Annotated in this window: 53 protein-coding genes (2 of these 53 cut by a window edge); all 53 read right to left on the bottom strand. The window is 60.8% G+C overall.

Annotation, left to right across the window (positions count from 1 at the left end; translation table 11 throughout):
• Nucleotides 1–223: the 5' end (the start) of a flagellar biosynthesis GTPase FlhF gene (flhF, locus tag M8Q45_RS05055; protein WP_181287414.1), read on the bottom strand. Its footprint begins 1,127 nt before the window's first position; the window shows 223 of its 1,350 coding nt (coding positions 1–223); it begins with the start codon at nucleotides 221–223; its stop codon lies off the left edge, out of view.
• An 11-nt stretch (nucleotides 224–234) separates the two neighbouring features.
• Nucleotides 235–2,364, bottom strand: a complete 2,130-nt coding sequence (flhA, locus tag M8Q45_RS05050; RefSeq protein ID WP_249873808.1) for a flagellar biosynthesis protein FlhA — start codon at nucleotides 2,362–2,364, stop codon at nucleotides 235–237.
• A 438-nt stretch (nucleotides 2,365–2,802) separates the two neighbouring features.
• The gene (flhB, locus tag M8Q45_RS05045; RefSeq protein ID WP_249873807.1) at nucleotides 2,803–3,939 is read right to left on the bottom strand and encodes a flagellar biosynthesis protein FlhB; all 1,137 of its coding nucleotides are present in this window, start codon (nucleotides 3,937–3,939) and stop codon (nucleotides 2,803–2,805) included.
• A 3-nt stretch (nucleotides 3,940–3,942) separates the two neighbouring features.
• Entirely contained in the window at nucleotides 3,943–4,725 is a 783-nt protein-coding gene (gene fliR, locus M8Q45_RS05040; RefSeq protein ID WP_249873806.1) for a flagellar biosynthetic protein FliR, read from the bottom strand.
• Between the two features lie 4 nt (nucleotides 4,726–4,729).
• Nucleotides 4,730–4,999 (bottom strand): flagellar biosynthesis protein FliQ, encoded by a 270-nt coding sequence (gene fliQ, locus M8Q45_RS05035; protein WP_003184009.1) that lies wholly within the window; start codon nucleotides 4,997–4,999, stop codon nucleotides 4,730–4,732.
• A 23-nt stretch (nucleotides 5,000–5,022) separates the two neighbouring features.
• A complete protein-coding gene (fliP, locus tag M8Q45_RS05030) occupies nucleotides 5,023–5,772 on the bottom strand; it encodes a flagellar type III secretion system pore protein FliP (protein ID WP_030141073.1) in 750 nt (249 codons plus the stop codon).
• Nucleotides 5,772–6,209, bottom strand: coding sequence for a flagellar biosynthetic protein FliO (gene fliO, locus M8Q45_RS05025; RefSeq protein WP_249873805.1), 438 nt, complete (start codon nucleotides 6,207–6,209; stop codon nucleotides 5,772–5,774). Before fliO ends, fliP begins: the two co-directional genes overlap by 1 nt.
• The gene (gene fliN, locus M8Q45_RS05020; protein WP_030141075.1) at nucleotides 6,210–6,668 is read right to left on the bottom strand and encodes a flagellar motor switch protein FliN; all 459 of its coding nucleotides are present in this window, start codon (nucleotides 6,666–6,668) and stop codon (nucleotides 6,210–6,212) included.
• Nucleotides 6,669–6,728: 60 nt separating this feature from the next.
• Complete coding sequence (gene fliM, locus M8Q45_RS05015) at nucleotides 6,729–7,697, bottom strand: flagellar motor switch protein FliM (RefSeq protein ID WP_030141076.1); 969 nt, start codon at nucleotides 7,695–7,697, stop codon at nucleotides 6,729–6,731.
• A 10-nt stretch (nucleotides 7,698–7,707) separates the two neighbouring features.
• Entirely contained in the window at nucleotides 7,708–8,211 is a 504-nt protein-coding gene (fliL, locus tag M8Q45_RS05010) for a flagellar basal body-associated protein FliL (protein WP_249873804.1), read from the bottom strand.
• Nucleotides 8,212–8,443: 232 nt separating this feature from the next.
• Complete coding sequence (locus tag M8Q45_RS05005; RefSeq protein ID WP_249873803.1) at nucleotides 8,444–9,808, bottom strand: flagellar hook-length control protein FliK; 1,365 nt, start codon at nucleotides 9,806–9,808, stop codon at nucleotides 8,444–8,446.
• 85 nt (nucleotides 9,809–9,893) lie between these two features.
• Nucleotides 9,894–10,238, bottom strand: a complete 345-nt coding sequence (locus tag M8Q45_RS05000; protein WP_030141079.1) for an Hpt domain-containing protein — start codon at nucleotides 10,236–10,238, stop codon at nucleotides 9,894–9,896.
• Between the two features lie 31 nt (nucleotides 10,239–10,269).
• Nucleotides 10,270–11,976 carry an ATP-binding SpoIIE family protein phosphatase gene (locus tag M8Q45_RS04995; protein ID WP_249873802.1) on the bottom strand — a complete coding sequence of 569 codons (1,707 nt, stop codon included), beginning with the start codon at nucleotides 11,974–11,976 and terminating at the stop codon, nucleotides 10,270–10,272.
• 5 nt (nucleotides 11,977–11,981) lie between these two features.
• The gene (locus tag M8Q45_RS04990) at nucleotides 11,982–12,287 is read right to left on the bottom strand and encodes an STAS domain-containing protein (protein ID WP_249873801.1); all 306 of its coding nucleotides are present in this window, start codon (nucleotides 12,285–12,287) and stop codon (nucleotides 11,982–11,984) included.
• A 101-nt stretch (nucleotides 12,288–12,388) separates the two neighbouring features.
• Nucleotides 12,389–12,838, bottom strand: coding sequence for a flagellar export protein FliJ (gene fliJ / locus M8Q45_RS04985; protein WP_003184033.1), 450 nt, complete (start codon nucleotides 12,836–12,838; stop codon nucleotides 12,389–12,391).
• Between the two features lie 6 nt (nucleotides 12,839–12,844).
• Nucleotides 12,845–14,203 (bottom strand): flagellar protein export ATPase FliI, encoded by a 1,359-nt coding sequence (fliI, locus tag M8Q45_RS04980; RefSeq protein ID WP_030141083.1) that lies wholly within the window; start codon nucleotides 14,201–14,203, stop codon nucleotides 12,845–12,847.
• Nucleotides 14,193–15,023, bottom strand: coding sequence for a flagellar assembly protein FliH (gene fliH / locus M8Q45_RS04975; RefSeq protein WP_249873800.1), 831 nt, complete (start codon nucleotides 15,021–15,023; stop codon nucleotides 14,193–14,195). Before fliH ends, fliI begins: the two co-directional genes overlap by 11 nt.
• A gap of 7 nt (nucleotides 15,024–15,030) precedes the next feature.
• On the bottom strand, nucleotides 15,031–16,050 hold the full coding sequence (gene fliG / locus M8Q45_RS04970; RefSeq protein WP_007958288.1) for a flagellar motor switch protein FliG: 1,020 nt from the start codon (nucleotides 16,048–16,050) through the stop codon (nucleotides 15,031–15,033).
• Nucleotides 16,043–17,827, bottom strand: a complete 1,785-nt coding sequence (fliF, locus tag M8Q45_RS04965; RefSeq protein ID WP_249873799.1) for a flagellar basal-body MS-ring/collar protein FliF — start codon at nucleotides 17,825–17,827, stop codon at nucleotides 16,043–16,045. Before fliF ends, fliG begins: the two co-directional genes overlap by 8 nt.
• A gap of 15 nt (nucleotides 17,828–17,842) precedes the next feature.
• Nucleotides 17,843–18,169: a flagellar hook-basal body complex protein FliE gene (gene fliE / locus M8Q45_RS04960; RefSeq protein ID WP_003199082.1), complete on the bottom strand. Its 327-nt coding sequence runs from the start codon at nucleotides 18,167–18,169 to the stop codon at nucleotides 17,843–17,845.
• Between the two features lie 221 nt (nucleotides 18,170–18,390).
• A complete protein-coding gene (gene fleR / locus M8Q45_RS04955) occupies nucleotides 18,391–19,776 on the bottom strand; it encodes a sigma-54-dependent response regulator transcription factor FleR (RefSeq protein ID WP_249873798.1) in 1,386 nt (461 codons plus the stop codon).
• A gap of 5 nt (nucleotides 19,777–19,781) precedes the next feature.
• A complete protein-coding gene (locus M8Q45_RS04950) occupies nucleotides 19,782–20,990 on the bottom strand; it encodes a sensor histidine kinase (RefSeq protein ID WP_283939010.1) in 1,209 nt (402 codons plus the stop codon).
• A gap of 110 nt (nucleotides 20,991–21,100) precedes the next feature.
• A complete protein-coding gene (locus tag M8Q45_RS04945; RefSeq protein ID WP_030141088.1) occupies nucleotides 21,101–22,576 on the bottom strand; it encodes a sigma-54 dependent transcriptional regulator in 1,476 nt (491 codons plus the stop codon).
• Between the two features lie 173 nt (nucleotides 22,577–22,749).
• A complete protein-coding gene (gene fliT, locus M8Q45_RS04940) occupies nucleotides 22,750–23,046 on the bottom strand; it encodes a flagellar protein FliT (protein WP_123342177.1) in 297 nt (98 codons plus the stop codon).
• A gap of 11 nt (nucleotides 23,047–23,057) precedes the next feature.
• Entirely contained in the window at nucleotides 23,058–23,453 is a 396-nt protein-coding gene (gene fliS / locus M8Q45_RS04935) for a flagellar export chaperone FliS (RefSeq protein WP_030141090.1), read from the bottom strand.
• Between the two features lie 130 nt (nucleotides 23,454–23,583).
• A complete protein-coding gene (fliD, locus tag M8Q45_RS04930) occupies nucleotides 23,584–25,017 on the bottom strand; it encodes a flagellar filament capping protein FliD (protein ID WP_249873797.1) in 1,434 nt (477 codons plus the stop codon).
• A gap of 82 nt (nucleotides 25,018–25,099) precedes the next feature.
• Complete coding sequence (locus M8Q45_RS04925; RefSeq protein ID WP_249873796.1) at nucleotides 25,100–25,465, bottom strand: flagellar protein FlaG; 366 nt, start codon at nucleotides 25,463–25,465, stop codon at nucleotides 25,100–25,102.
• Nucleotides 25,466–25,537: 72 nt separating this feature from the next.
• Nucleotides 25,538–26,389 carry a flagellin domain-containing protein gene (locus M8Q45_RS04920; protein ID WP_079305252.1) on the bottom strand — a complete coding sequence of 284 codons (852 nt, stop codon included), beginning with the start codon at nucleotides 26,387–26,389 and terminating at the stop codon, nucleotides 25,538–25,540.
• 253 nt (nucleotides 26,390–26,642) lie between these two features.
• Nucleotides 26,643–26,912 carry a hypothetical protein gene (locus tag M8Q45_RS04915; RefSeq protein ID WP_249873795.1) on the bottom strand — a complete coding sequence of 90 codons (270 nt, stop codon included), beginning with the start codon at nucleotides 26,910–26,912 and terminating at the stop codon, nucleotides 26,643–26,645.
• Nucleotides 26,909–28,201 carry a motility associated factor glycosyltransferase family protein gene (locus M8Q45_RS04910; RefSeq protein ID WP_249873794.1) on the bottom strand — a complete coding sequence of 431 codons (1,293 nt, stop codon included), beginning with the start codon at nucleotides 28,199–28,201 and terminating at the stop codon, nucleotides 26,909–26,911. The genes M8Q45_RS04915 and M8Q45_RS04910 overlap by 4 nt, the downstream gene beginning before the upstream one ends.
• 83 nt (nucleotides 28,202–28,284) lie before the next feature.
• Complete coding sequence (locus M8Q45_RS04905) at nucleotides 28,285–29,211, bottom strand: ketoacyl-ACP synthase III (RefSeq protein ID WP_030141096.1); 927 nt, start codon at nucleotides 29,209–29,211, stop codon at nucleotides 28,285–28,287.
• A gap of 196 nt (nucleotides 29,212–29,407) precedes the next feature.
• Complete coding sequence (pseI, locus tag M8Q45_RS04900; protein ID WP_249873793.1) at nucleotides 29,408–30,460, bottom strand: pseudaminic acid synthase; 1,053 nt, start codon at nucleotides 30,458–30,460, stop codon at nucleotides 29,408–29,410.
• The gene (gene pseG / locus M8Q45_RS04895; RefSeq protein WP_249873792.1) at nucleotides 30,453–31,958 is read right to left on the bottom strand and encodes a UDP-2,4-diacetamido-2,4,6-trideoxy-beta-L-altropyranose hydrolase; all 1,506 of its coding nucleotides are present in this window, start codon (nucleotides 31,956–31,958) and stop codon (nucleotides 30,453–30,455) included. The genes pseI and pseG overlap by 8 nt, the downstream gene beginning before the upstream one ends.
• Nucleotides 31,955–32,656 carry a pseudaminic acid cytidylyltransferase gene (gene pseF / locus M8Q45_RS04890; protein ID WP_249873791.1) on the bottom strand — a complete coding sequence of 234 codons (702 nt, stop codon included), beginning with the start codon at nucleotides 32,654–32,656 and terminating at the stop codon, nucleotides 31,955–31,957. The genes pseG and pseF overlap by 4 nt, the downstream gene beginning before the upstream one ends.
• Nucleotides 32,657–32,662: 6 nt before the next feature.
• Nucleotides 32,663–33,823, bottom strand: coding sequence for a UDP-4-amino-4,6-dideoxy-N-acetyl-beta-L-altrosamine transaminase (gene pseC / locus M8Q45_RS04885; RefSeq protein WP_249873790.1), 1,161 nt, complete (start codon nucleotides 33,821–33,823; stop codon nucleotides 32,663–32,665).
• Nucleotides 33,820–34,821, bottom strand: a complete 1,002-nt coding sequence (pseB, locus tag M8Q45_RS04880) for a UDP-N-acetylglucosamine 4,6-dehydratase (inverting) (RefSeq protein WP_249873789.1) — start codon at nucleotides 34,819–34,821, stop codon at nucleotides 33,820–33,822. The genes pseC and pseB overlap by 4 nt, the downstream gene beginning before the upstream one ends.
• Nucleotides 34,822–34,847: 26 nt before the next feature.
• Complete coding sequence (locus tag M8Q45_RS04875) at nucleotides 34,848–37,781, bottom strand: TIGR00180 family glycosyltransferase (protein WP_249873788.1); 2,934 nt, start codon at nucleotides 37,779–37,781, stop codon at nucleotides 34,848–34,850.
• A gap of 51 nt (nucleotides 37,782–37,832) precedes the next feature.
• The gene (locus M8Q45_RS04870; protein ID WP_030141102.1) at nucleotides 37,833–38,570 is read right to left on the bottom strand and encodes a cephalosporin hydroxylase family protein; all 738 of its coding nucleotides are present in this window, start codon (nucleotides 38,568–38,570) and stop codon (nucleotides 37,833–37,835) included.
• 16 nt (nucleotides 38,571–38,586) lie between these two features.
• Nucleotides 38,587–39,657 carry a class I SAM-dependent methyltransferase gene (locus tag M8Q45_RS04865; RefSeq protein ID WP_249873787.1) on the bottom strand — a complete coding sequence of 357 codons (1,071 nt, stop codon included), beginning with the start codon at nucleotides 39,655–39,657 and terminating at the stop codon, nucleotides 38,587–38,589.
• Nucleotides 39,647–40,504 (bottom strand): NAD-dependent epimerase/dehydratase family protein, encoded by an 858-nt coding sequence (locus M8Q45_RS04860; RefSeq protein WP_249873786.1) that lies wholly within the window; start codon nucleotides 40,502–40,504, stop codon nucleotides 39,647–39,649. Before M8Q45_RS04860 ends, M8Q45_RS04865 begins: the two co-directional genes overlap by 11 nt.
• A complete protein-coding gene (locus M8Q45_RS04855) occupies nucleotides 40,501–41,727 on the bottom strand; it encodes a class I SAM-dependent methyltransferase (RefSeq protein ID WP_249873785.1) in 1,227 nt (408 codons plus the stop codon). The genes M8Q45_RS04860 and M8Q45_RS04855 overlap by 4 nt, the downstream gene beginning before the upstream one ends.
• Nucleotides 41,724–42,284, bottom strand: coding sequence for a dTDP-4-dehydrorhamnose 3,5-epimerase (rfbC, locus tag M8Q45_RS04850; RefSeq protein ID WP_249873784.1), 561 nt, complete (start codon nucleotides 42,282–42,284; stop codon nucleotides 41,724–41,726). Before rfbC ends, M8Q45_RS04855 begins: the two co-directional genes overlap by 4 nt.
• The gene (rfbG, locus tag M8Q45_RS04845) at nucleotides 42,281–43,354 is read right to left on the bottom strand and encodes a CDP-glucose 4,6-dehydratase (RefSeq protein ID WP_502940531.1); all 1,074 of its coding nucleotides are present in this window, start codon (nucleotides 43,352–43,354) and stop codon (nucleotides 42,281–42,283) included. Before rfbG ends, rfbC begins: the two co-directional genes overlap by 4 nt.
• Nucleotides 43,345–44,118, bottom strand: a complete 774-nt coding sequence (gene rfbF / locus M8Q45_RS04840) for a glucose-1-phosphate cytidylyltransferase (RefSeq protein ID WP_217860073.1) — start codon at nucleotides 44,116–44,118, stop codon at nucleotides 43,345–43,347. The genes rfbG and rfbF overlap by 10 nt, the downstream gene beginning before the upstream one ends.
• Nucleotides 44,119–44,381: 263 nt before the next feature.
• On the bottom strand, nucleotides 44,382–47,954 hold the full coding sequence (locus M8Q45_RS04835; RefSeq protein WP_249873782.1) for a glycosyltransferase: 3,573 nt from the start codon (nucleotides 47,952–47,954) through the stop codon (nucleotides 44,382–44,384).
• Between the two features lie 94 nt (nucleotides 47,955–48,048).
• Nucleotides 48,049–49,614: a flagellar hook-associated protein 3 gene (locus M8Q45_RS04830; protein WP_249873781.1), complete on the bottom strand. Its 1,566-nt coding sequence runs from the start codon at nucleotides 49,612–49,614 to the stop codon at nucleotides 48,049–48,051.
• A 13-nt stretch (nucleotides 49,615–49,627) separates the two neighbouring features.
• Nucleotides 49,628–51,694, bottom strand: coding sequence for a flagellar hook-associated protein FlgK (gene flgK / locus M8Q45_RS04825; RefSeq protein ID WP_249873780.1), 2,067 nt, complete (start codon nucleotides 51,692–51,694; stop codon nucleotides 49,628–49,630).
• A gap of 10 nt (nucleotides 51,695–51,704) precedes the next feature.
• Complete coding sequence (gene flgJ / locus M8Q45_RS04820) at nucleotides 51,705–53,009, bottom strand: flagellar assembly peptidoglycan hydrolase FlgJ (protein WP_249877265.1); 1,305 nt, start codon at nucleotides 53,007–53,009, stop codon at nucleotides 51,705–51,707.
• A 14-nt stretch (nucleotides 53,010–53,023) separates the two neighbouring features.
• The gene (locus M8Q45_RS04815; RefSeq protein ID WP_162488974.1) at nucleotides 53,024–54,094 is read right to left on the bottom strand and encodes a flagellar basal body P-ring protein FlgI; all 1,071 of its coding nucleotides are present in this window, start codon (nucleotides 54,092–54,094) and stop codon (nucleotides 53,024–53,026) included.
• A gap of 45 nt (nucleotides 54,095–54,139) precedes the next feature.
• Entirely contained in the window at nucleotides 54,140–54,835 is a 696-nt protein-coding gene (flgH, locus tag M8Q45_RS04810; protein ID WP_030141114.1) for a flagellar basal body L-ring protein FlgH, read from the bottom strand.
• 72 nt (nucleotides 54,836–54,907) lie between these two features.
• Nucleotides 54,908–55,693 (bottom strand): flagellar basal-body rod protein FlgG, encoded by a 786-nt coding sequence (gene flgG / locus M8Q45_RS04805; protein WP_249873779.1) that lies wholly within the window; start codon nucleotides 55,691–55,693, stop codon nucleotides 54,908–54,910.
• 49 nt (nucleotides 55,694–55,742) lie between these two features.
• Nucleotides 55,743–56,480: a flagellar basal body rod protein FlgF gene (locus M8Q45_RS04800; protein WP_144928307.1), complete on the bottom strand. Its 738-nt coding sequence runs from the start codon at nucleotides 56,478–56,480 to the stop codon at nucleotides 55,743–55,745.
• A 274-nt stretch (nucleotides 56,481–56,754) separates the two neighbouring features.
• Nucleotides 56,755–57,671 carry the 3' portion of a sigma-54-dependent transcriptional regulator gene (locus M8Q45_RS04795; RefSeq protein ID WP_249873778.1) on the bottom strand. It continues 643 nt past the right edge of the window, so only the last 917 of its 1,560 coding nucleotides appear in the window; the start codon falls outside the window, past its right edge — the gene reads right to left on this strand; its stop codon occupies nucleotides 56,755–56,757.

Raw genomic sequence — 57,671 nt, 5'->3', positions numbered from 1 at the left:
GGGCGCTGGCGATGCGCGACTGGGTCTTGCGCAGCTCATCCTCGAGTTCCATGTTCGGAACGCGCGGGGCCAGCGCCGACAATTTGTAATCCAGCGCAGCCGTCAGCTCGACACCGCCAGCGATCCGGCGATTGCCAATGATGGCTGCTTCAGCGCCCAGCTCGTCACGTACCAGCTTCATGGCCTGACGCATATCGGCGGCGAAAAAACGCTTCACTTGCATAAACCACTACCTCAGCCGTTGGGCCCTACTGTCGCAACGATGGTCACTTGCTTGTTGTCCGGTATTTCCTGGTACGCCAGCACATGCAGCCCCGGGACCGCGAGGCGCCCGAATCGCGAGAGCATCGCGCGAATCGGACCGGCCACCAGCAGGATCACCGGTTGGCCTTGCATCTCTTGCCGCTGGGCTGCGTCGATCAACGAACGTTGCAGCTTCTCGGCCATGCTTGGCTCCAGCAGGACACCCTCTTCCGAGCCTTGTCCTGCCTTCTGCAGACTATTGAGCAATATCTGTTCCAACCTTGGTTCCAGAGTGATCACAGGCAGCTCAGACTCAGTGCCTACAATGCTTTGGACGATTGCACGGGATACGCCGACCCGCACCGCAGCCACCAGGGCGGCGGTATCTTGACTCTTCGAAGCGTTGTTGGCGATCGCTTCGGCAATGCTGCGGATGTCGCGTACCGGTACCTGTTCAGCCAACAGCGCCTGCAACACCTTGAGCAGCTGCGACAGCGAAACCACGCCCGGCACCAGCTCTTCAGCCAGCTTCGGCGAGCCTTTGGCCAGTACTTGTAGCAGTTGCTGGACTTCTTCGTGACCAATCAGCTCGCTGGAATGCTTGTACAGAATCTGGTTCAAGTGGGTCGCCACCACCGTGCTGGCGTCCACCACGGTATAGCCGAGGGACTGGGCCTGGGCGCGCTGGCTGATTTCGATCCACACCGCTTCCAGGCCGAAAGCCGGATCCTTGGCGGTAATACCGTTGAGCGAACCGTAGACCTGACCCGGGTTGATCGCCAGCTCGCGGTCCGGGTAGATCTCGGCTTCGGCCAGGATCACGCCCATGAGCGTCAGGCGATAGGCGCTCGGCGCCAGGTCGAGGTTGTCGCGGATATGCACGGTCGGCATCAGGAAACCCAGGTCCTGGGACAGCTTCTTGCGCACGCCCTTGATCCGCGCCAGCAATTGCCCACCCTGGTTGCGGTCGACCAATGGGATCAGGCGATAGCCGACTTCCAGGCCGATCATGTCGATCGGCGTCACGTCGTCCCAGCCCAGCTCCTTGGTTTCCATGGCGCGGGCCGGCGATGGCAGCAGTTCCTGCTGGCGCTTGACCTCTTCCAGCGCCTGGACCTTCTGCACGTTCTGCTTCTTCCAGAACAGGTAGGCGCCACCGGCCGCGAGGGCCGCCATGGTCAAGAAGGAAATATGCGGCATGCCCGGCACGATGCCCATCACCGCCATCAGGCCGGCGGCAACCGCCAAGGCCTTCGGCGATGCGAACATTTGCCGGCCGATCTGCTTGCCCATGTCTTCGGAGCCCGAAGCGCGGGTCACCATGATGGCGGCGGCTGTGGATAACAACAGTGATGGCAATTGCGCCACCAAACCGTCACCGATGGTCAGCAAGGCGTAGACCTTGCCGGCGTCACCGAAGGACATGCCGTGCTGGAAGATACCGACGGCCATGCCGCCGATCAGGTTGATGAACAGAATCAGCAAGCCGGCGATGGCGTCGCCGCGCACGAATTTGCTGGCACCGTCCATGGAGCCGTAGAACTCGGCTTCCTGGGCCACTTCCAGGCGACGCAGCTTGGCCTGGCCCTGGTCGATGAGGCCGGCGTTGAGGTCGGCGTCGATCGCCATCTGCTTGCCGGGCATCGCGTCGAGGGTGAAACGCGCGCTCACCTCGGAAATCCGCCCGGCACCCTTGGTCACCACGACGAAGTTGATGATCATCAAGATGGCGAAGACCACGATACCGACCACGTAGTTGCCGCCGATCACCACCTCACCGAAGGCCTGGATCACCTTACCGGCGGCGGCGTGACCATCCTGGCCGTGGAGCATGACCACGCGGGTGGACGCCACGTTCAGCGCCAGGCGCAATAGCGTCGCCACCAGCAGGATGGTCGGGAAGACGGCGAAATCCAGCGGCCGCAAGGCGTACACGCAGACCAGCAGCACGACGATGGACAAAGCGATGTTGAACGTGAAGAACACGTCCAGCAGGAACGGTGGCACCGGCAGCATCATCATGGCGAGCATGACCAGCAGCAACAGCGGCACGCCCAGATTACCCCGGCTGAGGTCTACGACATTGCTGCGCGCGGTGCTGAGTAACTGAGAGCGATCCACCAATATTCCCCGTTCCTGTGAAGCAAACTTTTGACGCCCGGAGGGGGCGCAGGCGGGGTATTGCAAGAAGCTTTCCAACTTTTGCGAAAGCTTGAAATAGAACGACTTGGCGCACATTCAACCTGTGGGAGCGAGCCTGCTCGCGAATACGGTTACCCAGTCGATAGAAAGGTTGGCTGACAAACCGCATTCACGAGCAGGCTCGCTCCCACAGGGTAATACGGTTCACTTGAGAAGAATGGGAACCCGTGGCGAGGGAGCTTGCTCCCGCTCGGCTGCGAAGCAGTCGTAAATCGGCGGGTGCGGCGTGCCTGATGCCCCATTTGGCCGGTTTGGGGGCCGCTTCGCGGCCCAGCGGGAGCAAGCTCCCTCGCCACGGGTTCATCGATTGCCTTGATTGAGCAGCATCAGCTCCCACAGGCCTTGGGTTAGCCGGGATCAGGAATCGCGGCGCAGGTCCGGCGGGATCGGCAGGTCCTTGAGCGGTTCGGGGCGCTTGCCCTTGCCCGCGCGGTGCTGGCGAATCTGATAGACGTACGCCAGGACCTGGGCCACGGCCAGGTACAGGCCTCCCGGGATCTCCTGGTCGAGTTCGGTGGAGTAGTAGATCGACCGCGCCAATGCCGGGGATTCGAGCAGCATCACTTCGTTGGCGACGGCGATCTCGCGGATCTTCAACGCCAGGAAATCGCTGCCCTTGGCCAAGAGGACCGGCGCATTGCCTTTGTCCGGGTCGTACTTGAGCGCGACGGCATAGTGGGTCGGGTTGGTGATGACCACGTCGGCGTCGGGAATCGCCGCCATCATCCGGCGCTGGGAGACCTCGCGCTGCAGCTGGCGGATCCGCTGCTTGACCTCCGGCTTGCCCTCCTGATCCTTGTACTCGTCGCGGATTTCCTGCTTGGTCATCATCAGCTTCTGCTTGCTTTGGTAGAGCTGGATCGGCACGTCGATGGCGGCGATCAGGATCAAGCCACAGGCCATCCACAAAGTGCTCCAGCCCACCAGTTGCACGCTGTGGATAATGGCTTGTTCCAGCGGCTCATGGGCAATGCGCAGCAAGTCATCGATATCAGCCTGCAATACCGTCAGCGCCACGAAAAGAACCAGGAAAAACTTCCCAAGCGCTTTTAGCAGCTCCATCAGGGCCGTTGTGGAGAACATCCGCTTGAGCCCACTCGCAGGATTCATTCGGCTGAACTTGGGCGCCATGGTCTTACCGGAAAACAACCACCCGCCCAAGGAAATAGGCCCCAGGAAAGCAGCCAGCAACAAGAAGATCAGCACCGGCTGCACCGCCACGATGGCGATCTTGCCCGAATGCAGCAGGTATTGCGTCATGGCGCCGGGGGTCAGCAGCACTTCTCGAGGCAGGGAGAAATTCAGGCGCATGATTTCCAGCAGATCCAACGCCAGCCCACCGCCATAAATCAGCAAGCCACCGGCGCCAGCGAGCATGATCGCCAGGGTGTTGAGCTCCTTGGAACGCGCAATTTCACCCTTTTCCCTGGATTCTTTCTTGCGCTTCTCCGTGGGGTCTTCTGTCTTGTCCTGACCGCTTTCGCTCTCGGCCATGGTTCAGCGCGCCTGTGCCATGTCGCGTAACAACTGCAAGGCCTGGGTGGCCAGCGGCTGGTACTGGTTGAGGATGTCCCCGAGGCTGACCCAGAAAATCACCATGCCCAGCACCAGGGTCAGCGGGAAGCCAATGGAGAAGATGTTCAACTGCGGGGCCGCCCGGGTCATCACGCCGAAGGCGATGTTGACCACCAGCAACGCGGTAATCGCCGGCAACACCAGCACCATGGCCGCGCCGAGGACCCAGCCGAGCTTGCCGGCGATTTCCCAGAAATGATTGACCAGCATCGCGCTGCCCACCGGCATCGTCGTGAAGCTCTCGGTCAAGACCTCGAACACCACCAGGTGCCCGTTCATGGCCAGGAACAACAACGTCACCAGCATCGTCAGGAATTGCCCGATCACCGCGGTGTTGACGCCATTGGTGGGGTCGATCATCGAGGCGAAGGCCATGCCCATCTGGATCGAAATGATTTGCCCGGCGACCACGAACGCCTGGAAAAACAACTGCAACGAAAAGCCCAGCAAGGCACCGATGAGGATCTGTTCGGCCACCAGCATCAGCGCACTGAGGTCCAGCGCATTGACCGGCGGCATCGGTGGCAGCCCGGGCGCTATCACGACGGTGATTGCCAGGGCGAAATACAGGCGCACGCGCCGCGGCACCAGAGTCGTGCCAAAAACCGGCATGCTCATCAGCACCGCAGTGACGCGGAACAACGGCAGGACAAACGACGCCACCCAGCTACTGATCTGGGTGTCCGTCAGCGCGAGCATCGACATCCGGTCAGCCGATCAACTGCGGAATACTGCCGTACAACTGCAGGATGTATTCCATGAAGGTTTGCACCAGCCAGGGACCGGCGACGATCAGCGTGACCAGCATCACCAGCAGGCGCGGCAGGAAACTCAGGGTCTGTTCGTTGATCTGCGTGGCGGCCTGGAACATCGCCACCAGCAAGCCCACCAGCAGGCTCGGGATCACCAGGATGGCAACCATCATGGTGGTCAGCCAGAGGGCCTCGCGGAACAGGTCTACCGCAACTTCAGGCGTCATATCGTGTTACCCGCACAAGTGGTCTAGACACCGCCGAAACTGCCCGCCAGGGTGCCGATGATCAACGCCCAGCCGTCCACCAGCACAAACAACATGATCTTGAACGGCAGGGAAATGATCAGCGGCGACAGCATCATCATGCCCATGGCCATGAGGATACTGGCGACCACCAGGTCGATGATCAGGAACGGGATGAAAATCATGAAACCGATCTGGAACGCGGTCTTCAACTCGGACGTCACGAACGCCGGCACGAGGATAGTCAGTGGCGCCTGGTCGGGGCTGGCGATATCGGTGCGCTTGGACAGGCGCATGAACAGGTCCAGGTCGCTGCTGCGGGTCTGGGCGAGCATGAAATCCTTGATCGGCACCTGGGCCTTGGCCACGGCGTCCTGGGCACTGAGTTTTTCCGCCAGGTAGGGTTGCAGGGCGTCCTGGTTCACCCGATCGAATACCGGCGCCATGATGAACATGGTCAGGAACAGCGCCATGCCGGTGAGGATCTGGTTCGACGGCGTCTGTTGCAGGCCCAGCGCCTGGCGCAGGATCGAGAAGACGATGATGATCCGGGTGAAACTGGTCATCAGCATGACGAACGCCGGGATGAAACTCAGCGCGGTCATGATCAGCAGGATCTGCAGGCTGACCGAGTATTCCTGTGCCCCTTCGGCATTGGTGCCCAAGGTAATCGCCGGGATCGACAGCGGATCGGCGGCAAACGCCAACGGCGCGGCCAGCATCAGGGCCAACGCCAACAGAATGCGCAACGGCATTACTTCTTATCCTTTTGATCTTTACCCAGCAGTTCCATGAGCCGCTGGGCAAATTCGGGGGTGGCCTGCTCGGTGGAAGGCACCTGGACCGGCTCCTTGAGGACGTGCAGCGCGGTGATGGTGCCGGGGCTCAGCCCCAGCAGAATCTGCTCGTTGCCTACCTGCACCAGCACCAGCCGATCCCGCGGGCCCAACGCCCGGGAACTGATGATGTCGATGACCTGACCTTTGCCGGCGGGCCCCGCCTGTTGCACGCGCCGCAGCATCCACGCCAGGAAGAAAATCACCCCGAGCACCAGGAGCAGGCCCAGCACCAGTTGCGCCAATTGCCCGGCGATGCCGCTGCCACTGGCCGGCGCAACGGCCGCATTGGCCACCGGCTCGGCCGCCAGCACACTGAACGGCAGCATCAAGGCTGCGGCGAAAAAACCTTTCATTCAGCGCAGCTTCTTGATGCGTTCGCTCGGGCTGATCACGTCCGTCAGGCGAATGCCGAACTTCTCGTTGACCACCACCACTTCGCCGTGGGCGATCAAGGTGCCGTTGACCAGCACGTCCAGCGGCTCACCGGCCAGGCGATCGAGTTCGATTACCGAACCCTGGTTGAGCTGCAGCAGGTTGCGGATGTTGATGTCGGTGCTGCCCACTTCCATGGAAATCGACACCGGGATGTCGAGGATCACGTCCAGGTTCGGCCCGTCAAGCGTCACTTGCTCGTTGCTTTTCGGCACGCTGCCAAACTCTTCCATCTGCAGGCGGTTGGACGCGTGGGCACCGGTGTCGGCTGCCAGCAATGCATCGATGTCAGCCTGCCCGGCGTCGCCGGTTTCTTCCAGGGCCGCAGCCCATTCGTCGGCCAGCGCCTGGTCATCCTGGGTATTCATATCGTCAGCCATCATGTTTCCTCGGCGGGCAAAAATTCAGTTAAAAACGAAAACTTAAGAAGTTGACAGCGCTCAGCGGCGTTCGATCGGCTCGATCACCTGCAACGCCAGATTGCCTTTGTGAGAGCCCATCTTGACCTTGAAGGCCGGTACGCCGTTGGCGCGCATGATCATGTCTTCCGGCATCTCCACAGGGATGATGTCCCCGGGCTGCATGTGCAGGATGTCCCTCAGGCGCAGCTGGCGCCGGGCAACCGTCGCGCCGATCGGCACGTCGACGTCCAGCACGTCCTGGCGCAAGGCGTTGATCCAGCGCTCGTCCTGGTCGTCGAGGTCCGACTGGAAACCGGCGTCGAGCATTTCACGCACCGGCTCGATCATCGAATACGGCATGGTCACGTGCAGGTCGCCGCCGCCGCCGTCGAGTTCGATATGGAACGTCGAGACGACAATGGCTTCGCTCGGGCCGACGATGTTCGCCATGGCCGGGTTCACTTCCGAGTTGATGTACTCGAAGTTCACTTCCATGATTGCCTGCCAGGCTTCCTTCAAGTCGACGAAGGCCTGTTCCAGCACCATGCGCACGACGCGCAGCTCCGTCGGGGTGAATTCGCGACCTTCGATCTTGGCGTGACGACCGTCGCCGCCGAAGAAGTTGTCCACCAGCTTGAACACCAGCTTGGCGTCGAGGATAAACAGGGCCGTGCCGCGCAATGGCTTGATCTTCACCAGGTTGAGGCTGGTGGGCACGTACAGCGAGTGCACGTACTCGCCGAACTTCATCACCTGCACGCCCCCCACGGCCACGTCGGCCGAGCGCCGCAACATGTTGAACATGCTGATGCGGGTGTAGCGGGCGAAACGCTCGTTGATCATTTCCAGGGTCGGCATGCGTCCGCGAACGATGCGATCCTGGCTGGTCAGGTCGTAGCTTTTGACGCTGCCCGGGTCAGCAGCGTTTTCGGTTTGCACCAGGCCGTCGTCGACACCATGCAACAGCGCGTCGATTTCGTCCTGGGACAACAAGTCCTGCACGGCCATGTCGTGTTTCCTACTGCAATACGAAGTTAGTGAAGAGCAACTGTTCGATCACCACTTTGCCGAGCTCTTTCTGAGCCACTTCCTGCACGCTGGCCGTGGCTTTCTGACGCAGCATTTCCTGGCCGACCGGGGTGGCCAGGGTGTCGAAATTCTGTCCGGAGAACAGCATCACCAGGTTATTGCGGATCAAAGGCATGTGCACCCGCAACGCTTCCAGGTCCGCCTGGTTGCGGCCCAGCAGGGTAATGCTGACCTGCATGTAGCGCTGACGACCGTTCTGCGTGTAGTTGGCGACGAAGGCCGGGGCCATGGGTTCGAAAATCGCCGGCTGCTTGCCCACCGGAGCGGCTTCCGCCGCCGGTGCCGGCTTGCTTTGGGCGCTGTGCATGAAATACCAGGTCGCCCCCACCGAAACGCCCATCGCCAGGAGCAAGCCCACCACGATCAGGATGATCATCTTGAGTTTGCCTTTGGTTGCAGGGTCTTTTACAGCTGCTGCTTCACTCTTCGCCATGCCAATAATCCGTCACTAATCGGGGGGTTCACTGTTGCATGGCTAGGCAGGAGCAAGTGTTATGCCAGAAGTGTCGGCACTTGAGATGACGGGCAGATACGATCTTCAGACCCCATGAAAACGAATGTGGGAGCGAGCTTGCTCGCGATAGCGGTGGACCAGCCCCTGCAAGGGTGACTGACCATCCGCTATCGCGAGCAAGCTCGCTCCCACAGGGGTGAGCCGCGCTGGATCAGGCGTAGTAATCGACCGCACTGGTGCCGATGACGCTGGTCGTGCTGGCAGCCACTTCAGCGATGCTGGCCGGAGCGGCTTCGTCCACCGAATCCACCCGTCCGCCCGAGGACGTGGTGCGTCCGGCCTGGGCCTGCTGCTGGGCTTGCTGGTCCTGGTTCTGCGAACCACGGGATTGATCCGACACGTTCACGTCGACCTGGCCCATGCCCTGCTGGGCAAAGCTGTCGCGCAAGCGATGCATCTGGCCTTCGAGGGCTTCACGAACGCCAGCGTGGGCGCTCATGAAGGTGACCTGAGTCTGCTGGTCCGGAACCATGTTCACTCGGATGTCCAGGCGCCCGAGCTCGGCCGGTTGCAACTGGATGTCGGCCGCCTTGAGATTGGCGCTCGACAAGTACATCACTCGGTTGACCACTTCCTCGGTCCAGCCGCTCTGGTTCATGGCGATGGGCTGGTTGACCGGCACCGCGTTGGCGGTTTTCGGCGTGGCCGCCTGGGTCAGTGCCGCCAGGCGATTGGCAAAGTCATCGACGCGGGTATCGCTGGAAGCCGCGGTCAGGTCCTTGAGGCCTTCGCTGATCAGGCCACTGAACGCCTTGTCGCCCCCCTGGCTGCCGGCACCGGTGCTGTCCTGGTCGGCTTGCACGGTGAGCATGCTGGCCATGCCGGCCGCGAAAGTCTGGGCCGAGGTCGGTTCGCCATCGGGCGAGGCCACCGGGGCGGCCTTGGGCTGCGCCTGGCTGGAAGCCGACACATGGCCGCCCTGCTCCATCGCCAACCGCAAGGCTGGCAGCGCGTCGAGCGGATCAGCCTGCGGATCGAACGCCGGATCAGCCACGGGTGCCGGGGCATTGGCCGCCGTCGTCGGAGCAACGGCAGCCGCCACCGCAGCGGTGACTTGAGCATCGGTCGCATTCACCACGGGGGCGGGCTGGACCTCGGCAGTGGTCACCGCAACAACGGGCAACAACGCAGGATCGAGGGTCGGATCGACAGGCGCGGCGTCCGCTACGGGCCCTTCGGCCGCGTCGGTAGCGTCGTCCTGGGCAGTCTTATCGTCGGCAGCGGCCGGCTTGTCGGCGGGCAAGGGTTTGCCGCTATCGGCAACCACCGGCTCCGGAGCGGCAGCCGTATCGCTGTCGGCATCCTTTTTGACGGAGGTGTCGGAAGTCTTGTCGCGCCCCGGCTTTACCGACGGCTCAGCGACCGTCGGTGATTTGACGGGGGCCTGCTTGGCGAAGACCTGAGCGAAGCTGGAGGCTTTATCCCCGGCTTCCGGGCCCGCTGCCAGTGGATTGACGGCGGCCTGCGGCTTGGCCGGGGCGGTGGCCTGCAGGAGTGTATTGGGCGTAACAGGCATAAAATGGTCTCCGCTGCACTGGAATCAAGATGCAGTCGAGACAGGACAATGCAAGGGACGGGCCAACGCGTCGGACGACATCGTTTCAGCAATGAAAGCCTTCACGCTCTTCCCGGCAAAGCGTGCGGACGAAGGCAAACTCGCTGTCGATTTCATTGACCAGTTTTTCGATGCCACCCAGCGACGGCTGCTTGGCGCGTTGCTCCAGTTCACCACACAGCTCAGCCAGGCGCAGGGCACCCATGTTGCTGCTGCTGCCCTTGAAACTATGGGCCGTGGCACTCAGCTTTTCGGCGTCCCTGGCTTCATGCAGCACACGCAGGCGTGCTTCGGAATCCTCGAGGAAGGTGTCCAGCAATTCCGGATACCCGTCCTCCATGACTTCCCTCAACGTGCTGAGCACGTCGCGATCGAGATGAATTTCACTCACTTGCTCGCTCCCTGATCAAGATCGGCTCCGATTATGCCAGAGCCTCCCAAAAAAACTCCACGCGTGCACTACGACCATCGTCGGACCAGGAGGCCCGCTGGCAGAGTTGACGCACCAGGCTCACGCCGCGCCCCGATAATCGGTCGCGATCCACGGGGCGCGCCATCACCTTCGCAACATCGAAGCCCTTGCCGCTGTCCTCGACCTCAATGACCAGACAGCCACCGTCACCCTGGGGGGTGACATGCAAATGCACCCGCACATGGCCATCGCTCAACGCGTCCAGGCGCTCGTTGCGCTCGCGGTAGTAACGGGCGAAACCCGTCGCATCGCGCTTGAGGCTGGAGTCCAACCCCAACACCCCATGTTCCAGGGCGTTGGAATACAGCTCCGACAGTACGCTGTAAAGGGCGCCACTGTGTGCCCTGAGCCCATGAACCTCAAGCAGCAACTGCAAAAGGTAGGGCATCGGGTTGAACCGCTTGAGCGTCTGCGCCCGGAATTCAAAGCTTACCGACCAATCCAGCGGACTGGATTGGCCGCTATCGGAATAGACCGGAGGCGGCGGATTGAGTTGCGTCGGCGCGACGAGACGCACCTCGATCATGCTGAAGTCGTCACGGGCCTCGCCGCGAAAATCCTGCAGGGCTTGCTGGATATCTTCGAACAGGCGGTCGGGCTCACGGTTGGCCGAAAATACCTGTTGCAACCGCTCCACGCCAAACGGCTGGTCGTCGCGGTCACTGGTCTCGATCACGCCATCGGACAGCAGGAACACCCGATCACCCACCGACATGGGGTGGACTTCGGTGCGGTCGTCGAACAACTGAGGCGTCAGTACGCCCAATGGCAAATGCCGCGCCGGCAACGGTGTGCGTACGCCAGTGAGGCTGTCGTGCAGATAACCGTCGGGCATGCCACCGTTCCAGATCTCCACGGTGCAGCGCTGGAAACTCAGGCACAGCAGCGTCGCGCAACAGAACATGTCCACCGGCAGGATGCGCTTGAGCTTGGCATTCATCTCTCGCAGGATCTGCGCCAGGCCATAACCCTTGGCGGTCATCCCGTAGAACACCTCCGCCAGCGGCATCGCCCCCACCGCCGCCGGCAATCCGTGCCCGGTAAAGTCCCCGAGCAGGATATGCATGTCGCCGGCCGGATTGAATGCGGCCAACAGCAGGTCGCCGTTGAACAAGGCGTAGGGCGATTGCAGGTAACGGATGTTCGGCGCGCTCAGGCAACCGGAGTGGGCAATCTTGTCGAATACCGCCTTGGCGACCCGCTGCTCGTTGAGCAGATAGTCATGGTGCCGGGCGATCTGGTCGCGTTGCTCCACCACCGTGGCTTGCAGCCGACGCAAACGGTCCATCGCCTTGATCTTGGCGGCCAGGATCACTTGGTTATAGGGTTTTGCCAGGAAGTCGTCACCGCCAGCCTCGAGGCAACGGGCCAGCCCTTCGCTTTCGGTCAACGAGGTGAGAAAGATGATCGGGACCAGTTGATCCCCGGCCAACTGCTTGATCTTCTGCGCCGCTTCAAAGCCATCCATGACCGGCATCATCGCGTCCATCAACACAAGGTGCGGACGCCGTTGCAGATAGACCTCGACCGCCTCGGCACCGTCAGCCGCAGTGAGCACGTGATGGCCCTGGCGACGGACGATGGTCGACAACAGCAGTCGATCAGCGGCACTGTCTTCGGCAATCAGGATCGTCAGCGGCTCCGGCGACGATTGCATGGCGATCAACTGATATCGAACAGCTTGTCGAAATTGGAGATCGCGAGGATTTTCTTGACGTCGCTGCTGCTGTTGACGACGCGGATATCCGATTCGTCGCCACCGGCATGGTCACGCAACAGCAGGAGCATGCCCAACGCAGAACTGTCGAGGTAAGTGGCCTTCTTCAAATCCACCACAATGGACTCGGGCTTACTATTAAGTCTCTCGTAAGACTCGCGAAACTCCTGATGCCGCCCGAAATCGAATCGCCCTTCAACCGAAATCGTCAGCTTTTTACCGTTGTCGGATACTTCAGCAATGACAGACATATTCACTTCCTTGTCATGGACATACGTGTACAAGGTTTAGCACTTGGTAGAGGTCTGAGCAAGGTTCAAATCGCCTACCCGACAAAACTCTACCGCCGATATCAATACGGATCCTGGCGCGGCAGGCGCTGGGACAATTCATCCAGCAGTTTCTGCTCGCGCTTGTCCTCCAATTGCCGCGCCTCGTCGATGTAGCGCTGTACGAGTTTGCGCAACCCTTCGACGCGGGCGAACGCCTCTTGCCAGCTCTGGCGGGCCTTCTCCAGGTTGTTCTGGTGCCAGACCAGACTCTGGCGCTGCTGGTCGATGGCCGTGCCCAACTGCGCGAGGAACCCTTGGTAGCCCAATAGCCATTGTCCGGAAACGCCATGGCTGCCTCGGGCGATCCATTGTTCCTGGTATTCGAGGCGAAAATTTTCCAAGTCCGCCAACTTGCTTTCGGCAACCGCCACCTGCCCCTGAAAATAGGCCAGCCGCTGGACGGCGGTCTTCTCGGCCTTTTCGGCCATGTCCACCACTGGCGCCAGGCGCGCCGCACGACTCGTGGCCATGATCGGTTACGTGCCGGAGACAGGCGCGAAAATGGTTTGCAGGTGCGCTTCGCTGGCGCCCATGCCGATGCTGTCGTTAAGCGCCTGGCGCAGATACACCGCCATGGACGGATAGAGGCTGATGGCCGTGTCGGTCTCACGATCGCCGCCTGGTACATACGCACCGACGCTGATCAGGTCGCGACTTTGCTGGTAACGGGACCAATACTGCTTGAACTGTTGCGCACGCTTCATGTGCTCGGGGCTGATGACCGAGGGCATGACCCGGCTGATCGACGCCTCGATGTCGATGGCGGGGTAATGCCCCTCCTCCGCCAGGCGCCGGGACAATACGATGTGGCCGTCGAGCACGCCTCGGGCCGAGTCGGCGATGGGATCTTGCTGGTCGTCACCCTCGGACAGCACGGTGTAGAACGCCGTGATGGAACCGCCGCCCTTCTCCGCGTTACCGGCACGTTCCACCAGCTTCGGCAGCTTGGCGAAGACTGAAGGCGGGTAGCCCTTGGTCGCCGGCGGCTCGCCGATGGCCAGGGCGATTTCCCGCTGGGCCTGGGCGAAACGGGTCAACGAGTCCATCAGCAACAGGACATTCTTGCCCTTGTCGCGGAAATATTCGGCGATGCGCGTGCAGTACATGGCAGCGCGCAGGCGCATCAGCGGCGCATCGTCCGCCGGCGAAGCCACGACGACGGAGCGCTTGAGCCCTTCCTCGCCAAGGATGTGCTCGATGAATTCCTTCACTTCGCGGCCCCGTTCGCCGATCAGCCCCACCACGATGATGTCGGCCTCGGTAAAGCGGGTCATCATGCCCAGCAGCACACTCTTGCCCACGCCGGTACCGGCGAACAGGCCCAGGCGCTGGCCGCGTCCAACGGTCAACAAACCGTTGATGCAACGAATGCCCACGTCCAGCGGCACGCTGATGGGGTCGCGCTTGAGCGGGTTGATCGTCGGGCCGTCCATCGGCACCCAATCCTCGGCCTTCATCCCGCCCTTGCCGTCCAGGGCCCGACCGGCGCCGTCCAGCACACGGCCGAGCATGCTCATGCCCATGGGCAGGCGGCCGGTGTCGGCCAACGGCACCACGCGGGCACCCGGGGCAATACCGGCGACACTGCCGACCGGCATCAGGAAGACTTTACTACCGGAAAAACCCATGACCTCGGCTTCGACCTGGACCGGATGATAGCTGTCGTCATTGATCACCAGGCAGCGACTGCCCATGGCAGCGCGCAAGCCTTCGGCTTCGAGCGTCAGGCCGACCATGCGCAGCAGGCGACCTTCCAGGATCGGTTGGCCGGCCAGCTCGGTGGCCTCGGCGTAGCTGCCCAGGCGCTTGCCGAAGCTGGTTCGCTCAAGGCGCATCGTGGCCTACCACTTCAGGTGTGATCGGCTCGCCGCTGTCGGGATCGACGATGGCGGCCGGCTTGGGTTCGTCCGGCAAGTCCAGGCTCAGGTCGGCGGGCGCCGGGTGCAAAGCCTGTTCGTGCAGTTGGTCGAACAGCTTGGCCATGATCTGGCTGATGCGGGTCTCGACGGTAGCGTCGATGCGGCTGTGCTCGGTTTCCACGCGGCAACCGCCCGGCAGCAGGGTTTCATCTTCGACGATGCGCCAGGTTTCCTCGTGGCGTTCGCGCAAAGCCTTGACCAGTTCGAAGTCCTGCGGGTTGATGTACAGCCGCACATTGCCCACGCCCAGCGGCAACAGCTTGAGGGCTTCGCGCATGACGTGTTCGATCTGGCTCGAATCGATGGCCAGTTCGCGCTGGATCACCTGACGGGCGATGTGTTGCACCAGCCCGACCAATGACTTTTCGATCTGTGTGTCCTGCTCGGCGATGGGCTCGAACAGGTTCTGCATCAACGATTCCAATGCGCGCAGCTTGGCCGTCAGCGCCACGTCGGCTTCCTGTCGAACCTTGATCGTGGTGCTGTGGAAACCTTCTTTTTCGCCGATGGCGAAGCCTTCGTTGTAGGCCTCCTGGCGGATGCTTTCGACTTCTTCGAGGGTCAGTGGCTGGACTTCTTCCAGCGGCACCTCTTCCATCTCCGGCAGTTCTTCCACCGGTGCAGGCTCAGGCTCGGGCACGTGGGGGTCGAAGCTGGGCAGCGACCAGACGTCGAAACCACCGACGTCACGGGCGCGGATCAGGTCGCTGGGTGAATCATCACTCTTGGCAGACATAACGACCTTAGATCATCTCTTCGCCGCCCTTGCCACCGAGCACGATTTCTCCGGCTTCGGCCATACGGCGGGCGATGGTGAGGATTTCCTTCTGTGCGGTTTCCACGTCGCTGACACGCACCGGGCCCTTGGCCTCGAGGTCGTCGCGCAACAGTTCGGCCGCCCGTTTGGACATGTTCTTGAAGATTTTCTCCTTGACGCCTTCGTCCGAACCCTTGAGGGCCAGCACCAGAACGTCGGAGGACACTTCGCGCAACAGTGCCTGGATACCGCGGTCGTCGACATCGGCCAGGTTGTTGAACACGAACATGAGGTCTTCGATCTGACCGGACAGGTCTTCGTCGACTTCGCGGATCGAGTCCATCAATTGACCTTCGATCGAACTGTCGAGGAAGTTCATGATGTCCGCCGCGCGCTTGATACCGCCCAAGGTGGTGCGCGAAGCATTGGAGTTGCCCGAGAACTGCTTCTCGAGGATCTGGTTCAATTCCTTCAGGGCGGCCGGCTGTACGGTGTTCAGCGAGGACACGCGCAGGATGATGTCGAGGCGCACCTTATGGTCGAAGTTGCCCAGCACTTCGCCGGCCTGGTCCGGGTCGAGGTACGCCACCACGATCGCCTGGATCTGGGGGTGCTCGTAACGGATCACGTCGGCAACGGCACGCGGCTCCATCCACTTCAGGCTGTCCAGGCCGCTGGTGTTGCCACCGAGCAGGATCCGGTCGATCAGGCCGTTGGCCTTGTCCTCGCCCAGGGCCTGGGTGAGCATCTTGCGCACGTAGTCGTCGGAACCGACGCCCAGGCTGGTCTGGTCGCCGACGATGTCGACGAACTCGCTCATGACCTGCTCGACCTGTTCGCGGTGCACGTTGCCCATCTGGGCCATGGCCACGCCGACGCGCTGGACCTCCTTGGGCCCCATGTGCCGCAGCACTTGGGCGGCGTCGGTCGAACCCAGGGACAGCAGCAAGATCGCGGCTTTGTCGACCCGGGACAATTTGGCAACAGCGGCTCGATTATCACTCATCTGCGTTAATCCACTCTTTCACGACCTGGGCCACACGACCCGGATCCTCTGCCACCAGACTCTTGATGGCGTTCAACTGAGCGTCATAGCCTTCGCTCGGGCTTGGCAGCAGGATGCTCTGCGGCCCGCCGAGGCTGACGCGATCGTTGGCCAATTCGCCATCCAGGCCGCCCATGCCTCCCAGCTCTACATCGCCCAAGCCTGCCAACTGCTTGTTCTTGCCGCCACCGGTGATGTTGTTGAGCACCGGACGCAACACACCGAACACCAGTATCAGGATGAACAACACACCCAATACTTGCTTGACCACATCCCAGAACCAGGGTTGCGAATAAAACGGAATGTCGGCGATTTCTTCACCGCGCTCCAGGGAGAACGGCACGTTGATCACGCTGACGCTGTCGCCACGGCTGGCGTCGAAACCGACCGCGTCCTGTACCAGGCGAGTGAAGCGCGCCAATTCGTCAGCGGTCCATGGCGCACGGCTGGTTTCGCCATTGGCCGGGTTGACCTTGACCTGATCGTCCACCACCACGGCGACCGACAGGCGATTCAAACGGCCCTGTTGCTGCTTGGTGTGACTGATGGAACGGTCGAGCTCGAAGTTCTTGGTGGATTGTTGACGCTTGTCGGCCGGGTACGGCGCGAGCATCGGCTGGCCGGTGGCCGGGTCCATGATCTGTTGGCCATTGGCATCGATCAGCGGCTGGCCTGGCTGCACCATGCCTGCGGCGGCGGTGGCGCCACCGGTGGTTTGCGGCGCGCTGGCCGGCGATGGCGGCTGGTTGCTCAGGGCACCCGGCACGCCTTGCGGGCCATTGCTGGCGGTGCGCTGTTCGTTCACCGACTGCTCGCTGCGCAACGCCGGCTGATCCGGGTTGAACTGCTCGGAAGTCGATTCGACCGCGCTGAAATCCACATCCGCCGAGACTTCGGCCTTGTAGCGGCCATTGCCCAGGACGGGTTGCAGGATGTTATGCACACGCTGGGTCAGCATGCCTTCCATGCGGCGGCTGTAGTCGAATTGCTTGCCGGCCATGGTCAGTTCGGAATTTTCCGCCTGGTCGGAGAGCAGGTTGCCCTTCTGGTCGACCACGGTGATCTGCGACTTGCTCAGCTCGGGAACGCTGGTCGCCACCAGATTGATAATGGCCAGGACCTGGCCTGGCTCCAGGGAGCGGCCGGAATACAGTTCAACCAGGACCGACGCACTCGGCTTGCGCTCATCGCGCACGAAGACCGAGCTTTTCGGGATCGCCAGGTGCACACGGGCACCCTTGACGTTGTTGAGGCTGGAGATGGTGCGCGCCAGTTCGCCTTCCAGGCCGCGACGATAACGCGTCGCTTCCATGAATTGGCTGGTGCCCAGGCCCTGGTCCTTGTCGAGAATCTCGAAACCGATGTTGCCATCGGTCGGTGTCACGCCCGCGGCAGCGAGCTTGAGGCGCGCGCGCGCCACGTCGTCGGCCTTGACCAGCAAGGCGCCAGAGTTGGGTTCGACGGTGTAGGGAATGTCGGCAGAAGCCAGGGTTTCCATGACTTGCTTGGCATCCATGCCTTCCAGGCTACCGTACAACGGACGGTAGTCTGGCTGCTGGGACCACAACACGACGGCGAAACCAATCGCCACGCTGGCAGCCAGGCCGACCAACAGGCCAACCTGACGCAGCATGGTCATCTCGGAGAGGTTTTCCAGGAAAGACAGACCGAACAACGGCGGTTTGCCGTCTACCGGAGTGGCCTTGGCTGGAACGTTATCAACGGCTGCTTCTGCCATGACTCAATAGTTTCCTTAGACCGGCATCTGCATGATGTCTTGGTAGGCTTGAACCAGTTTGTTGCGTACCTGGGTCAACGCCTGAAACGAGACACTGGCTTTCTGCGAAGAGATCATTACGTCCGTCAGGTCGACGCCACTTTTGCCAATTTCAAAAGCACTGGCCAACTGGTTCGAAGCCTGCTGGGTATCGTTCACTTTATTGACGGCCTGACCGAGCATGTCGGAAAAGCTGCTGCCACCCACCTGGGGGACCGCGACCGATTTCGGCTGGGCCATGGCGTCCATTTGCATGGCCCGCATGTCCAACATCAATCGATTAAATTCAATACCTTGGCTCATGGTCTATTCTCTCTGGCGGCCCGCGTTTTTTTGACACTTACTCAGCGGGTACGTAGGTATTAGCAACAAGGGTGCCAGCTCGATGGCCGGCAGAAACAATTGCGCGCACCGCTCCACTGTGGAAGCGAGCTTGCTCGCGATGCCACCACATCCGACATCAACTTGACTGACCCACCGCTATCGCGAGCAAGCTCGCTCCCACAGGGATTGGTGGCGAATATTCAACTGGCGAAAAGGTAGGCCTCCACATCCATCCCCGCATCACGCATCTGCGCCAGCTTGTAGCGCAAGGTGCGAGGACTGATCCCGAGGCGTTCGGCCGCCTCCTTGCGACGACCGCGCTCGGCGCGCAGGGTGTCGATGATCATTTGGAATTCGCGACGACGAAGATCGTCCTCCAGCGCACCTGCGGACTCCATCGCTTCCACCGGCGGAACCACCGCTGGCGCGGGCTGCAAGACCGGCAACGGCGCACAAGCCACCGGCCCGGCCAGGCAAAAATCCTCAGGCTGGATCAAGCCGCCCTGCTGCAGGATCAAGGCCCGCTGGATGGCGTTATCCAGCTCACGGACATTGCCAGGCCAGGGATAAGCGATCAGGCAAGCCTGGGCTTCGGCGGACAGCCGCGCCGTCGCGTGCTTCATTTTATTGACGTGCTTGGCCAGCAGGCGCTCCGCCAGTGGCAGGATATCGGCGGTGCGCTCGCGCAACGGACGCCAGGCCAGCGGAAAAACCGATAGCCGATAATACAAATCTTCGCGGAAACGCCCCGCCGCCACTTCGCCCGCCAGGTCGCGGTTGGTGGTCGCGACCACGCGGATGTCCAGGCTGATGGGCTTGCGGGCGCCGACCCTTTCAACTTCACGCTCCTGCAACACCCGCAACAGCTTGGCCTGCAGGCCCAGGGGCATTTCTGAAATCTCATCGAGCAGGATGGTGCCGCCATCCGCCTGTTCGAACTTGCCGGCCTGGGCCGCGATGGCGCCGGTGAACGAGCCCTTCTCGTGCCCGAACAACGTCGCCTCAAGCATGTTGTCGGGAATCGCCGCGCAATTGATGGCAATGAACGGTTCATTGGCGCGACGGGATTGCTGATGGATATAGCGGGCCAACACTTCCTTGCCCGTACCCGACTCGCCGGAAATCAACACGGTTGAGTCACTGCGCGCCACCCGCGCGGCCAAGTCCAGCAACTGAGCACTGGCCGGCTCGATGGCCACCGGCCCTTCACCCTCGACTGCCGGGCTTCCCAGGGCATGACGCGCCACCAGGTCAAGCAGCGCCTTGGGCTCGAACGGCTTGACCAGGTAATCCGCCGCCCCTTGGCGCATGGCATCCACCGCACGCTCGACCGCACCGTGGGCGGTCATCAACAGGACTGGCAATTGAGGCTGGCGCGCACGCAGCAATCCGAGCAACTGGTGACCGTCCATGCCCGGCATGTTGACGTCGCTGACCACCAGGCTGAACGGCTCACGGGCGACAGCCAGCAGCGCCTCTTCCGCCGAACCGACGGCGGCATGATCATGCCCGGCCAACAGCAGCGTGTCGGTCAGCGCCTCGCGCAGCGCACGATCGTCCTCCACCAGCAAAACCTTGATCGCCATTGCCTTCACTCCACCCCTGGCGCACTGGAAAACAGCGGCAGGGCGATCAGCGCACAAGTGCCACGCCCCTGCCGCGAGCGCAGCAGCAATTCTCCCTGATGGGCACGCGCCACGGCCTTGACCACGGTCAGGCCCAAGCCTGTCCCAGTGGCCTTGGTGGTGAAAAACGGTTCGCCCAGGCGGGTCAACACCATTGGATCGATGCCACTGCCGCTGTCGCTGACACACAGGCGCAACGTGCTGCCACGGGTGTACAGATGCACCTTCAACCGAACGTCACCGCCGCTGGCCTGGATCGCATTTTCAATCAGGTTCAACACCGCGCCCACCAAGGTGTCACGGTTGCACAAGACCTCGCCCACATGGCTGTCGCACTGCCAGCGGATCGGCAGATCCTGCACATGGGTCAACGCCGCAGCCTGCAAGGATTGCAGCAATGCCTTGGGCGTTACGCGGTCGGTCAACGGCAACTCGCCGCGAGCGAACACCAGCATGTCGCGCACCTGGTGCTCCAGCTCATGCAGGCGCTCCTTCAAGCGGCCAGCAAAGCGTTGCTGGGTGTCCCTGGGCAATTGTTGTTCCGTCAGATGACTGGCGTAGAGCAACGCGGCGGACAGTGGGGTGCGGATCTGATGGGCCAGCGACGCCACCATCCGTCCAAGGGAAGACAGGCGCTCGTGGCGGGCAAGCTGGTCTTGCAGGTGACGGGTTTCAGTCAGGTCATTGAGCAGCACCAACTGCCCAGGCTCGGCATCCAGCGAACGGGTCGAGATAGAGAGACGCCGACCGTCCTTGAGGGAGATTTCGTGGCCATCGTCTTCGCGAGGAGCGAAACAGCGGGCGATAACGTGCCGCCAAAGCTCGCCCTCCAACGGCAGGCCGAGCAGCTCGCACGCCGCCGGGTTGGCTTCGCGCACGAAACCGTGTTCATCGATGACAATGACGCCGCCAGGCAAGAGGTCAAGAAGGTTTTGCAGCCGATTGGCCAGGCGTTCTTTTTCCGCCAGCTCCTGCATGCGCTGGGCACTGACCACCGCCAGCTCACCCTTGAGCTCGGTCACCCGGGCTTCAAGCAGGCTGTAGGAATCGGTCAACTGGCTGGACATCTGGTTAAACAGCGAAAACGCCTGTTCAAGTCCAAGCCGGCTAGCCTGTTCGGCGGACGGCATGTGTCCCGGCTCGGGGACAGGCGACATCAGGGCGGCTTGGGTCATCGTGCTCTCTCGCTTGGCTGACCGTCAGTTAAACGGAACGTTGCGAGGGCTGTAGCAATACCCGTGCCGAAAAAAAACCGCCTGAAAATCAGGCGGTTATAAAACAGGCGTCAATCATCCGCCTGTTCGTCTCCTTCGCGCCGGCTCATGCCGTACTTGCGCATCTTTTCCACCAGGGTCGTACGGCGGATACGCAGGCGTTCCGCCGCGCGGGCCACGATGCCGTTGGCATCGTCCAAGGCCTGCTGGATGAGGCCTTGTTCCAGGCCGCCCAAGTAGTCCTTGAGGTCCAGGCCTTCCGGCGGCAACAAGGCATTGCTGGTGAAATCCGGCGTATGGCCGTTGATCGCCACGCGCTCTTCCAGGTCGCTGCGCAGGCTGTCGACCATTTGCTCGTCTTCGTCATCGACGTAGCGGAATTTCTTCGGCAGCTCAGCGACGCCGATCACACCGTAGGGGTGCATGATCGCCATGCGCTCCACCAGGTTCGCCAGCTCGCGGACGTTGCCCGGCCAGCCATGGCGGCAGAGGGACATGATCGCCGCCGAGTTGAAGCGGATCGAACCGCGCTTCTCATGCTCCATGCGCGAGATCAATTCGTTCATCAGCAGCGGGATGTCTTCGACCCGCTCACGCAGCGGCGCCATTTCGATTGGGAACACGTTGAGGCGGTAATAGAGGTCTTCGCGGAAACTGCCGACCTCGATCATGCTCTCGAGATTCTTGTGGGTCGCGGCGATGATCCGCACGTCGACGCTCTGGGTCTTGTTGCTGCCCACACGCTCGAACGTGCGTTCTTGCAGCACCCGCAGCAGCTTGACCTGCATCGGCAGCGGCATGTCGCCGATCTCATCGAGGAACAGCGTACCGCCATTGGCCAGTTCGAAACGCCCGGCGCGGCTGGTGATTGCACCGGTAAACGCGCCCTTCTCATGGCCAAACAGTTCGCTTTCCAGCAGCTCGGCAGGAATCGCCCCGCAGTTGACCGGCACGAACGGCGCTTCGCGGCGCTTGGAATGGTAATGCAGGTTGCGCGCGACCACTTCCTTGCCGGTACCGGACTCGCCCAGGATCAGCACGCTGGCGTCGGTGTCGGCCACCTGCTGCATCATCTGGCGCACGTGCTGGATCGCACGGCTGGTGCCGACAAGGCTGCGGAAAAGATTGGGTTCGCGATGCCGACCGCGCTCACGGGCCTGGTCGTACATCTCGCGATAAACCTGGGCACGGTGCAGCGAATCGAGCAATTTGCTGTAGCTCGGTGGCATTTCCAAGGTGGAAAGTACCCGGCGACGCTGGTCCTCAGGCAAGTCAAGGGAAGAATTTTCGCCCATTAACAAAACTGGAAGGAACTCATCCCAGGTTGAGAGTGTCTTTAGCAAGCCCAAAAGCGATGCGGGAGCATTTACGGTCCCGATAAGGACACAAATGACTTCACGGCTGGACGACAAAGAGCCGACAGCCTGCTGCCAGTCATGGCTGCCGCAGGGCAAATTTTCTTCGCCAAGAAAATTCAGAATCACCGCCAGGTCACGGCGGCGGACGCTATCGTCATCGATCAGGAGAATTTTGGTTTCACGCCACATGCAATAGCAACTTCCCTAGTCAACTCAGTGCCCGAATTTGGGGGCAAGCTAGACGCTTGCAGACTTGTCATGCCTGTAGACGCCTGAAATCTGTAAACAGCCACTAGTTAAGTCAAAAAATCGTGCACAGTCAAATTTATGGCGCACTTTGTTCGGATTAAATGAAAATTAAATCATCCGAACAAGTGATAAACCTTCGCCGCGTTCTGTGCCTGATGAATCTGCGACATTTCATCGACGATTGCCTGACGCTCTCCCGTCGCCGCCTCCAGCAACTGCCGGTATACCCCCAGCAACTCCTCCAGGTTGTTACGCAACGCCGCCTCGTCCACCTCGGACTCGCTCAAGACGTCTTCCATGCAGGAACGGCACGCCAGGTCCAATTGACCGATGGCCTCCCAATTGCGTTCAGCCAAGGCGCCAACCAAGGCATCGCGGGTTTGTTCAATTCGCTGCAAGACAAGACTCATGAGCATATTCCTCAGAATTGCGGGCCAGCTGGCGCGATGCCGTCCCAGCCTTCCTTGACCGTGCGCAGCAGATCAGCGACTTCGTCGAGGATCTTCGGGTCAGTCTTGGCGTTGGCTTCGGCCAGGCGTTTCATCATGTAGGTGTAGAGCGCATCCAACTCGGCTACCGACTCGGCCTGGTTTTCCAGGTCCAGGCCTTCACGCAGGCCACCCACGATACCGATGGCCTTGCTGATCAGTACGCCTTTGTTGGCGATATCCTTGCGTTCCATAGCGCCCTTGGCCTGGGCGATACGGTCCAATCCACCTTCCATGAGCATCTGCACCAGACGATGGGGACTTGCTTCGGAGGTTTGCGCCTGGGCGCCAATCTTCTGGTATTGGCGAAGGGCTAACATCGGATTCATGTTCTACCTCATCAAAAACTTCGGTTCGTATAAACAGCGTATCGACGCTGCGTCAAAAAACTTTAGACCGAAAAAGCCGAAAGCCCGGAACGTCGCGAGACGCTGCCGGGCTTTTTTGCATCAATCGGAATCAGCTGTTTTTCTGCTGGGCCGTCATCGCTTCGAACATGGAAGTGATATTGCTGGCAGTGGCCTTCAGCTTACCGACCAGAGTGTCCATGTCGTTATACTTCTTAGTCAATACCGCCGTCAGCGTCTCGACCCGACGGTCCAGCGCCAGCTGGTCAGCGCTCAATTTCGCCTTGATGATGTCGAGATTCTTCGATCTCGTCGTCAAGATGCTATCGATTACCGTTTTCCCATCAGGCCCTGTCTTTTTTTCCGTGTAGGGTTTGAGTGCATTCTGCATGCGTTCGATCAAACCGTTCTCGCCGGTGAACAGAGTCTGGACCTCGCCACCCAACTGTTTGGTGTTCAGGGCTTCCGTAAACTTCACGCTGTTGAAGTCCAGGGCACCGGTCGTCTGGTTGGTCGTGATGCCCAACTGTGACAACACGGTCAACTTATCGCCCGCCCCCGCCTCAGACAACGGAGCACGAATGGCCGCCAGGAGCGAACGCGGCAAAGAGTCGCCCGTTAACGCGGCAGGGACTGAATTACCATCAGCATCCGTCGACGGTTTGGTCAACGATGTGACCGCCTTGGCAATAGCGTTATAAGCATCGACAAATTTTTGGATCGAAGCCTTCAAGCCGTCGGCGTTAGTGGCGACGGTGACCGTCGTCGGTCCGGAGCCGGCGACGAGCAATGTCATGTTCAAGCCCGAAATAACATTATCCAGCTTGTTGGTTGGGCTGGTCATCGACAGTCCATCAACCGTAAAGATTGCATCCTTGGCCAGGCCGATCGAGCCCGAAGAGGTTGCACTGGGCGTCCCCATCAACGTAGATCCGTCGGCAGCAAGACTGGCAATACCGCTGAGCGAAATATCGCTGCCGGCACCGGTCTTTGTCGAACCCACTACCAGGCGGGAACCAAAGTTGTCGGTGACGATGTTGGCGGTCAGGCCGCTGGAGGAATACTTGCTGTTTATCGCATCGCGAACCGACTGCAGCGTCCCGTCCGCCGGAACATCAATCGTGTAATCCTTGCCGCTCTGGCTGATCGTCAGCGTGCCCGCCCCTACGACACTGGAAGGACCACCCGCGAACGCGGCGGTAGCGACTTTTGATGACGTCGCCAACTGAGTGACGTTTACCGAGTAAGTACCGCTGACCGCCGAGTTGCTGGCCACTACTGTCAAGGCGCTGGTGTTGGCCGAAGTGGCAGCAACCCCGGTGAATTGAGGCGAGGTCGTGCTGCCCAGGCTTTCAAGTGCGGACTGAAAGGTAGCCAGCAGCGACTTCAGGGTACCGATCCCTGAAATATTGGCGGTGTTGGTCTTGGTGGCGCGGTCGATCTGACCTTGCTTGGCCGCTTTGTCAGAATCAACCAGTGCCTTGACGATAGCAGTGGTATCAAGGCCAGAGCCTAAACCCAAGCCAGGTAGAATTGGACTTGCCATGTGGGACTCCCTTCAGTGTGTCGCCGGCCTTTTGACCTTTACAACGCCCAAAAGAACATAACAACAGAATTCGTGCCGGTTGTCAGGCTTCTGCGCTGAACAACAAGCTGTTTGCATCATTCAAACTGTTGGCCAGTTTCAGAACTTCTTCGTTCGGGATCTGGCGAATCACTTCACCGGAACCACTGGCGATCACTTTGACCACTACTTTGCCTGAAGGCTCATCGATAGAGAACTCCAGGTTACGCTTGACCGACTGGACGAACTTCTCGATTTCCTGGACGGCTTTCTTCAGTTTGTCCTGCTCGGCAGCGGCATCCTTGGGGACTTCCTTGACCGGGGCTACCACAGCAACCTCGGCCCGAGGCTTCTCCACGGGCTTATCGGCCACACTGGGCGCCGGTTTCGCCGCCGGATAAGACAAGTTCAGCTTCACGCTCATATCCATGTCCATCACCTCTTGAACGGAAAAAGCGAGAGAGCACGCAAGCGCACTCCCCCGCTAAAACTCATCCGGCTATTACTGAAGCAGCTTCAGTACAGCGGATGGCAGTTGGTTGGCCTGGGCCAGAACCGAGGTGGAAGCCTGTTGCAGAGTCTGCTGCTTGGTCAGCTGGGCAGTTTCAGCAGCGAAGTCGGTGTCTTGTACGCGACCCAGTGCAGCAGCGGCGTTTTCGTTGATGTTCTGCAGGTTGGAGATGGTGCTGGTCAGACGGTTCTGGGCAGCACCGAGGTCCGCACGGCTGGCGTTGATGGTCGCCAGAGCAGCGTCGATCGCGTCGATTGCAGCAGAGGTGTTGGTTTCAGCTTCGGCGCTGTCCGCAGCACTGATCGCGATGGCACCAGAGTCAACGCTCAGGGTAGCAGCGTCGAAGCTGTCGCTCAGGGTCAGAGTGATCTGGTTGGTAGCACCAGTGTTGGAACCGACCTGGAAGGTCATGGTGCCAGCGGAACCGTCGATCAGGTTCTTGCCGTTGAGGTTGGTCGAATCAGCGATACGAGTCAGCTCGTCGGACATCTGAGCAAATTCTTTGTTCAGAGCATCACGGTCAGCTGTACCGTTGTTGTCGTTTCGTGCCTGTACGGCCAGTTCACGCATACGCTGCAGAATGTTGGTGGATTCCTGCAGAGCGCCTTCAGCGGTCTGAGCGATGGAGATACCGTCGTTGGCGTTCTTGATCGCAACAGTCTGACCGCGGATTTGCGAAGTCATACGAGTGGAGATCTGCAGGCCGGCGGCGTCGTCTTTGGCGCTGTTGATTTTCAGGCCGGACGACAGGCGGGTCATCGAAGTGGACAGAGCATCGGAAGCCTTGTTCAGGTTCTTCTGAACGTTCAACGATGTGACGTTAGTGTTTACTGTTAAAGCCATGACGAATTCCTCGTTGGTTGGGTACTGCGGCTTCCGGCCCTGGCAACCGCCGGGTGTGGCCTAGAGAACCTTCGTAATAGTTATCGTCGTATTCGGAACTTGCTTTAGCGGATTTTTCAAAAATTTTGCCATCAGGGTGCCACCCCTCGTAAATCAAGGACTTGGCTGCGATTAAAGGTTGAAAAAATGGCGTCAGGGAAACGCCGCTGACGTCGCTGGAAGCGCATGACAGCAGTGAAGCTGAGAAAAAAAGCTAGATGGACTGACCAGCGGTCAGCAGTTGGACCCACTCATACTCGAGATAATCAGCAAGCGAAATCCAGTTCTGCGCCTGTTGATCATCAAGCATCAGGGCAAGCAGCGCGCTCCACGACGAAGAGACCTCGCCTGGCATCCGTTCGACCAGGGGCTGCGCCGACTCGATCAGCGTGACCATCGCCAACCCCGCCTCAACGTCCCGCCCAAGGCGAAACAAGCGTGCGCACTCGCGGGCGTCATCGTTCACCTTTTCAAGCTCGGTCATTGCACATACTCCGGGTGGAAATCGGTGCCGACAATCATCGCCCCGTCCCGACTGCTGTTAAAGAAACGCACCTGGGGGTGGCCGGCGATAAAACGCTCCAGCTCGCAAAGATAGCTGCGGAAGTTGAGCTGGGTCTTGACTCGCCGACCATACCCGTCAAGCACCCAATGCCTGGACGCCCCCAGTTGCGGCCCCAGGTCACCATCGCCCCAACCTGCATGAGTCTTGTCATGGGGAAAGGCAAAATCGGCGCCGAAAAGCGTGACCTGCGCAGCGCCCATTTTCACCGCCAGGTCGACGGCCGGGTGAATCACGCTGCCGCCTACATGGAGTTCGGCCCGGCGCAGTTGCTCGCGCATCACCCGATAGACAGGACTTGATGAATACCCAGCGTAGCGCGCGCCCCGCCATGCTCGGATTACCGAAGGATCGGCCATTGGCAGATAGACCAACGCAATGTTGTCGGTGCTTTCAGGCGGAAGATGACGCGCCGAGATGCGCTGGTCGATGCTGACCACGATATCCGGGGCAATGCCATGGTCGATCAACGGTCGGTAGGCCGTATCGACACAAATCAACAAGGGTCGCTCGGCTTGCTTGCTCAGGTGATGCAATTTCTCGAAATGCCGCTCAAGACTGGGACCGGTGGCAATGATAAACGCCTCGCCCCCCTTCAAGTTGCCGAACAACTCGGCAACGTCACGATCTTCCTGCACAAGACTGAACGTCGATTGCAAGCGCTCGACAATCTCAGGGGACTGGGGATCGAACGCTTGGTTGGTGAAGTCCAGATGAATCTCACTGATCAATCGGTCACGAATCTTGGCGTTGTAATCATCGGCCAGCACCAACTCGGCGGGGAGTGCGAAAAATGGCAATTGGATTTCCGCCAGATCACCGGCGTAGAGCAACGCCACTCTCGGATCGGCAAGCCAGGGCGATTGATCCAGCAGTTGCAGGACCATCGCAAACACCGAACCGTTGAGGATATGCACAGACAACCGTTCAAGCCCGGTCCGCTCCAGCAAGCGACTCTGCAGATCCCCCAGCCCCGTGCCATAGACATGCACAATGGCAGCCTCCGGCGGCAAGCTGGCGGCTTGCAAGTCAGCCTCGGCGAGTCGGTCATGGCGACTGGTCAACTGAATGCCGTTGATGCTCAAGGTCGATCCAAGCCCCTCGACCAGATCCGCCTGCAACCCACCCACGTCCTCCAGCAGCAGACGCTCGGCCAAGGCCGGCCAACGCTGCTGGATCACCTGGAGGTTGCGCTCAAAGTACTCGCTCATGGCGTCTCGCTTTTGCATCAGGCAAAAAAATAGCGTTCAAGGTTACACCTTGGACGCTATTTTTGTGCCCGGGTTTTATCGGCTCACGGGCGATAGATGATCGCCGAGCCCCAGGACAGACCTACACCGAAACCACTCAATGCCACGCGCTTCCAGTCGGAATCGAGCACATGCTTCTCCAGCAGCAACGGAATGCTCGACGACACAGTGTTGCCGGTCTCGACCATGTCCTTGATGAACTTCTCCGGCTCGCCTTCGAAACGCCGCGCCACGGCATCAACGATCGCCGCGCTGCCCTGGTGAATGCAGAACGCATCGATGTCACTGGGTTGCAGATCGGAATCGGCCAACAGCTCATGCAAATGAGCCGGCACCTTGAGCAACGCGAAGTTGAACACCTGGCGCCCGTTCATGAAGAACACGCCATCACTGACCTTCAGGTGCGGCGCACCGGAACCGTCCGTGCCAAACTTGGCCTTGCCCAGTTGCCACGGCGCATCCTCGCCCATCCATGTAGCGGTGGCGGCGTCGCCGAACAGCATCGTGGTGTTGCGGTCTTCGGGGTCGACGATCTTCGAGTACGGGTCGGCGGTCACCAACAGGCCGTTCTTCAGCCCGGCGGCTTCCATGAAGCCCTTGATGGCGTAGATGCCGTAGACATAACCCGAGCAGCCCAGGGAAATATCGAACGCCGCTACGCTGGTGGGCAGGCCAAGCTTGTCCTGGACAATGGCCGCAGTGTGGGGCAAGCCTTCTTCATCGCCGTTCTGGGTGACGACGATCAGCACATCAATGGATTCGCGCTTCAGATCGGGATTGCTGGCAAACAGCGCATTGGCCGCTTCGACGCACAGATCCGAGGTTTCCTGGCCGTCATCCTTGCGTGGCAAGAAGGCGGAACCGATCTTGCCGAGGATGAATTCTTCATCCTTTTCGAATTTTGCACCTTGTGCGTAATTGTCCACGCCGGCTACAGGAACGTAGCTCGCAATGCTTTTTATGCCAATCATTACGGCTTCCCAATCAAAAACAGCCCAATACCACCGCTCGCAAGGAATCGAGGGGCGCCGACAATCGGGAAGTGTAAAGGGCTATCACTGGTCCTGATAAGGGCCAGGCGCCATCTTCCCGGTCAATACAATACAGTGAAGATGCGCGTTATGACTCGCAGGTCACGCTAAATTGCCGAATAAGCCCGATCAAAAGCTATTCCACTAATGCCCAGCACAGCGGCGTGCCGCGCTTGATAGTCTGCCGAGCGCGACGTCCCAGCAAGGAATCCAGGTGTTTCGGTGCCAGCCCAAGGCCTGGTCGGATGGCCCGTACGTTCTGCGATGTAAACGCTTCGCCGGGGGCGATGTCCTGCGTTGCATACAGTGAACGACGATAGATCAGGGATTTCTGCTCAGCCTCGGTTACGCCATAACGCACCTGCCCCATGGCCTGCCACGCACGCTCGGTTTCGATCACCAGGGCCGCCAGCTCCGCTGGCTCCAGGGAAAAACTGGCGTCCACACCACCTGCGGCACGGTCAAGGGTGAAGTGCTTTTCAACGACGGTGGCCCCTAGCGCCACCGCAGCCACGGACACGCCGACGCCCATGGAATGGTCCGACAATCCCACCTCGCAACCGAACAGTTCCCGCAGATGGGGAATGGTGCGCACGTTGCTGTTGGCCGGTGTCGCCGGATAGGTGCTGGTGCACTTGAGCAACACCAGGTCCTTGCAACCGGCCTCCCGGGCGGTGCGCACGGTTTCGTCAAGTTCGGCGATGCTGGCCATGCCGGTGGAGATAATCAACGGCTTGCCGGTTGCCGCGACCCGGCGAATCAGCGGCAAGTCGGTGTTTTCAAAACTGGCGATCTTGTAGGCGGGCACATCCAGGCTTTCGAGGAAATCCACAGCCGTTTCGTCAAACGGCGTCGAGAAGGCGAGCATGCCCAGCGCCTTGGCCCGGGCGAAAATCGGAGCGTGCCATTCCCACGGCGTATGGGCTTTTTCGTACAGATCGTAGAGGGATGTTCCAGCCCAAAGGCTGCCGGGATCCTTGATGAAGAACTCCCCTTCGCTCAGATCCAGCGTCATGGTATCGGCGGTATAGGTCTGCAGCTTCAAGGCGTGAGCGCCGGCCCGGGCGGCGGCTTCGACGATCTGCAAAGCCACCTCCAGGGATTGGTTATGGTTGCCGCTCATTTCGGCAATGATGAAAGGCGGTGCGTCAGCCCCGATGCTGCGCTGACCGATCTTGAAACTACTCATCAATTTCATCCTTCAATACGCGGGTAAACACGCATGTGCCCTGACTGAAACCTGCCTGGCGGAACAACGCCAGAGACGCTTGGTTAGCTGGCAGGATCTGAGCGGTAAAGCTGCGCAGTTGTGGCCAATGGGCGGTAGCAAACGCCTCGCCACGGGCCAGCAATGCCCTGCCCCACCCCAACCCCAGGCGGTTCTCGAACAGATAAATCGATACGAGGGCTTCACTGTCTTGCAAGTCGTAACGCAAGACGCCGACGGGTCCATCGGCCGCCTCGCCAACTAACAATAAACGCTGTGAATTGACCAGACTGGCTTGCAGCCATTGGCAATGACGATCCCAGTCGACAACCGAATGATCCAGCGATACGCGGCGCACGGCCTCGGCATTACGTCCCTCGAAAAGCAACCGGGCGTCGGCTTGCGTGGCCGGACGAACCCGCAACAAGGCGCCGGCCAGCGCGACGGCGACGCGTGAGGCGCCCAAGCGGTCGACCAATCGCCGGGAGTGCTCCGCCAGGCTCTGACGCAAGCACTGGTTATCCACGACGAACCCGATGGCCTGACGCAACTGTTCGACGGTGACAGTCTCTCTGGGCCCGAGGTAGACATGAGCACCGAACGTCGCCATGACGTCGCCGTTGGCCCGTTGATTGTTCGATACCGCGATACAGATCGTGGGCAAGCCCATGGCGGCCCGCTCCCAACTGGTTCCGCCCCCGGCCCCGATGAACAGATCGGCCTCCAGCATGAGCTGATGAAACTGACCAACAAAACTGTGCAATCGCCAATGAGGCCGACTCGCCGCCATCCGTTGCATTCGAGCCCAGGCCGGATTGTCCGCGCCCGCCACAAAATCCACTTCCAGCCCTGGATAATCCGCCAGTGCCAGCATCGCGTGATGGGTCTGCATAGCCGCATCAAACCCGCCAAAGTTGACGATCACGCGCTTGACCTTAGGCTTTATCTCAATTGCCTCACAGCGGAACTCCTCGCGCAACAACGCGTAACGCGGTCCCAGCAGCGTCCGGCAATGCTCGGGCAGCAATCCTTCGTACACCGCTTGAGTGCCCGACAGATTCTGATTGAGCAACAGGTCGACGCTGTAAGTCCGCGTCGCCAGGTCATCCACCGCCATGATCCTTGGCGCGAAGCGCCGGGCAGCCGTCTGCCAATGATGGTCCAGGCCATAGTGGTCAACGATGATCCAGTCGAACCCGGGCCGATCGGCCAACACGTGTTCCAACGCTTCGATATCCGCTTGCCAGGGGAGCAACGATTCGATGGCCTGTTGCGGATCTTCCCCGGGATATGAGTCCGGCAGGGAGAGCGTCTCGAAACCTTCGGCCTCCAGAGCCTGCAGACGATGCCCGGCGAGCAAGCGACAGGCAAATGCGACGTGCGCGCCCTGCCTGCGCAATTCCCGCGCCAGGGTCAGGCAACGGGCGATGTGCCCGCTGCCGATGGTTGGCGAAGCGTCGGCGCGGATCAGCACCTTCATTGCAATTCACCGCCCGCTTTCAACGCTGCATAGAGGTACTCGGCGCGCTTCCAATCTTCGGCGGTATCGATGTCTTGCACCAAATGACGAGGGAGCACCACCGGCAGGCTTTTCGACGAAAACAGCACATCGCCTCGCAACCAGGCATCCCGGCGCCCCCAGTAGAATTGGCCGGCATCCTGAAAGGCTTCGGCCAGGTCCTGGGAGCGGGTGTCGCGAAACTGCGGATACAGCGGCGTCAACGCGCCCTGCTCGTCCAGCGTCAAGGCACGCTGTACGGGAAAACCGAAACTGCTCACGGAAAATGCGAATGACTTGTCTGGATGCCCGCGCAGCACGTCAAAACCCTCACGCAGAAACCGCGCTTGCAGCAGGGGTGCCGTGGCATAGATGCAGCAGGCAAAATCGAATGAGTGCTCACGTAGCTCACCCAGGGCGTGAACCATCACAGCCGCCGTCCCGGTAAAATCATCCGCCAACGCGGCCGGTCGCAAGAATGGCACTTGCGCACCGTGAGCTTGCGCCAGTTGGGCAATTTCTTCGTCATCGGTACTGACGATCACCTCGTTGAACAGACCCGAGTCCAACGCTGTGCGAATCGAGCGGGCAATCATCGGCACGCCATCGAACGGCTTCAGGTTCTTGCGAGGAATACGCTTGCTGCCGCCACGGGCGGGAATGATCGCGATTGCGCTCACGCGTCGTTACTCCTCAAGCAATCGTTGCAGTTGCCCGACCACATAGTCCTGCTGTTCATCGCTGAGGGAAGGAAACATCGGCAAGCTGATGGCCTCGGCGTAATAACGCTCAGCCTGTGGATAGTCTCCAGGGGCAAATCCCAGGTCGCGGTAATACGGCTGCAGGTGGACCGGTATGTAGTGCAGGTTCACGCCAATCCCTGCAGCACGCAAGCCTTCGAAGACCTGACGATGACTGAGGGAGATCTCATCGAGCCGCAAGCGGACTACGTATAGATGCCAGGCCGACTCGGCGTCGGCTTGCAAGCCGGGCAAGGTCAGGGGCAAACCACCTAGCAACCGATCATAGCGCGCCGCCAGTTCACGACGCCGGGCAATGAACCCATCGAGCTTGTTCAGCTGGGAGAGCCCCAGAGCCGCTTGAAGATCCGTGATGCGGTAATTGAAACCCAACTCCACCTGCTGATAGTACCAAGGCCCATGGCTGGGCTCGGTCATCTGCCCGGCGTCACGGGTCATCCCATGGCTGCGCAGGCGTTGTAGACGCTGCGCCAACTCCGGGCGATTGGTGAGGATCATCCCGCCTTCGGCGCTGGTGATGATTTTCACCGGGTGGAAACTGAACACCGTCATGTCGGCAAATTCGCCACACCCCACCGGCCTACCAGCATAAGACGCACCCACCGCGTGAGAGGCGTCTTCAATGACCGTGAAACCGTAACGCTCGGACAAGCGACCAATCGCGCGCATGTCACAGCTTTGCCCGGAGAACGCTACCGCCACCAACACCTTGGGGAGGGTCCCGTCACGCTCGGCCTGTTCAAGCTTTGCGGCCAGGGCAACGGCGTCTAGGTTCCAGGTCAGCGGATCGATATCGACGAAATCCACCTGCGCGCCACAGTAGCGGCCGCAATTGGCCGAGGCCAGAAAGGTGTTGGGCGTGGTCCACAAACGGTCCCCCCGCCCAAGCCCCGCCGCCAGGCAAGCGATGTGCAACGCGGCGGTCGCATTGCACACAGCCACGGCATGGCCCGCCTGGCAGCGGCGAGCCATGGCCTGCTCAAAACGCTCGATCGCCGGCCCTTGCGTCAGCCAATCGGACTGCAACACGGTCACCACCGCATCGATGTCAGCCTGATCGAGGCTTTGCCGACCGTAAGGAATCATACCGACAGCCGGGCGTGCAGATCAGCGATCTGCTCCACCGACAAAAAGTGCGGATTGGTGTCGGAGCGATACTCGAAGTCCTCCGCGACGGGCCTGCCTCGTTCACCCAGGTTATCCACAGCAAAATCCACGTCCACACTGGTGAAGCGAATCGATGGCTGGATCGTGTAGTGATCGGCGAACTCGATCGTCATGCGCGCATCATCCAGCGGCACCATCAACTCATGAAGCTTTTCACCGGGCCGAATGCCGACGTTCTTATGAGGCAGGTGCCCAGCCATGCCCGACGCCAGGTCGACGATGCGAATCGATGGAATCTTCGGCACGAATACCTCGCCGCCGTGCATGCGGGCGAAACTGTCCAGCACGAACTGCACGCCGTGATCGAGGGTGATCCAGAAGCGGGTCATGCGTTCATCGGTGATTGGTAGCTCCGTCGCGCCCTCAGCGATCAGCTTGCTGAAGAACGGCACCACAGAGCCTCGCGAACCGGCGACGTTGCCGTAGCGAACCACGGCGAAGCGGGTCTGCTGTTCCCCCGCAATGTTGTTGGCCGCCACGAATAACTTATCCGACAGCAACTTGGTCGCGCCGTAGAGATTGATTGGGCTGGCCGCTTTGTCAGTGGACAGCGCAACGACTTTTTTCACGCCGTTGTCGATGGCCGCCGCGATGATGTTCTCTGCGCCGTTGACGTTGGTGCGAATGCATTCGGTGGGATTGTATTCCGCTGCGGGCACCTGCTTGAGCGCCGCCGCATGCACCACGTAATCAATCCCGCGCATGGCCTGGCGCAAACGGTCGCCGTCGCGCACGTCTCCCAGGAAATAACGCATGCACGGGGCATTGAAGGTTTGTTGCATCTCGTACTGCTTGAGTTCGTCGCGGGAAAACACCACCACGCGCTTGGGCTGGTATTGCTCCAGCAACCGGCGGATGAAGTTGCGCCCGAACGAACCGGTGCCGCCTGAGATGAAAATCGATTTACCGTTGAACATATCCTGATTCCTTTTGCCTGGCAGGCTTACGCCAGCAACCGCGCCCAATCGACAGCCGTGGCAGTACCCAGCGCAAAACCGGTGCCGGTCAAGGCCAGGTTCGGGTTACGGGCCGCGTCATGGTCGAAGCGCGCCTGCCACTTGCTGCGCAAGGCCTCGACCGCCTCCGGCACATCGGGGAACGTACCGGCGTGCAGCATCTGCGCCTGGGGTGTCCAGGCCGTGAGATAACCCGCGTCGGCGGCTTTCAGGCAAAGGTCGACGTCGGCAAAAGCCTCGGCAAAATGTTCTTCGTCCAGTCCGCCTACGGCTTCGAACAAGTCCTTGCGGATCATCAGGCAAACACCGGATACCGCCGAGTAGTTCTGTTCCGCCTGATGACCATTGAGATAACCCTTGGCGTCCTTGCGTTCGCCAACGAACACCGAGGCCACCTCGCCATCGGGCTTGAGCACCAGGCCAGCCTGGGTGGTAATGCCGCGAATGTCCATCTGCTTGCTGCCGACGATCCCCACCTCCGGACGCTGGGCCTGGTTGAGCAGGCTGTCGAGCCAATTGGCGTTGATCACTTGAGCCTCGGCCGACAAAAATACCAGGTACTCGCCCTTGGCCTGGGCAGTTGCCCAGTTATTCAGGGCCGACGTGCTGAGGCGCTGATCGCTGCGCAGGATATGAATCCGGTCGCCCTTGCCTTCCAGGCTGTCGAGCCACTGGGCTATTGCTTCGGACTGGCTATGGTTATCGGCGATCAGAATTTCATGGCGATGATAACGGGTGCGCTGCAGGACGCTGACCAGCGCCTGTTGGATCTGTTCGAAGTTGTCCCGGCTTTCGAGAATGATCGATACCAACGGCCGCTCGGCATGCTGATAGTCGATTTGATAGGTCAGCGGTTGCGCCGAAGTGACCTGGGCACGATAGCCTCGGGCCGCCAGGTGGCGTGTCAGGACTTGACGCTCCTGGGCATTTTCCTCTTGCGCCGGGGCGTTGCAGATCAGCAACGGCTCGGACAGGTGCGCCAGGCCGGCAAGCCCGGCGTCTTCGATCAGGCGCAACAGCACGTCCAATTCCAGGGCCTGGGTGTATTCAGGTGTAAATCCGCGCACCTGTACCAGCACCTCACGACGAATCAGCCAATGCCGCGCCATCAGCGAAGGCACCGATTGCAGGAAGTCGAGATTGACGCCAGGGCGGAACACATCGACCAGGCTGCCGTCGGCCTTGCGCTGGATTTCGTCCATGGCCACGGCACGCACGCCATCGGCGCCAATCAATTCGAGGCTGGCACGTAGCAGGCCGTTTTGGGTGAACTGGTCACCAGCCTCGACCAGCACCATCCAGTCGGCGGAGGATTGCCCGATAATCTGGTTGATGCGCTCGACATAGTTGGTAGCGCTGACTTTGACGAAATGAACGGTGTCGCGCACGGTGGTGGTCGCCGGCAGGTCGCCGGTGGTGAAGACCACCACGTTGAACGCCTTGCAGTGGCCGTTGACCAGGCTGTCGAAGGTCGCCTGCAGCTTGAACATGTCAGCGTCCAGGTCCAGCAGCAGGATGCCGAACCGCGGGCCGCCTTGATGCTCGGCCAGGTGAGCCGCGATGGACTTGAGCTGCTGCGCATCTGGACTACGCGTCTCAAGCCAATTCAACAAACGGCCGGAGTGCATGTTTTCCAGCAACCGGCGATCCTGCTGGCCTGGCACCGAGTCAAGACGCTCGGCCCAGGCCTGGAATTTCACTGCCTCATCAGGCTCATCGCTGCTTTTCAACGACTCGGCCAGGCGCTTGACCACGGTGCGGTTGAACGCATACAGACCTTGGGCTTCCCATAGACGGCTGCGTAGGGTGCGTTCGTTATCGTTGGGTTGCACACGCATCAATTCATGCTGGCGCAGCAGGATGCCTTCCAACTGCTGGAGCTGAAGGCGACCGGCTGGCATGGCGTGCAGCAGGAATTCAAACTGGGTCAGCAGATCGAACACCTTTTGATTATAAAATGGCATTTCGACAAACTGCTGTGGGCCAAACGAACGTATCGGCTCGCCCCCAGCTTCCAGCCAGGCCGAACGAATGATCTGCGTTCCCTTGAGCGAACGCCCTTGCTGCAAGCAGTCGGCCATGGCCGCAAAACTGTCCAAAGCGATCTGCTTGATGCGCTCTGGAGCCTGCTCGCTGAGCTGGGTAGGCACGGATGCCAGGAACTCGGCGAACTGCTCACGCTCGGCGACGCTTTTGGCGTCTTTGTAGCTCAGCACCGTCAGCACGTTGGTGTTGTGTTCGGAACCGCCGTAGTTGAGTTCGCGCACAGCGAACGGAATCGGCAGGATCCGTGCCTTGGCGCAAGCTAGCAGGTAAAAAGTATGGCCGATTTCCTGCCACTCGAAACTGGTGCCTGGCGGCAGCATGCCGTACCACTGCTGCAACAGGTCAGTGCGGGTCACGGCATAGAACGGCGGCAGGAACTGATCCATGAAACGGATCACACGGTCCTCGGCCAGTTCGCTGTCGTAGTCCTCGTGCACCTTGCGGTCACGGCGGAAATAGCAGACTTCGGTCGCGCAGGACAAATACATGATGCCGTAGCCGTGGCAAAGGCCGTAGTCGGGGTTGGCTTCGAGAAACTCCACCGACTCGGTCAAGGCATCATGCAAAAGGAAATCGTCATCGGCGGCGAACACCATATAAGGCGTTTTGACCTGGTTGACACCATAGGTCAATTTTTCCTGCAGCCCTTTGTAGGTGAACTGAGGCAAGTGGCGGTAATCGACCGACGGAAAATCCTCGGCGATCTGATCATCCCGCTCCACTGACGAATCCAACACCAGCACCGAGCACGGATAGCTGCTGTAGTAATGCAATGTGCGGCGCAGGAATGCGCTGCGGTTGTGGGAGATGACCACCACGGTGAACCGCTCGCCCAGCGGTGCCACGTTGTTTTGAAGCGTATTTCGAACCTGCATATTTCCTAGTCCCCACAACCTGCCAGACGCTAATGACTTGAAACGGATGGATTAACGAACCCGACGCAGATAGCCATCCGGTGCAACGGTGATCAGCAGCTTGTTCTGCAGTTGCTGGTCGATTTCGAAACCGTCGTTTTCCTCGAGGTATTTCCACACCGCGGTTTTCGGGTTGTCGCCCGGGCCCCAAGGGCGATCCGGGAAGAAGTCCGCCGGCATGTCTTCCACCACCGTGTCCATCACCACGCAATAGCTGCCCACCGAAACCAGCGGCGCGTACAGACGCAGCTCTTCGAGCACGTGGTCATGGGTGTGGTTGGAATCGAGTACCAGGATGACTTTCTTGCCTTTGGCTGCTGCATGCACCTGCTCGGCAATGGCCGGATCGATGCTCGAACCTTCGATCATCGAGATACGCTTGCTCATCGGATGGCTCTCGATTGCTTCGCGATTGTGCGGGCGGATATCCAGGTCGATGCCCAGTACTTCGCCGTGGCCTTGCAACTCCAGCAACGAAGCGTAATAGATGATCGAACCGCCGTGGGCGATACCGCATTCAATGATCAGGTCAGGCTTGATCTGCCAGATCAACTCCTGCATGGCCATCATGTCTTGCGGCAGTTGGATGATCGGCCGCCCCATCCACGAAAAATGGTAGCTGTACTTGTGGCGGGCCGATTCGTTGAAAAACTCCTTGGCCAGGCCGACCAGTTTCTGATCTTGGCCTTGCCCGGCGATTTCGGTCTGGCATTGGGCTTCGAAAGCTTTATGGATAGTGTTGTCGGTCATTTTTCGAATCTCGCGGTTATTGGAACGAAGCGCTGTCAACGGCGTGGTAGACGTAGCGCCCACCGGTCATCCGCTTGATCTCTTCGAGGTAATTGGAATTCATTACGAACAGGTTGGCGCCTTCTGGCAATGCACTCATGGCTTCTTGCGGCGAAGACACCCGGGCACCCGACAGCGGCAGATATCGCCCCTGCTTGGCCGGATTGATGTCCACTACGCAGTCCACCGCTACACCGGCTCGTTGCAGGAATAGTGAATAGATCACGCCTTTGGAGGATGCGCCCCAGATCGCCGAGCCTCGTTGCGGCGCAGCCTGGACTATCTGCACGGCGCGACCGAGGCTGGCGGTGAATCCGTCGGGCAATTGCAAGGCTGGAACGGGCTGTTCCGGCTTCAGGCGCAACGTGGCCAGATCCGCAACGACGTACAAGTATTGACCGCCGAACAGGTGCCCGGCCTCATACACCGTGCCAAACATCCGGCGCAGGTCATCGAGGCGGAAATAGTTGACGTGTTCGTAGAACAGGTCGAACCAGGCCCGGTGTTCCAGGATCCAGTCCAGGCACGGCACTTCGATGTAAATCTGTCCGCCTCGGTTGGCCGCTGCGATTTCAGCCAGGAAGCCCACCGGATCCTGGATATGCTCCAGCACATGACGCAGCACGACCGCATCGGCCGACAGTCCGAGGTCACGGGTAAACGGCGCCTTGATCACGTCGGCGTTGTCGCCCTCATAGGCCGGGTCGATGCCCGTGATCGCGTAACCACGTTCCTTGAGCAGTTCCAGGAAATAGCCTTTGCCGCAACCGACCTCGATCAATTCCTGGCCGCTGAAATGCCGGCAAATGATCCCCTCCACGTCTGCAAGATGCTTCTGGAACTGAGCGGAATGGGCTTGTTCATTCTGATAGTCGCTGTCATAGCTGAGCTTGTCGGCATCGAACGCCTGGTTGAAAACCAATCCGCTCACTTCGTCCTGGACCAACACCATGTCGGCACTCGCCGAGGCTCTGGCCGACTGCTCATCGGCGAAGGTACGGTTCTGCAGAACCGGAAGGCCAACGGCCCGGTACAGCTCACGTGTCATGTTCGGCTCCCAACAAGGTTTGCAAACGTTCGGCCACGCCCCAGAACGCCATGGGTTCGTGAGTCGGATAGGGATAATGGCCCAGGTTCAGGCGAACGGCTGCGCCACGCTCGCGCAGTCGTGCTTCGACCAGCGCGCGAACCGACACCGGTTCGCCGCTTGAGCAATTGACGACACCATTGAATTCGCGCCGCGACAGCAGACCTGCCAGATAAGCACTCGCTGTTTCGATGGCCAGGTAATCGCGCAACTGCTCGCCACCCGACATATCGAATACCGGTGCTTGGGCATCGATGGCCCGGTCCAGCGCCGCGAGCAGGCTGTTGGGGTTCTGACCGTCGCCGTGCAAATAGAACAGACGTGCCCACTGCAACGTAAACGGGTGCTCGCGTTGCAGGTGTTCAAGAAACAGGCGCAGGGTATTTTTTGCCAAGCCGTAAGGGTTGGCCGGTTGTGGCGCAGTCTGCTCGTCGAGCGGCCCACTCTGCAGGCCATATTCGAAACAGGTACCCGTGACCAACACCTGTCCCACCCCCGCCACGACCGCCTGCTTGATGAACTGATAATCGGCCATCAGGTTATGTTCGAAATGAAACAGTGCCTGGTAATTCGGCAGTCCCGGCCACGCCAGATGCGCCAAGGCATCGACACCCTCGACCAATGCAGCGACGTCCAGCTCTTTTGCATGAACATCGGCCGCGACGAATTCAACCTGGTCGAACCAGGGCTGCGCCTTGGCCGGCTCGACCCGACGCGCAACGGCACGGACCCGACAACCACGCGCGAGCAAAGCCTCGACGAGATGTCGACCGACAAATCCGGTTGCCCCCGTCACCAGCACCTTCATAGGAGCGTCAACTCAGGTACGGCGACTACGAATCGGCCGCCCCACCCACGCACCGCTTCCAATTGCTGGCTGACTTCGCTCAGCAAGTTCCAGGGCAGGACGAGAACGTAGTCGGGTTTCTCTATGGCGATACGCTCAGGCGACACGATAGGAATCCGACTGCCCGGCAAGTACTTGCCCTGCTTGTGCGGATTGGCATCCGCCACCCACGCCAGCAAGTCAGGCTTGACCCCCGCATAGTTGAGCAATGTGTTGCCCTTGGCCGCTGCGCCATAACCGACCACGCGCTTGCTGTCGGCCTTGGCCTGCAGCAGGAAGCGCAGCAAGCCGTGCTTGATGGCTTCGGCGGCCGGCGCCAGAGTGGCGTAATAAGTGGAGGTTTTCACCCCTGCGTCCAACTCGGCCTGCAATTGTTGCTGCACCGAAGCGTCGACGGGCCGTCGAACGCCGTCAGCACGCTGGACGAAGACTCGCAACGAACCGCCATGGGTCGACAGTTGGCTGACATCGAAGACTTCAAGTCCGTTGCGCTCGCACAGGGTTTGCACGGACGTCAGCGACAAGTAGGAAAAATGTTCGTGGTACAGCGTGTCGAACTGCTGTCCGGCCATCAATGTCAGCAGTTGCGGAAACTCGAACGTGGCGACACCGGTTGGCTTGAGCAGAGTGGCAAAGCCGGCGAGGAAATCATTGATGTCCGGCACGTGGGCCAATACGTTGTTGGCCGCCATCAAATCCGCTGCCCAGCCTTCGCCGATCAGTTGCGTGGCCGTTTCGCGACCGAAGAATAACTCACGGATCTCCAGGCCTTTGGCACGGGCGGCCTCTGCGGTGCTGCGTGTCGGCTCGACGCCCAGGCAGGGAATACCGTGCTTGGCCACGTACTGCAACAGATAGCCATCGTTGGCGGCAATTTCCACCACGCGACTGTCAGCACCCAGGTCGAAGCGCTCGACCATCTCGGCAACGTAGCGCTCGGCGTGGGCCAGCCAGGTGCTGGAAAAAGAACTGAAATAGGCATACTCGGCGTCGAACAATGTGTCCGCGCGGGTGTAATCCTCGGTCTGCACCAACCAGCATTGCTGGCACACCGCGACCTTGAGCGGCACCCACTGCTCGGCCTGGTCCAATTGGTCGGCCCGCACATAAGCGTTGGACGGCGGCGAAGTACCGAGATCGATCAAAGGCAAAGCCAGGGCAGTCCCGCAACCTCGGCAGTTCATAGACGCACTCCAGCGAAACGCTCGTCGAGCAAGGGATGGTTGCTGTCCCGGCTCGACAGATTATTGACAGGCAACGGCCACGCAATCGCCAGCCGCGGATCATTCACCGACAGGCCGCCCTCGTGCTCCGGGGCGTAGTCAGCACTGTGCAAGTAAAGCAGCTCGGCGTCGTCGCTCAGGGTCTGGAACCCATGGGCGAATCCAGCCGGGATCAACAGACTGCGGCCATCGCCGGCCTTCAGGTGCTCGGCATGCCAATGCAGGAAGGTCTCGGAATCGGGACGCAAATCCACGGCCACGTCCCAGACTTCGCCACGCAGGCAGGTAATCAGCTTGGCTTCCGGCTGCGCGGCATTCTGATAATGCAACCCGCGCACGCTACCGCGCTCACGTGTGCAGGAGTGGTTGATCTGACGAATATGGAACGGCTGGCCGAATGCGCTCAGGCTGCCTTCGCAGAACAGCCGGGCGAAATGCCCGCGCTGGTCTTCGAAGCGTTTGTGCCGGACGCTGAACAGACCGGCCAGCGGCAATGCCTTCAAGGAAAACTCGCTCACAACGCGCCTCGGTACAGGTTCAGTTGGCCGAGAGTGACTTGACGCATGTCATCACCGTTCTGCCACGCCAAATGCCAATCCAGGGTCTGGGCCAGGCATTGTTGCAACGACCAGCGCGGCTGCCAGCCGAGCAACTGCCGGGCGCGGCTGCTGTCCAGGCGCAACAGGCCAGCTTCGTGCAAATCGCTCGGCTCGATGCGCAGGCCGGGCGCTTGCGGCCAACGCTCGGCCAGCAGCTGGACGACTTCACCGACACTGCACATATCGGCGTCACTTGGACCGAAATTCCAGGCACCGGCAAACTCCGGCCCTTGTTGATACAGGCACTCAGCCAATTGCAGATAACCGGCCAACGGCTCCAGGGCGTGCTGCCAAGGACGAACGGCTTGCGGATAACGCAGCGTCACCGGCTCGTCTGCCGACCAGGCTTTAAGCACGTCGGGAATCAGACGCTCGGGAGCGAAATCACCGCCACCCAGCACGTTGCCGGCCCGCGCCGTCGCCAAGGCCAGGCCATGTTCGGCATAGCGCTCAGCCGAGAAGAATGAGGCGGCATAAGACTGCGCCAGCAATTCGCAGCAGGCCTTGCTGCTGCTATAGGGATCGTGACCGCCCAGGGCCTCGTTTTCGCGGTAGGGCCATAACCATTCCTGGTTGGCGTAGACCTTGTCCGTGGTGACCAACACACACGCCTTGACGCCGCCCACCTGGCGAACCGCTTCCAGCAGGTTGAGCGTGCCCATGACGTTGCTGGAATACGTGCCCAGCGGATCGCGATAACCTTCGCGCACCAAAGGCTGCGCCGCGAGGTGCAGGACGATCTCCGGCTGCACGTCGGCCAGCAGCTCCAACAAGGCGCCGAGGTCGCGCAAGTCACCACGCCGGTCATCGATGCCCTCGCCCACGCGGGCCAGCTCGAACAGGTTCGGCTGGGTGGCCGGGTCAAGAGAAAAACCACTGACCTTGGCCCCCAGGCTTTGCAGCCACAGCGTCATCCAACTGCCCTTGAAGCCGGTATGGCCGGTGACCAGTACGCGCTTGCCACGCCAGAATTCCGCTTTCAAGACCATTGTTTCCATGGGGCCTCGCCGCTTTGCCAGAGGGCTTCGAGGTGGTTTTTGTCCCGCAGGGTGTCCATCGGATGCCAGAAACCATCGTGCTGGAACGCCTGGAGCTGCTGCTCGGTCGCCAGCGCCGCCAGCGGCTCGGCTTCCCAGGAAGTCTGGTCATCGGCGATATAAGGCAAGACCTTCGGCGAGAGCACAAAGAACCCGCCATTGATCCAACCGCCATCACCCCGTGGTTTTTCGGTGAAACCCAGGACAGCATCACCGTCGCGCTCCAGCGCACCGTAACGTCCCGGAGGTTGGACCGCCGTCACGGTGGCGAGCTTGCCGTGGGACAAATGGAAATCCACGAGCGCGCCAATATTGAGGTCCGACACGCCATCACCGTAGGTGAAGCAGAACGCCTCTTCATTTTCAAGGTAACGCGCCGCCCGACGCAGACGCCCGCCGGTCATGGTTTCTTCACCCGTGTCGATCAGCGTCACGCGCCATGGCTCGCTGTAGTTCTGGTGAACGTCCATGCGGTTGTTGCACATATCGAAGGTGACATCGGAGGTGTGCAGGAAGTAGTTGGCGAAAAAGTCTTTGATGGCGTAGCCCTTGTAGCCCAGGCAGATGACGAAGTCGTGGATTCCATGGGCGGAATACTGCTTCATGATGTGCCAAAGAATTGGCTTGCCACCGATCTCGATCATCGGCTTGGGCTTGAGGTGCGACTCCTCGCTGATCCGCGTGCCGAGACCACCTGCCAAGATAACTGCCTTCATCGTCTCCCCTCTCGTTCATCACCGGGCTCGGCCAAGCGTTGTTTCGCTTTGCGGGCACGGGGATTACACCTTCGATGCCGATCCGAGCGCTGCGATAGGCCGCGAGCGCTCGTTTTATGGCGATATGAGGGGGTCTTGCAGGAAACGCGCCAGCTCTGGCGGGACGAATCGGCGGTGGAGGTCACTCAGACGGCCGCACGCGGCCTTTGTGGCGAGGGAGCCAACTCCCCCACCGCGACGGTGAACGCTGCATAGGGCAACGATCAATCCGGCAACCACCCCCACAACCAATGCTGCAGGTTCTTGCCGCTGAGCATGTAGTCCCGCAACACCGCTTCGCGCAGTTCGTCGCCCATGCGGTAGCTGGCGTCCGGGTCGGCCAGGTGCATGCGGATGGCCGCGATCCATTCCTCGGTGCTGTTGCTGCGCACTTTGGTGCAGGGCAGGAAACCGTCGTAGGCCTTGGTGTCGGTGCAGATTACGGGATAGCCACACGCACCGTACTCCAGCAGGCGCAGGTTGCTCTTGCAGTCGTTGAAGATGTGGAATTCCAGCGGGGCCAGGGCCAGGTCGAGGTTCAAGCTGGCCAGTTTGAATGGGTAGGTGCCCAGGCCGACCGAACTGTGAAACTCGTGGATATACGGACGCAGTGCATCGGGGCACATACCGAAGAACACCCACTCCACTTCATTTGCCAGCTCACGCACCACGTCCGCGATGATTTCCAGATCACCACTGTGACTGGTCCCGCCCCCCCAGCCCACGCGAGGCTTGGAGGACGTGCCGCGCCGGCTGGTCAGCTTCGCCCAGGGCTCGGGCGTCAACATATTAGGCACGATACGGATTTCATTGTGCATGCTGGACAAGGCGTCAGCGAGCGAAGGCGTGGTCACCACCACGCGATCACACAACCCGATGCCTTCACGCAGCATCTGCTCGATATTGGCCGGCTTGTTGCGCGCGTGCGTGTTTTTCTTCGGTGCCTGGACGACGTAATCGTCGAGTTCGAAGATCCGCAAGGCACCGGAGTATTTCTTCATGCGAAGAATATCGCCGGCGGCCCCTTCGCTGTAGCGCCCCTGCAATACGATCGTATCCGGCGACAGGCGCTCGATCTCGACGGTGGAAGGCGACTCGTAAGCGACCCGGGCGATGACTCGTCCGGCGGCCTCCAATTCGGCCAACGGCGCCGTGACACGATAATGACCGACTGCAGTGGCGTTGACTGGCAAGCCAAGTATCAATGGCAGGGCCCGGGTGCAGAACGGGTTCCAGTTATTGCGCAGCGACGGTTCCAGGCTGAAACTGGACGCCCCCAGACTCAGCGCAGGATTGTAGGCCGGATCCCGGGCAACCTGCGGCAGCCATTTGCGATAAAAGACTTCGCGCTCGCGCTCCACCAACGGGGGTTCTTCAGATTGGGCAGCGGTCAGTTGTGGGGCGACCTTCATGACCGTGGCGTAAGGCGTCCAGACCACAAGGTAGCCGCTTTTACCTGCGCGCAGGCACAGGTCGACATCGCTGAGACCAAGAGTAAAGGACGCATCGTCCAGGCAGCCGAGTTCATCGAAAACCTGCTTGCGCACCATCAGACAGTCGCCGCTGACCGAACTCCAGTTCTGGGTCGTATGCAACCGTTGCATGTAGCCGCGCGAAGCCGCCGCTTCGCCGTAGAACGGCGTGCCCACGGGCCCGGCCAGCCCAAGAATCTGCCCTCCACCTGCAATCGCGCCCTGGGGATTCAGTATCCGGGCGCCGACCACGGCGACTTCTGGGCGCTGGGCTTGATTGAGCATCTCGTCCAGCCAGTCACTTTCGCAAACAACCAGATTCGAACTGAGCAGAAGCAGGTAGTCCCCCCGGGCCTGGCCAGCAGCAAAGTTATGAACCGCGGCATCACTGCCCTCGCCGGCGTATCGCAACACTCGCAACATGCTCGCGCCCAACTGCGACATGTTCTCCAACCAATCGAGCATGGCTGGGTCTCGAACACCGCTGTCCACGATCAGGATTTCATAATGAGGATAGGCCGTGCGCTCGATCAGGCTCTCGGCACAACGCTGCAAGGCTGCGAGCGAATCACCGGTGCGCAGGATGATCGATACCAGGGGGCGCTTGCCGTGTCGGTAGTCGATGCGGTTGATCAACGGCAACGTGTCCGGGGAAATGCCATGATCGATGCCGATACGGTCCAGGTGCGCGCCCACCAACCGGGCATTGCCCTCGATAACCTCGGGCAGCGATAACCATTGGGCGAAACTCTGGACCGACTCGACCTGGATTTCCGCGATGTGTTCGATGGTCTGGGGACCGGCCTCTTCCACCAGGCGCCACAGCAGATCGTGAGGGGCCAGCTCACCGTGATTCGGTTCAAAGCCACCAAGGGCCATGAATCGTTCACGCTCGAAAGCCAGGGTCCGACCGACATAAGGGTAGGCGCGCATCAAGTCCAGGTTGAAATCCGGTTTGAACACCGGCTCGAAGGACTCCCCATCCACCAACGCGCCTTCATCACTGTAGACGCAAAGGATGCCCGGCCTTCCGGCAACGCGCTCGGCCAGGATCAGCAACGCCGAATCGCGCAGCACGTCGCCCGCGCGCAGCACGTAGAACCAGTGCGCGCCTTCCAGCTGCGGAACGATGGCATTGAACTGACTCGGCCAATCGGCGTGATAAGGCAGCTGCAGCACTCGTTCTTCCACTTCGCGATGAGCATCGGAAAGCACCACTACGGCCTGGGCTGGGTACAACTGGTCCTTGATGCTACGTAACGTCACTGCAAGCGACGTCGAATCGCCGAGAGCGTCGATGACCAAAGGCACGATGTTCGGCCGAAACGGCCAACTATCGATGCGCGCGGGCATGACGCGTCGCTCCACCTCACTGAACCGGCGGACGGCCAGCCATTCGCGATAAAAGTCCGCATAACTCTCACTTTGCGCCCCCACTCGACCATTCACGACGGTATTGCGGTTGCCCAATACACGGGTTACGCAGAGTTCCTGCCAGGCATGCGGCTCATCGGTGATCTTGTCCAGGTCAATGCAGCGCACCCAACCCGAGGCCGGCGCCGCTTCGCCGTTGCGTGTGACGAGCATCTGCGCCAGCCATTCCAACTCGGTTTTTGTTGCCTTGAGCATTTCCGGGGTCTTGCTCAAGCGCTCCGAGTAGAGGCGCTCGATACTTAACACGGTATTCAAGGCAATCAGGTTGCCGCGTCGCATCAGGCAGACAAACAAGGCGAAGTCGAGCACCGCGACAAAACCGGCACCGTCCTGTATCAAGGCGGGCAGCAGTTCCAGCACATCGGCCCGACGCATAAGGGTCGAACTGAAATTGCCAACAAAGTTGGTCAGTGTGCTCTCAAAAATTGCCAACATGTCATCGCCCTTGAGCAAGGCGTCATTGGGCGAGAAGCGGCAGTTGTCCACCCGGGGCGGCAAGATGAAGTTGCCTGCGTCGCACAACAGACGCAGCGCGAATACCACGCTGACATCAGCATGTTCCAGCAACGCCTGGGCCTGCATCGCAATGCACGGTGCGAATAGACGGTCGTCATCGCACAGTACCTTGATGAACTCGCCCTGCGCCTCTTCGACACAACGCAACAGGTTGCCCTGCAGTCCCAGCCGTTGAGGGTTTTTCAGATAGCGGACCGGATGGGCCGGCTCTTTGAAAGACGCGACTATGTCGCGGATTTCATCGCCAGGCGAATCGTCGCAAACGATGATTTCAACGTTTTCGTAGGTCTGGGCCAGGGCACTGAGCAGTGCCTGGTCGAAAAACCGAGGGTTGTAGGCAGGAATGACGATGCTGACGAGGGGAAGTGACTTCACGGTTAAAACTCTCGAGCGGCGGGCCCCGGCCTTTTCAGGTCGGAGCCCCGGAACCGCTTAAAAAAAGACGGTTGGCGGCTCGGTCGATACCGGCTCAGATCTTGTTGAACAGACCCAACTGGGCGATCTTGCTGAACGCCAGTTGCGAGGCTTGCAGCATGGTCTGTTGCAACGTCAGGCGGGTCATCACTTCGGCCGCATCGGAATCGCGGATCGACGATTGGGTCTGGTTGTTGGCCAGGATCAGGCTCTGGTTGGTGTCGCTCTGGGTTTCCAGAGCGGCACCACGACCACCCACGGAGCTCAGGGCGCTGGACAACTGATCGGTGCCGCTTGCCAGGTTGCCGATACCGGACGCGAGCGAAGCCTGCAGTTTCTGCAACGCGATCGGGTTGCCGCTGGCAGGCGTGCTCAGGGCTGTCTTCAACTGGTTCACGGTGTCCAGGATGTTCTGGGTTTCGTGGGTGTTGACCGCGATGCTGAACTGATCGTCCGCGGCTGGCGTACCGTCCAGGGTAAAGCTCACGCCCGAAGCGGTGGCGACGTTACCCGCCAGGGTGCCGCTGGACACCGGTTGGCTGTTAGCCGTCAGCGGCGCCGCGTAAAGATCGAAGTCGGTGGCGCTGGTGAACTTCAGCACGGCCGCCCCCGTAGGGAAACTGGCGTGGTAGGCCACCGGGTCGGTGATCTGGCTGCCGGTGATCTGCACCGCGGTCGGGTTGCCGGGACTGCGCATCGGAACAAAGGTGTCCGGCTTGGCCGCCAGGGTGAAGGTATGGCCTGGCAACACCGTGCCAGGGACATCACCCGTTTGCAGATTGATATTCAGCGTCAGTTCCAGGCCACGGAACTGGACCGCCTGCCCGCTCTTGCTGTTAGGGTCGAACGCGCCGCCCTGGCTGGCTTCGGCGGTCACATCATTGCCGAGCGAGTCGGTGATTTTCAGTTGCGTGCCGCTGGTGAACTCAACGGTGTACGGCTCGCCGCTGCGGAATTTGCTGTTGTAGCTGACACTGGACGACACCTGGCCGTCGGACAAGACCACGCGCCCGTCATCCACCGGCGGCGCGGTGCGGGTGACCTGGCTGCGACTGGTGTTGACGGCTTGCTGGAACACTTCCCAGCCGGTGCTGTTGGTGGCCATCGACATCGTGTCGCCGATCGGCAGGTCGAGCGTCACCTGGTCACCGTTGTAGCTGTAGCTGCCATCGGTGTTGCGGGTAAAAGGGATGGTGTCGCCCTTGGAACCGGCGAAGATGTACTTGCCGTTTTCGTCCTTGCTGTTCATCAGGCTCAGCAATTGTTCTTCGATCTGTGCCAGCTCCGAAGCGTTGGCCTGGCGGTCGGCGTCGGTGTAACCAGCGTTGCCGGCACCGACAGCCAGTTCCTTGGCGCGCTGCAGCACGTTGCCAATGCTGGTCATCACTGATTCGGTGGCGCCCAGGGTGGCCTTGATCGTGTTGGTGTTGGCTTCGTACTGGGACAGCATCGAGGCCTGGTTGCCCAGTTGCAGCAGACGCGAAGCCCCCACCGGATCATCGGCGGCGGTGTTCACACGCACCAGGCTGCTGGCTTCTTCGCTGGTCTTGACCACATTGGCGAAGTTTTTCTGGTAGTTCGCAGCCGTGCTTTCGTAGAACTGAGAAGTAGAAATGCGCATGGGCTACGGCTCCTTAAAGACTGTTGATCAATGTGCTGAAGATTTCCTGCGCAGCCTTGATGATCTGCGAAGACGCGGTGTAGTACTGCTGGAACTTGACCAGATTGCCGGTTTCTTCATCCAGGTCCACGCCCGACAGCGAGTCGCGGGCGTTCTTGGCGTTGTCCAGGATCGCACCGGTGGCGGCGCTGTCGAGCTTGCCCTGGGCGGCCTTGGCGCCGACGCCTTCCACCAGCTTGCCGTAGGCATCGTTCAGGGAAATGCCTTTGCTGGCCGAGTTGGTGTCCACGGTCTTGGCGGTCTGCAAGCCGGCGAGCGCGGTACCGTTACGGTTGTCCAGGCTGCCGGGCTGGCTGAGGCTTATATCGATGCCGGCACCGTCGGATGGTGCGCCGGCGATGGACATGTCGAACGTGACAGTGCGCTGCACCGGCGGTACGGACGAGTCCATGATCGGGGCGCCGGTGGAATCCTTGAGCGGAACGCTCAGGCTCAAGGTGTTGCTCTGGCCAGGCTTGATCGTGCCGCTGCTGATCAGGCCACCCTTGGCATCGAGCAACTGGTAAGCCTGGCTGGTGCCACCGGCCGACGTCGCGCCGAACACCACCTTGACCGGCATCGAATTCTTGATGCCGTTCTGGATGATGCTGGTGGTGGCTTCATCGTAGATGTCCAGCTTCGTCGTCATGGTCGGCTGGCCGCTGGCCGGAATGGTCAGCGTGCCGCTGCCGCCCGGCGTGATGGCGGCGCCCAGCGGGGCGGCAATCGCCAGCCGCTTGGAGTCGGTCATCTCGGTCTTGATGCTGCCCGCCGCGTTGCGGGTCGGGGTGATCTTGAACGAATCGCCGGCGGCGGCAGTGCCGCTGGCGAAGGTCAGCGAGAAGCCATCGACCACCGGTGCCGGCGTGGTGGCGGTGTTGAACGCCCCCATAGACGTGTTATCCGGCAGGCGCTGCACGGTGTAGTCGGTGGCGCTGGTGAAGGTGATCTTGTAGTCGTTGGTGGTCAGCTTGCCGGTGTCTTCGATGGACACGTTGAAGTTGCCGGACCCGGCGCTGTTGCCCAGCGAGGCGACGCTGCGCTGGCTCATCTGGGCGGCGCTGTTGATGCTGCTGAACAGGTTGGAACCAAACGCACCGTTCTTGTCGATACCCGAGGCCTGGATGCTGTTCATCTGGTCGGCGACAACCAGTGCCACGCGGCCCAGCTCGTTCATGGCCGGGTCGAGCACGGTGGTGCGGTAGCGCATCAGGCCGCCGATCTCACCGCCGGTCATGACCTGGGTGATGTCCATGACACTGGAGCCGCTGTTGAGCTGGATGCCAATGCGGCCGGGATCGTTCTTGTCCGGCACCGCTTCCAGTTTGTTGGTGATGTTGCCCATCACCAGTGGCTGGCCGGACCCCAGGTAGATGTCCAGGCTGCTGCCGTTCTCGACCACCTGAGTGCCGGTGAAGGTCGACAGTTGGCGAATGGTCTCGCTGCGGGCGTCGAGCAGGTCGTTCGGCGCGCCGCCGGCGTTGGAGACCTCGGCGATTTTCTTGTTCAACTGGGCGACGGTGGTGGCCAGATTGTTGATCTGCTCGACCATGTTCGACAGGTTGCCGTTGATGTTCTGGCTCTGCTCCGTCAATTGGCTGGCAACCGAGTTGAAACGGTTGCTCAAGGCCTGGGCATCGCTGAGCAGCAACTGGCGGGACGCGTCGTCGCCCGGCTTGGCGTTGACGTTCTGCACCGAGGCGAAGAATTTGGTCAGCGCGCCGTTGAGGCCGGTGCCGCTGTCCGACAGCAGGGAATCGAGCGGGGTGATCTGACCTTGGTAGGCCGCCGCATCGCTGTTGAGCGAAGTGGTGGTCTTCAGTTGTGCTTCAAGGTACGAGTTATAGACCCGGCGCACATCCGCCAGGGTCGTGCCGGAGCCGATGAACACGTTGCCGTACTGGTTCGACGCCTTGGTGGTCTGCACGGTCTGCTGACGTGAATACCCAGCGGTATCGACGTTGGCGATGTTGTTACCCGTGGTCACCAGTGCGGTCTGGCTTGCGGACAGACCCGACATCCCGATATTGAGCAAACTCATGGTTCAGACCTTATAAAGTCGTGGTGGCACCGGCCGACGCGTAGTTCTGGTAACTCGTCATCTGCCGGGCTATGTTCGAAATCTTGCTGGCGTAGTTCGGGTCGGTGGCGTAACCGGCCTTCTGCAACTCGCGTACAAACTGTTCCGGGTTATCGGCAGACTTGAGCACAGCTTGATAGCGATTGTTGCTTTGCAGCAGGTTGACCAAGTCGTGGAAGCTGTCGCGGTACGAGGCGTAGGAACGGAACTCGGCCGTCTCCTTGACCATCTCGCCATTGCGGAATTCGCTGGTGATCGCCCGCGCCGAATCGCCCGTCCAGTTCTTGCTGGCCTTGATGCCGAACAGGTTGTGGCTGCTACTGCCATCGGGCTGGCGCATGACCGATTTGCCCCAACCGGTTTCCAGGGCAGCCTGGGCCACCAGGTAGCGTGGGTCGAGGCCGATACGGTCGGCGGCTTCCTTGGCCATTGGCAGCATGGCGTTGACGAATTCGTCGGCATCGCGGAAGGCCTTGCGGGCCGGCGCCAGGGGCGGCTGGGCCACGGCGCGGCCATAGACCTGCATGTCGCCTTTCGGCTCGGCAGCCTTGAGCGCGGCCAGCCAATCGCCGTTGGCCAGTTCGCCGGTGGCCGGCTTCACGGCAGCGACAGCGCGGTCTGGCAAGAGGTTCTGCGCCGGGGCGTCGAGATGAGTCGACGCCGAAGGCACCAAGCCGGCGAGCAAGCGATCCGCCAATTTTGGCGGCAAGGCCAGGCGGCGCTGGTTGAGCAATTCCATGTCGTTGCGGTGCTCGCCCTCGCCCGCCCCGTGCGGCGTGCTCACGGCGCGCGAGGCCCAGAGCGGACGCTGGCCGTTGCTGCGCGACAAAGGCCCGTCGGGCAGCGTTCCGGCCGCAACAGGCGTGGGCACCGCAGCCTTGGTGGCCTTGTCCAGCGCTTCCTGCTGCTTGGCCGCCGACAGCGTGGCCGCTTCGCCGGGCGCCAAGGGTTTGTTCTTGGACATCTGGCGCAGCAGCACATCCGCCAGGCCGATACCGCCGCCCTCGCGGGACATGGAAACGGCCAACTGCTGGTCGTACATCTCCTGGTACTGCTTGGCTTCCGGCGTGTTCATCGGATTGTCCTTGCCCAGGGCCTCGGTGGCCGAACGCATGGACTTGAGCATTTCGCCGAGGAACAGCGACTCGAATTCCTGCGCCACCTTGCGCAGGTTGCCGTCGCTGTTCTTGTCGCCAACCTTGAGCTGGTTGAGGCGATTCAAGTCCGAGTAGGAACCCGAATCCCCGCTGACCAAGGCGCCTTTGCGCATATCCACCATGGCCGCGTTCCTTAAATCACGATCAGGTCGGCTTGCAACGCGCCGGCCTGCTTCAAGGCTTCAAGAATCGCCATCAGGTCGCCCGGTGCCGCGCCGACCTGGTTCACCGCCCGGACGATCTCATCCAGGGTGGTGCCCGGGCCGAACTTGAACATCGGCTTGGCTTCCTGCTCGGCATTGACCCGCGAACGCGGGACCACGGCGGTCTGGCCGTTGGACAACGGGCCCGGCTGGCTGACGATCGGGTCTTCGGTGATGGTCACGGTCAGGCTGCCGTGGGTCACGGCGGCCGGCGAAACCTTGACGTTCTGGCCGATCACGATGGTGCCGGTGCGCGAGTTGATGATGACTTTCGCCACCGCCTGGCCTGGATCGACTTCGAGGTTTTCCAGGATCGACAGGTAGTCGACCCGCTGACTCGGATCCAGTGGCGCGGTGACGCGAATCGAGCCGCCGTCGATGGCCTGGGCCACGCCTGGGCCGAGCATGTCGTTGATCTTGTCGACGATGCGCTTGGCCGTGGTGAAGTCGGAACGGTTGAGGTTCAAGGTCAGGCTGTTGCCCTGGTTGAAACCGCTTGGCACGGCACGCTCAACCGATGCACCGCCAGGGATGCGACCGGCCGACGGAACGTTGACGGTGATCTTCGAACCGTCGCGGCCCTCGGCGTCGAAACCGCCCACCACCAGGTTGCCCTGGGCGATGGCGTAGACGTTGCCGTCGATACCCTTGAGCGGGGTCAGCAACAAGGTGCCGCCACGCAGGCTCTTGGAGTTACCGATGGACGACACGGTGATGTCCACTTGCTGGCCGGGCTTGGCGAACGCCGGCAGATCGGCACTGACCGACACCGCCGCGACGTTTTTCAACTGCACGTTGCCGGAACCTGCCGGCACCTTGATGCCGAACTGCGACAACATGTTGTTGAAGGTCTGCAGGGTGAACGGGGTCTGGGTGGTCTGGTCACCGGTACCGTTGAGGCCCACGACCAGGCCGTAGCCGATCAACTGGTTGGAACGCACGCCGGAAATACTGGCGATGTCCTTCAGGCGCTCGGCTTGAGCGGTGAAGGCTGCCGACATCACCAGGGCTCCGATCAACAGCTGCTTAAGATTCAACTTGACCACCTAGAAAGGGAACTTCGGGCTGAGGAAGAAACGGTCGAACCAACCTGGCTGACTCGCATCGGCAAAGGCACCAGTGCCCGAATAGGTGATGCGCGCATCGGCCACGCGAGTGGACGAAACGGTGTTATCGGTGGCGATGTCATCGGCCCGGACCATGCCGGCGATGCGCACCAGTTCGTCACCGGTGTTGAGCGTCAGCCACTTCTCGCCCCGCACAACAATGATGCCGTTGGGCAGCACATCGGCGACGGTCACGGTGATCGAACCGGTCAGGCTGTTGCTCTGGCCCGACTTGCTGTCGCCCTTGGTGGCGCGGTCGGCACCGTAGCCGGCGTTGAGGCTCAGGTCGTTGCTGCCGATCGGGTTGTTGGTGGTCAAGCCCGAACCGAACAGCGACGTCAGGCCGACGCTGGTCTGGCTGGTCTTGTCCATTTGCGAGTTGGCGTTCTTGCTGGCCTGGGTCCGCTCGTTCAGGGTGATGGTGATGATGTCACCGACCCGGAAAGCCTTGCGGTCGCTGTACAGGTTCTGCTCGAAACCGGCCTGGTAGATCGAACCGTTGTTGGCGGCCGCCGGCAACGGTGTGCGCGGCAACACCGGAGCGTAGTACGGGTCATTGGGCCTTGGCGTTGGCGCGACACAACCCGCCAGTGCGGTGATCCCACTCAATGCCAGAACAGATACGAAGCGATTCATGACCCTACCTCTTGGTGTTGCAGGCGACCCTGGGGCCGCCCTGTCTACGTGATGACGAATGTTGCGACGCGATTACAGGTTCTGCGTGACGAACGAGAGCATCTGGTCGGCGGTGGAGATCACCTTGGAGTTCATCTCGTAGGCGCGCTGGGTGGTGATCATGTTGACCATCTCCTCGACCGTGCTCACGTTGGAGGTTTCCAGGGTGTTCTGCAGCGTGGTGCCGAAACCGTTCAGGCCAGGCGTGCCGATTTGCGGCGCGCCACTGGCGGCGGTTTCCAGGAACAGGTTGTTGCCCACCGCTTGCAGGCCGGCCGGGTTGATGAAGTCGGCGGTTTGCAGGTTGCCGATCACCTGTGAGGCCGGGTTGCCCGCAATGGTGATGGACACGGTGCCGTCGCGGCCCACGGTAAAGGTCTGGGCATCGTTCGGAATGATGATGGCCGGTTCCAGGGCGAAACCACTGGCGTTGACGATCTGGCCATTGGAGTCGAGGTGGAAGGTACCGTCACGGGTGTAGGACGTGGTGCCGTCCGGCTGCAGGATCTGGAAGAAACCGCGACCGTCGATGGCCATGTCCAGCGGCTGCTCGGTGGTTTGCAGGCTGCCGGCGTTGAAGTTCTTCTGCGTGCCAACGATGCGCACACCAGTACCCACTTGCAGGCCCGACGGCAATTCGCTGTCCTGGGTCGATTGGGCGCCTGGCTGGCGTTTTACCTGGTACAGCAGGTCCTGGAACTCGGCGCGATCACGTTTGAAACCCGTGGTCGAAACGTTCGCCAGGTTGTTGGAAATGGTGGTCAGGTTGGTGTCCTGGGCGGACAGGCCTGTTTTGGCAACCCATAGAGCCGGAAGCATTCGATTCTCCTCGTACGCCTGTTTTTCGGCGCAGCGCTGTAATTAATGATTAGATCTGCAAGACCCGAGCCATGGCTTCATCGCCTTCTTTGGCGGTGTTCATCATCTTGACGTGGAGCTCGAATTGCTTGGCCAGGGCCAGCACCGAAGTCATTTCATCCACGGCGTTGACGTTGCTCGCCTCCTGGAACCCCGACACCAGCTGCACGTTGGCATCGATGGGCGCCGGCTGGCCGTCCTTGGTACGGATCGAACCGTCCAGGCCCTTGGTCATGTTCTTCAGGTCCGGGTTGACCAGCTTGATGCGGTCCACTTCAGCCATCACACGCGGCCCTTCGCCCATGGCGCGGATGCTGATGGTGCCGTCCTGGCCGATTTCGATTTTCTGCTCCGGTGGCACGGCGATCGGCCCGCCATTGCCCATCACCGGCATGCCGTTGCCGGCCCGCAGCACGCCCAGGGCGTCAACATTGAGGCTGCCAGTGCGCACGTAGCTTTCACCGCCATCGGGGTTTTGCACCGCCATCCAGCCCGGCCCGCTGACCGCCACGTCCAGGTCGCGACCGGTTTGCACCAGCGCTCCCGGGGTGAAGTCAGTGGCAGGCCGCTCGGACATGGCAAACGCCCGCGCCGGAAAGCTGTCGCCGAACACCGGCATCGAACGTGCCTGCTCCAGGTCTTTCTGAAAACCATTGGTGGAGATGTTCGCCAGGTTGTTGGCATGGGCCCGCTGCGCCAGTGCGTTCTGGCTGGCGCCGGTCATTGCCACATAAAGGTACTTGTCCACTGTCGTTCCTCTGCATGCCGGACGTTTGCCGCCCACTGCTGTGTTGCACAGCCTTAAGCAAATTGCAGACCAACTTTTTTCTGGCGCTGACCGACCCGGTAAACAAAGGACTTGAGGGGATCGGAAGGGATTATGGAAACGTATCGAAGACGAAAAACCGGCGGTGTCATGCCGGTGGGTGGCAATGCTTGTCCTTGAGTAATGACCGCTGCCGCCATCGTCGGATCGCCGGCGATCCGACGATGAGGCCAGCAAAAAAACAACAGATAAATAGCTATGACTCGGTTTTGCCGACTTCGTACTCGCGCAACTTATTGGCAATGGTCGTATGGGAAACCCCCAGCCGCTTGCCCAGTTGCCGGCTGCTCGGGTGTTCGGAATACAAACGCTCCAGCACCGCTTTCTCGAAACGCCCAACGATCTCGTCCAGCCCGCCCTCAAGGGAAAAATCGCCAAGGGGCTGACGCACCCCGTAGTCCGGCAGGCGGATGTGCTCGGCTTTCACCTTCCCGCCATCGCACAGGGAAACCGCCTGGAACAGCACGTTTTCCAACTGCCGGACATTGCCCGGCCAATGGTAATGGCTGAGACGATCCATCGCCGCCGGGGCCAGCTTGGGCAGTGGGCAGCCGATCTGGCGACTGGCCTGGTCGAGAAAATGCTCGACCAGCGGGGCCAGCCCGTCGAGGCATTCGCGCAGCGGGGGGATATGTAGGGAAAGTACGTTCAAACGGTGATACAAGTCCTGGCGGAATTCGCCTCGGGCGCAGAGTTCGGACAAATCGACCTGGGTCGCGCAGATCACCCTGACATCCAGGTACACCTCTTCATCGCTGCCTACGCGGCGGAAGCATCCGTCCTGCAGGAAGCGCAGCAATTTCACCTGCAGACGAGGGCTCATTTCCCCGACCCCGTCGAGAAACAGCGTACCCCCCGCCGTCAGTTCCAGCAGCCCGAGCTTGCCTTCGGCCCGAGCCCCTTCGAAGGCGCCAGGGCCGTAGCCGAACAGTTCGGTCTCGGCCATCGACTCCGGCAACCCGGCGCAGTTAAGCGCCATCAGCGGCGACTGCCCGCGCGGACTCGCCAGGTGACAGGCGCGGGCCAGCAGTTCCTTGCCCGTGCCGGTTTCGCCTTCGATCAACAGTGGCGCGTCCAGCGGCGCCATGCGCCGGGCCTCCCGGACTACCGCGG

The sequence above is a fragment of the Pseudomonas sp. T1.Ur genome (assembly GCF_023516725.1).
In the GTDB taxonomy this organism is placed as follows: domain Bacteria; phylum Pseudomonadota; class Gammaproteobacteria; order Pseudomonadales; family Pseudomonadaceae; genus Aquipseudomonas; species Aquipseudomonas alvandae.
The sequence above is the reverse complement of the archived record's forward strand: the minus strand, read 5'-3'. Positions and strand labels throughout refer to the sequence as shown.

Excerpts from the sequence above, each read along its gene's own strand:
- flhB (WP_249873807.1), bottom strand. The coding sequence starts at position 3,939 with ATGGCCGAGAGCGAAAGCGGTCAGGACAAGACAGAAGACCCCACGGAG.
- fliR (WP_249873806.1), bottom strand. The coding sequence starts at position 4,725 with ATGTCGATGCTCGCGCTGACGGACACCCAGATCAGTAGCTGGGTGGCG.
- fliQ (WP_003184009.1), bottom strand. The coding sequence starts at position 4,999 with ATGACGCCTGAAGTTGCGGTAGACCTGTTCCGCGAGGCCCTCTGGCTG.
- fliP (WP_030141073.1), bottom strand. The coding sequence starts at position 5,772 with ATGCCGTTGCGCATTCTGTTGGCGTTGGCCCTGATGCTGGCCGCGCCG.
- fliO (WP_249873805.1), bottom strand. The coding sequence starts at position 6,209 with ATGAAAGGTTTTTTCGCCGCAGCCTTGATGCTGCCGTTCAGTGTGCTG.
- fliN (WP_030141075.1), bottom strand. The coding sequence starts at position 6,668 with ATGGCTGACGATATGAATACCCAGGATGACCAGGCGCTGGCCGACGAA.
- fliM (WP_030141076.1), bottom strand. The coding sequence starts at position 7,697 with ATGGCCGTGCAGGACTTGTTGTCCCAGGACGAAATCGACGCGCTGTTG.
- fliL (WP_249873804.1), bottom strand. The coding sequence starts at position 8,211 with ATGGCGAAGAGTGAAGCAGCAGCTGTAAAAGACCCTGCAACCAAAGGC.
- M8Q45_RS05005 (WP_249873803.1), bottom strand. The coding sequence starts at position 9,808 with ATGCCTGTTACGCCCAATACACTCCTGCAGGCCACCGCCCCGGCCAAG.
- M8Q45_RS04995 (WP_249873802.1), bottom strand. The coding sequence starts at position 11,976 with ATGCAATCGTCGCCGGAGCCGCTGACGATCCTGATTGCCGAAGACAGT.
- M8Q45_RS04990 (WP_249873801.1), bottom strand. The coding sequence starts at position 12,287 with ATGTCTGTCATTGCTGAAGTATCCGACAACGGTAAAAAGCTGACGATT.
- fliJ (WP_003184033.1), bottom strand. The coding sequence starts at position 12,838 with ATGGCCACGAGTCGTGCGGCGCGCCTGGCGCCAGTGGTGGACATGGCC.
- fliI (WP_030141083.1), bottom strand. The coding sequence starts at position 14,203 with ATGCGCCTTGAGCGAACCAGCTTCGGCAAGCGCCTGGGCAGCTACGCC.
- fliH (WP_249873800.1), bottom strand. The coding sequence starts at position 15,023 with ATGTCTGCCAAGAGTGATGATTCACCCAGCGACCTGATCCGCGCCCGT.
- fliG (WP_007958288.1), bottom strand. The coding sequence starts at position 16,050 with ATGAGTGATAATCGAGCCGCTGTTGCCAAATTGTCCCGGGTCGACAAA.
- fliF (WP_249873799.1), bottom strand. The coding sequence starts at position 17,827 with ATGGCAGAAGCAGCCGTTGATAACGTTCCAGCCAAGGCCACTCCGGTA.
- fliE (WP_003199082.1), bottom strand. The coding sequence starts at position 18,169 with ATGAGCCAAGGTATTGAATTTAATCGATTGATGTTGGACATGCGGGCC.
- fleR (WP_249873798.1), bottom strand. The coding sequence starts at position 19,776 with ATGGCGATCAAGGTTTTGCTGGTGGAGGACGATCGTGCGCTGCGCGAG.
- M8Q45_RS04950 (WP_283939010.1), bottom strand. The coding sequence starts at position 20,990 with ATGACCCAAGCCGCCCTGATGTCGCCTGTCCCCGAGCCGGGACACATG.
- M8Q45_RS04945 (WP_030141088.1), bottom strand. The coding sequence starts at position 22,576 with ATGTGGCGTGAAACCAAAATTCTCCTGATCGATGACGATAGCGTCCGC.
- fliT (WP_123342177.1), bottom strand. The coding sequence starts at position 23,046 with ATGAGTCTTGTCTTGCAGCGAATTGAACAAACCCGCGATGCCTTGGTT.
- fliS (WP_030141090.1), bottom strand. The coding sequence starts at position 23,453 with ATGAATCCGATGTTAGCCCTTCGCCAATACCAGAAGATTGGCGCCCAG.
- fliD (WP_249873797.1), bottom strand. The coding sequence starts at position 25,017 with ATGGCAAGTCCAATTCTACCTGGCTTGGGTTTAGGCTCTGGCCTTGAT.
- M8Q45_RS04925 (WP_249873796.1), bottom strand. The coding sequence starts at position 25,465 with ATGGATATGAGCGTGAAGCTGAACTTGTCTTATCCGGCGGCGAAACCG.
- M8Q45_RS04920 (WP_079305252.1), bottom strand. The coding sequence starts at position 26,389 with ATGGCTTTAACAGTAAACACTAACGTCACATCGTTGAACGTTCAGAAG.
- M8Q45_RS04915 (WP_249873795.1), bottom strand. The coding sequence starts at position 26,912 with ATGACCGAGCTTGAAAAGGTGAACGATGACGCCCGCGAGTGCGCACGC.
- M8Q45_RS04910 (WP_249873794.1), bottom strand. The coding sequence starts at position 28,201 with ATGAGCGAGTACTTTGAGCGCAACCTCCAGGTGATCCAGCAGCGTTGG.
- M8Q45_RS04905 (WP_030141096.1), bottom strand. The coding sequence starts at position 29,211 with ATGATTGGCATAAAAAGCATTGCGAGCTACGTTCCTGTAGCCGGCGTG.
- pseI (WP_249873793.1), bottom strand. The coding sequence starts at position 30,460 with ATGAGTAGTTTCAAGATCGGTCAGCGCAGCATCGGGGCTGACGCACCG.
- pseG (WP_249873792.1), bottom strand. The coding sequence starts at position 31,958 with ATGAAGGTGCTGATCCGCGCCGACGCTTCGCCAACCATCGGCAGCGGG.
- pseC (WP_249873790.1), bottom strand. The coding sequence starts at position 33,823 with ATGATTCCTTACGGTCGGCAAAGCCTCGATCAGGCTGACATCGATGCG.
- pseB (WP_249873789.1), bottom strand. The coding sequence starts at position 34,821 with ATGTTCAACGGTAAATCGATTTTCATCTCAGGCGGCACCGGTTCGTTC.
- M8Q45_RS04875 (WP_249873788.1), bottom strand. The coding sequence starts at position 37,781 with ATGCAGGTTCGAAATACGCTTCAAAACAACGTGGCACCGCTGGGCGAG.
- M8Q45_RS04870 (WP_030141102.1), bottom strand. The coding sequence starts at position 38,570 with ATGACCGACAACACTATCCATAAAGCTTTCGAAGCCCAATGCCAGACC.
- M8Q45_RS04865 (WP_249873787.1), bottom strand. The coding sequence starts at position 39,657 with ATGACACGTGAGCTGTACCGGGCCGTTGGCCTTCCGGTTCTGCAGAAC.
- M8Q45_RS04860 (WP_249873786.1), bottom strand. The coding sequence starts at position 40,504 with ATGAAGGTGCTGGTGACGGGGGCAACCGGATTTGTCGGTCGACATCTC.
- M8Q45_RS04855 (WP_249873785.1), bottom strand. The coding sequence starts at position 41,727 with ATGAACTGCCGAGGTTGCGGGACTGCCCTGGCTTTGCCTTTGATCGAT.
- rfbG (WP_502940531.1), bottom strand. The coding sequence starts at position 43,354 with ATGGTCTTGAAAGCGGAATTCTGGCGTGGCAAGCGCGTACTGGTCACC.
- rfbF (WP_217860073.1), bottom strand. The coding sequence starts at position 44,118 with ATGAAGGCAGTTATCTTGGCAGGTGGTCTCGGCACGCGGATCAGCGAG.
- M8Q45_RS04830 (WP_249873781.1), bottom strand. The coding sequence starts at position 49,614 with ATGCGCATTTCTACTTCTCAGTTCTACGAAAGCACGGCTGCGAACTAC.
- flgK (WP_249873780.1), bottom strand. The coding sequence starts at position 51,694 with ATGAGTTTGCTCAATATCGGGATGTCGGGTCTGTCCGCAAGCCAGACC.
- M8Q45_RS04815 (WP_162488974.1), bottom strand. The coding sequence starts at position 54,094 with ATGTCGGCAGCCTTCACCGCTCAAGCCGAGCGCCTGAAGGACATCGCC.
- flgH (WP_030141114.1), bottom strand. The coding sequence starts at position 54,835 with ATGAATCGCTTCGTATCTGTTCTGGCATTGAGTGGGATCACCGCACTG.
- flgG (WP_249873779.1), bottom strand. The coding sequence starts at position 55,693 with ATGCTTCCGGCTCTATGGGTTGCCAAAACAGGCCTGTCCGCCCAGGAC.